Here is a 57,671-nt window from a genome sequence, read left to right as displayed (position 1 = left end):
GGTATAGTCGATAATTCTATTCGAGTACTGGACGGTGCTGCACTTGCTGCATCAGCGACAAACGGTTATAATTATACTTACAACATCATCGGTACTTTAGGTCGTATCACATACGATTACAAGAGTAAATATATGATCTCGGTAAGTGGTAACTACAATGGCAACTCCAAATTTGCAAGTGATAAAAAATGGAAATTCTTCCCTTCTGCTTCAGCAGCATGGAATGTTTCTGAAGAACAATTCTGGGAAGGAATGAGATCAGTAGCTAATAACTTTAAAATCCGTGGTTCTCATGGTCAAGTAGGTGGACAAAGCTTCTTGCCTTATTCTGATCAAGCTACGATTCAAAACGGTTTAGATTACCTCTTTGGAGCAGGTGGTTTTCCTACGCTTTACTTTGGTTCAGCACAACAAAACTACGCCAACGGAAACATCCAATGGGAAACTTCTATCCAAAACAACATCGGTATAGACTTAGGATTACTTGACAATAAGATCATTATTACTTCTGATATCTATCATACTCAAAAGTCTGATATGTTATTCCCAATTCAGTTACCTCCTTCTTCTGGTGTGACGGGATCAGACTCTAAATTGACAATGAACATCGGTAATATGGTCAATAAGGGTTTTGAATTAGCAGCAACGGTAAAAGGTAGAAAGAAAGAGTTCAATTGGAGTATGACGGGTACTTTTACTAAAAACCAAAATGAAATCACAAGTCTTAATGCCGATCACTTTATTTACACCACTGACCCTGGTTTGATTAATGGTGCTGGTGCATCTTCGAAAGTGACCGTATTTTCAGAAGGTTATGAAGCAGGTGCCTTTTTCTTATATGAAACTGATGGGGTGATCAAAACGGAGGAGCAGTTAAGAGCTTACCAGGCAATCAAACCTGATGCTCGAATGGGTGACTTGGTTTATCGTGATACTAACAATGATGGAACAATCACAGATGAAGATAGAGTATACATGGGCTCTGGTTTCTCGAACTGGGAAAGTGGTTTTATTGTAAATATTGGTTGGAAAGGTTTTGATTTTATGATGCATTGGTACGCTGCCATCGGTCATAAAGTAATGAACGGTTCTAAAGCAATGGCTTACTCAGAAGGAAGGCACCAAGATCAAGTGAACACTTGGAACAGAGCCAATCCCAACTCAGATACTCCTGCATGGAGAGGAACTACAAAAGAACACGATAACTTCAGAGCATACACTGACCTTTGGTTAGAAGATGGTTCATATTTACGCTTGAAAAACATTCAGATAGGCTATACACTACCAAAGAGAGTGACGAAGCGTTTGGGCATGACCACTTGTAGATTTTATGTTTCAGCACAAAACCCTATCACATTTACGAACTACGAGGGTTATGATCCTGAAGCAGCCGGTAATGGTGTTTCTTCAAGAGGGCTAGATAAAGGAAACTACCCCATCTCTGCTCTTTACCTAACAGGCTTTAAGTTGAACTTCTAGACCATTGAAAACAATGAAACTGAATATAAAAGAATTATTAAAACACGGTTGGTATGCAGTATTGTTTACTTCATTGATAGGCTGTACGGATGTCTTGAATGAAGATAACCCCAATGCCAAACCGGTAAAAGACTACTTTACATCACTTACTGAATCAGACAAGGTTCTTACAGCCACCTATTCTGCCTTATTGAATCATTATAACCTCAATATAATGGAAGAGGCTTGGCGTTCTGATTTAGGATACCCATCTTTTTCTAGTGGTAGACCTGCCTTGAGTAGTGCTGGCGAACCGTGGTATTTTAAGTCATATACCAATTCTCAAAAGGAAATCAATAAAAAATGGGAAGCACTCTATATTGGTGCATTCAGAGCCAATCAGTTGATTGAAGGACTTGAAGGGCGTTTAGCAGATCAAATGGATAATGAGATTTGGATACTTCAAATGGCACAAGCTCGATTACTAAGAGGTATTTTTCACTTCTGGGCTTATCAGACCTTCAATAATGGTCGAATTATTATCAGAGATAAAGTTCCTGTTGAATTAGACGAATTCAATATCCCAGTTTCTTCCAAAGAAGAAGTAAGAGCTTTTATCTTAAGTGATTTTGAATATGCTTATGAGCATCTACCGGCTACATGGGGTTCTGCTGCACAAGATGAGCTTTCGGCGGGAAGAATGAATAAAGCGATTGCCACTATATTTTTAGCCAATCTCTATCTCTTCGAAGCCCCTGCCACTGTTGATGGAGATGCAATTGAACCAGATTACGAAAAAGCACTTGCTTACTATCAAGAAATTATGAATAACTATAATTATGCATTAGTAGGCGACCCTGAAATGATGTTTACTAGAGCTGGCGAGTTCAATAGCGAAGCCATTTTTGAGGTGATTTATGATGACAACTTAAGACCCGAATTGGATAAATTTGATGAGCAATCACCAAGTAACCGAATGGCAAGATACAGTGCTCCTGGTATAAAAGGGGGGGCTAGAGCAATGACGCCTACCGCTTGGTTGGCTTATAAATACAAAACAGAACGCATTGATCCTTTAGATAAAAGAAACACTGAAACAGTGATTGATCTGACTACTAAAGAAGAAATTGAGGTGATCAGAGATATTTCTTTAAGAGCATCAGCTAGTGTAGCTTTAGTCAATGATCTTTATACTGAATACTATAGATCAGGAATTACGCCTGTATCTGCTACTTTCGGTAAATATGAATTTTCTTATTTCAAGAAATACACCAACCATGACATTGTCACTTCAGAAGGCAACTTACCGAAAGGGGCTTGGTATTCGGGGAAAAACATTACCATCCACCGATTATCAGAAGTATACCTCAACGTGGCAGAGTGTTATTTGCAAAAGGGAGATGTAACTTCTGCTCTAAAATACATCAACGATGTAAGAGCAAAATGGGGACTTGTACTCCTCGGTTCTTCAACAATTGGAGAACACGCCGACAGAACTTATGATGAGTTGGATTACACAGTAGATGCGTTAATGGAACACCTGATGTTTACTGAAAAACCGCTTGAGCTTTCTGTAGAAGGGCATTCTATCCGCTGGATCGATTTGAGAAGATGGGGTAAAATAAGCGAAGCTTTCCAAAGAGCTTCTAATGAAGTGTATCATGCAATTCAATTCCAATTTATAGATCCAACAACTGGGAATAAGGTAAAAAGAAACAGAGCGGACTTACAAGTAGGTTCAGACCCTAACAACAAAAGTATTGATATCATCGATTGTGTTGACGCTTACAACAACTACATCCCTGAGCTACATGACTACTACCCTCTTCCTCTTGAAGAGATTATTTCTAATCCTAACTTAGGTCAATAAGTACAATGAGAACATTTAAATTAATATATATCAGTATTCTTGCTTTGTTGGTTTTAGGCTGTAACAAAGACAATGAAAATGAAATACCTGAATTTTCGGATATCTCATGGTATACCGAAGCGGGAGGTTTCGCCCACATCAACTTAGCGAGAGAAGTAGGGCAATCCATTTCCTTCATGGACTTATCTCAAGGTATCTACTCTCACGAGTGGGTACTGGATAGTGGCAACTTTTTTATTGAAGGTGATTTCAAAAAAGGTGATGACCTCACAGAATTTATCGTTCCTAACAGTGGCCTTTCTTCAGATGCTTACAATGTAAATGTCTTGTTCATGGAAGAAGGTCTTCAAGGTGTAAGGCTATACAACAAGTTTTACCATCCTGTAGAATATATCGGCTACAATGGTACAAGTCATGAAGAAGCCGATACACTAACGTCTTACATGGATGAAGAAGGAATGTGGGTTATTGATACTACTTTTTATGTAGACGTATACGGTGTGTTAGAACCTGAAGTAATAATTGAAAAAGATGGTGAAATGCTGGTTCACATAAAAACGGATTCAATTATTTATATTGAAAATGGAGAACAAAAAATCATTACAGATCAGGATGAAAATATTGAGTTTCCAACTTTTGATGTTGAGTGGGGTGAAGTGATCACCTACAGAGATGTTACTTCAGCAGGCCGACCGGATAGCAGAGCATGGACTTTCCCTTCTAATACTTCAGTCAACGATTATGACAATGGTGGAGATAGTGATCTTGATCCTGAAAATGCTGTATCGGTAGACTTGATCTTCGATTCTTTTGAGAAAAGTGGAGCGGGTAGCCTAGAAATAGAGCGTACCGCAGAAGTGATAGCAAGTAAAGTGAAATTAAATTTACCTTTTACTTTCAATGTCATTCCTCCTGCTTTAAAAGCCGACTTCAAAGTATACCATAGAGGGGTGGAAGTTTTACATATTGATGGTGATAATGTACCTAGTGATGACATCTCTACATGGACAACATTAGACATTGCTTTAGATGATGAATTGGTGTTTGAAGATCTTACTCTTGAAATTACTGATTTGACAAGAGAATGGAACTTTGTAAGTGGAGCGAAGTCAGGTACTACAGGTACAGCACAGACTGAGACCAATACATATTCCGATATCATAAATGCAGCAAAAGTTGGCAGCTTTACCGTCTCAAGAACCATCAATAATGAAGAACAAACTTCAACGAAAGTCATTCCACTACTCCTTAATGTTACATTGACGCAAGATGGTGATACAGAAGTGTTGGGTGATATTACCACAACAGATGAAATCAGTAACACTATTCTTTTTAGCAGTAATGAAGAATTAAAAGATTTTGAGACTACCGTAATCAATGATTTTAGTGTAACAGGAACCGATGTGAATGATGCTCCACTAAGTATCAATATTACCTCAGTAAATCTTAATCCTGATAATAAAAAAGAAGTAGTGATCACAGTTGACAATGACATCTACAACTCTGACAATCTTCAATTGGTTTATACAGGAACAGCCATAAAATCTAGAGCAGACATTCCATTAAATACATTTGACCTACCGGTTATCGGTATCAATAATGCCGTAGAGGTTTTAGATGAAGCATTCAAAAGCTTTGAAGAGTACAAAGGAAAAGCTACAGGTGGTGCAGCTAAAGGTTGGATTTCTTCACATGATGGAGCTCCAAAAGATACCCGCTACTTTTATTACCAAAGAACAGATTCCAAAGCTTCAGAGGGAGACTATAGTATGATGTTCTTTGCGGATTATGATTTAGCGACTATTGCAAAGGATAAAAAAGTAGAAACTTCAGTCAGTGAAGGCCATATCCTAGATGTTCCAGAAGGCGTTTATGAAGTATCATTAGATATCTACGCAGAAGACGGAGCAATCACTTCTCCACTCAATGAAAATTTTGAAATTAAATTGACGGGTACGACTACATTGAGTTATAAAATAGACTACAACGCTTTACCAAAAGGAGAATGGACGACCATCAAAATCAGAAATACATTCGGGCCGAGTAATAGTGCCACAAAACTAGTACTTCAATTCGACAGTGAAGTAAGCAGTTCAGGAAATGTACATTTCTACATCGACAATGTATCGATGAGAGGTCTAAAAACAAGATAAAATTCTACCCCACTATAAAAGTGTTTGAAGGTGGCTTGAGGAGAAATCCTTGGGCTACCTTTTTTTATTTCTTGTAGGTCAAATACATTGTAAACTAAATTATCGTCAACTTTCAAGCGTCCTTTATACAAGCATTGATAGGATCTACTTTCAAACGTCTTTCTTCTTCGTTTTTGTCTTAAAACAAAAAGAAGCAAAAAATTCAAGGCTTTGAAGTCAAAAGCTAAATTCCATTCCTCTCGCCTAAATGATTTTAAACTCGCTGCGCTCAAACAGCAAAATCATTTTTAACGGCTCATTTCATGAAATTCTTGACGCTTTTCCCTTCAAGGCCGAGAGAGATACTACTAAATGATGGTCTGATTAATATGTCAAAAGACAAAAGTTTTATAATCATTTTCTAAAATGCAGTTCTGTAGGGTCGTTGCATTGCAACGTCCTCGCGAACCACAATAAACTACCATTTTTCCTTTATGAAAGGAGTAAAATTTAGCTTTCGAATTCTAAGCCTAGATTTTTTGCTTCGTTTTTCATCAATGGAAAATGAAGAAGAGGGAAACTTGGAAATAAGACAAAACCACCCGATCATCACATGATGACCGAGTGGTTTTATTTTTTTATCAATCTCTAAAATTATTCTATAATTATTTTTTCAGTTTGATAAACACCATCTGCAAGCAATCGGATAATATAAACTCCCACTCCTGCTTGACTTAAATCAATCGAAGAAGTGGCCGAAGACTCGTAAATTTTCTGACCTTGTAAATTGAATACTTCAACACTTCCGGCATCAGAAGCAGTACCCCAATCAATTTGAATGAAGCCTTGACTTGGATTAGGGAAGATTTTGATCTGAAGAGCTGTTGATGTTTGTAACTCAATATTACGCTTTCTTGCTCCACTTGAAGAAGACTGTATCTTGAACTGCTGCCATTCTGAAACTCCATCGCTGGTGCATAGCATGTTATTACGGAGGTACAATTCATTACTTCCTTTGATGGCGTAAATATCATTTCCAAAATCCTCTAACGTAAACTTCTCCCAAGTACCAATTTCAGTGCGGGTACATGTCATTTCCTTGTTACCATTTTCTGAACTTACATACTTTCCATTACTTCCTTTGAAAGAAACTGTTCCATCAGTATTTTCAATCATTTCAAATTGTTCTGTTGTTCCTACAGTATTCACAACAGCTAATTTATCTTCATCTGAAGCACTGATATAGCTAAAACTTCCTTGGTTTTGAATCGAAACAATAAGGCTAGATGGTATAACATCAAATGTGCAATTATCTTCTTTTAAGTTAGAATCCCACGCACCCCCAACAGGGCGAAGTGCTACTTTCAATTGATAAGCCGTTCCCACTGGCCAATCCGTACCTTGATTTACAGTGAGCGTCAATGTTCCTGTTCCTGCCTGTACTGTTTGGATGACATTGGCTAACCAAGTTCCATCAGGTTGATGTACGATCGCCAATATATCGTTTTCGGTTTCAGAAGCATAATTCACTGACACCGTCAAGTTTTTGCCTGTATTGATAGGTGCTGGGCAATTCACTAAACTTATCGCATTTTCAATGGCCGATTTGACTTCAAACTTGGTATCTTTCTCATCATAATTGGTGTCCCAAGCCCCTCCTACTGGTCGTATAGCGATTTTCAAATTATAATCTGATGCTACTTCCCAAGCTGTTGGTGGGGTGACCGTTAAGGTTACATTTCCTTCACCTGCTTGTACGGTTTGTACTGCATTCGTTAACCAAGTTCCATCAGGTCCATTGACAATGGCCATAACATCATTTTGAGTAGCAGAAGTGTAAGCTAACGTCACATCAAAGCTCTCTCCTGTCACAACTGAGGACGGTGGATTGACAAATGCTACAGTATTCGTTGGGTCGGGTACATCGTTACCACAATTTGGATCAGGTGTGCCCGTTTCAGACCAATATTTTTGAGCTTGAGCTTCCGTCTTTTTCTGATAATTCCCTAAACCAACAACCGAACTTTGTGCCATTACAATTTTATCAATTTGATAGCCATGCGAACGTCCACAAATCTCCATTGTATAAGTTCCTGCAGTCGGGAACTTCACATTTACCCAATTGTGATCGTGATCAAACTCTGCTACTCCATGAAGCCAAAAACCAGGATCACTTCGTCCATAAAACTTGAAGAATTCTGAAGTCGTTTTACCTCCTATAATCGCCACATCACCCAAAAACCTCAACCAAGCATCATTACTCAAATCCGTACCTTGCTGTCCATCCACCTTGCCTCTTTCTTCCTCATTTTGACGTACAAACCATTTAAAAGTGTATGTTCCAGGGGTGTTGATTTTAAAACTATACGTTATTGTATTTGCTGGATTTTGGGCGTTATAACTATTCGGGCCATCATAATAGATGTATTTTCCGCCGGATGCATATTGCTCATCTGTTCCCAGTTTCCATGCTCCTTTTAATGGAATTCTTTCCGCTTCAAATACCATTAAACCACCCGTTTCATACGATTCAATTGCAGGACAATAATCACTATCAGGAGCATCACTTTCAGTAATACCGTTGACGAATTGTGTCTGTAGCTTGCTTGGGTTACCATCTTGATCACCATACAACAAAAACCATATCATGCCTGCATCTGAGATATCTGCTTTACTTTTGCTGTTGACATTCATTCTGTCCCACAAAAAATTTACATCTGTATCTGCGTGGTCTCTCATCCATGTCCATTGTGAGTAATCGTTGGACCCATTGATGTTATTAGTGCTCCATCCTTTTGTCAAATTAGTCGATTGGTTTTGGTCTTTGATACGAAGAAAATTCACACCTTCACTCACTGGAAAATCTTGTAATACATGTTCAATTCTTCTGTGATTGACTCTTCGGATGTTATTGTCGTTGTAATTACTATGAGAGACGATATAAAGGTGATTAATCGCAGATGCTTTACCATCTGCCTTTACTTTTTCTAAGGCCCTGTAAAGAAACTCGGTGGGGCCCATCGAAACAAAATACAATGGATCATTTGCTGTAGAAATTTTGATTTGCTCTGCCAAATGATTAATCGCTGCTGTATTATTAGCAGATACATCGTAAAAAACAGAAGGATTAAAATTTGAAAAACGTTGCAAAGCACCATCTACTCCTTCTTTCATTACATTAACAGCAGAAGTATGAGCCGGTGAACCTATAAAGTTATTATAAGAATAGTGCACCAACTTCCCTTCTAATCCTGCATTGGCAAGCATAGCCAAAGCTGCAGGAGTTGCACTCCAATCATCTTCGTCTCCTCTTTGCCAGTTTGCATTATAGGTGAAAGTTCTCCCTGCATCAGCAGCAGGAGCCGTAGCTGTTACGGTACCTCCCCATGTATTTGGGTCAGCTTGATTGTTCCCATCTGCACTTACAGCAATACGGTTATTATTGTAACCGTAGCCTGTAGCAGAAAAAGTCTGTGTAGCAATGCATAACATTACTGTCATGAAAAAAAGTCTAATCATGTTTATTGGATTTTAGAATTTTGGAACTCAGGAAATTACCCTTTGTTCTTATGATGAAATTACTGATCACAATTACATCTTAATATTATCCTATTCCAATCGGCTAGACTTTACATTAACTTATCAGATCAATGATAAATGCATAACAATAACTTATCAATCAACCCTTTACAAAAGTAAAGGTGGGGTAAAAAAATAGAATAAAGGGGATGAATGGTAAGGCAACCACATTGTAAACTAAGTTTTCGTTATTTATTATATTTAGAAATCAGGAGATTTCTGATGACCTGAAGGACACTAATGACGCTAACGCTTAACATTCGCCAGTAAGCCTTCTACCATTTTAGTTTGGTAATAATACCCCCGGCATTGAAGGGAGTTACTATTAAATGATTGTCTGATTACAGATGAATAATTATTAATGAATAGCCTAGTTTACAATGTAGTTCCTTCTCAAGTAATTTTAATGCTTTGATTTAAAGGAGAATATTGTTTTGTGAGTTTCTTACTTCATATATCTTTTATTCAGAATAATTCAGCTCATTCCATTTCATCATTTACTCTTTTGAATATTTTAAATCAAAGATCAATAGGCAATTGTAAAAGTGAAATAATCACAATGTTCACATTTAACAACTCCACATAGAATAGTTAAGCTTTTCAATAATCTATAAATAATGTTTCGTTATTTGATCACTAGTTTTTCGATATAATAAGCGTCATCTACAACTAAACGAATGATATAAATTCCTGCTTCTTTTTGGTTTAAATCAATTGTAGATGTTCCTGAGGATTGAAATACTTTCTGACCTTGTAAATTGAAAACTTCAACATTTCCTGCTTCTGAAGCAGTACCCCAATCAATTTGGATGAAACCCTCACTTGGATTCGGGAATATTTTTGGAGCCACAACAGTATTAACATCTTCAATAGAAGTAATAGGATTCTCAGCATCGGGATCTTCTTTACCACAATTTGGATCAGGGGTTCCTGTCTCTGCCCAGAATCTACCTGCCTGTGCTTCTGTTTTTTTCTGATAATCTCCAAAAGCCACTGTACCACTTTTGGCCATTAGAATTTTATCAATCTGATATCCATGTGAACGTCCACATATTTCCATGGTATAAGTCCCTGCCTCTGGAAATTTTAAATTCACCCAATTATGTTCGTGATGAAATTCGGCTACGCCATGTAGCCAAAACCCGGGGTCACTTCTTCCATAAAATTTAAAAAACTCTGATGTGGAAGTTCCTGCAATATGGACCACATCATCTAAAAACCTTACCCAAGCATCATTACTTAAGTCAGTACCTTGTTTTCCATCCACTTTTCCCCTTTCTTCTTCATTCTGGCGTACAAACCATTTGAGAGTGTAGGTTCCGGGAGTGTTGATCTTAAAACTATAAGTTAGCGTATTGGCTGGATTTTGATTTTTATAGTTATTCGGTCCATCGTAATAAATATATTTACCTCCTGAAGCATATTCTTCATCTGTCCCTAACTTCCAAGCTCCTCTTAATGCGATTCGTTCTGCTTCAAAAACCATAATTCCACCCATTTCAAAAGATTCAAGAACAGGACAATTCTCTATTTCAGGTGTTTCTATTTGTGCTATTCCATTCTCAAATTGTGTTTTTAATTTGCTTGGATTACCATCTTGATCGCCGTATAATAAAAACCAAACCATGCCTGCATCTGAAATATCTGCCTTGCTCTTACTGTTGATATTCATTCTATCCCACAAGAAATTAACATCAGCATCTGTATGATCTCTCAACCAAGTCCATTGAGAATAATCATTTGAACCATTTACATTGTTTGTACTCCACCCTTGTGTAAGATTAGTGGATTGGTTTTGATCTTTGATACGCTTAAAATTTACTCCTTCCGTCACTGGGAAATTCTCCAATACATGTTCAATTCTTCTGTGCTCGGCTCTTCGAATATTATTGTCATTATAATTACTATGCGAAATAATGTACAGATGTTGAATTGCTGCTTCCTTTCCGTCTGCTTTTACTTTTTCCAAAGCTTGATAAAGGAATTCAGTAGGACCCATTGATACAAAATACAGAGGGTCTTCTGCTGTAGATATTTTAATTTGATCGGCTAAATGATGGATAGCAGCTGTATTATTAGCAGATACATCATAAAAAACGGAAGCATCAAAATTAGTAAAACGTTGTAACGCTCCATCTACACCTTCTTTCATAATGTTGACAGCCGTTGTGTGTGGTGGTGATCCTATAAAATTATTAAAAGAATAATGTACTAACTGTCCCTCCAACCCTGCATTGGCTAGCATTGCTAAAGCAGCAGGAGTCGCACTCCAATCGTCTTCATCTCCTCTTTGCCAATTGGAATTATAGTTGAATGTTTTACCAGCATCAGCAGCAGGTGCCGAAGCTGTAACACTACCTCCCCAAGTATCGGGGTCAGCTTGATTGTTACCATCTGCACTTATGGCTATTCGGTTGTTGTTATATCCGTAACCTGTCGCAGAAAAAGTATGCGTAGCAATGCTTAACATTGCTGCTATGATAAAAAATCTAATCATACGAATTGGATGATTTAAAGGTTCAAGGAAACTCAGGAAACTTCCCTTTGTTTCTTTATAATTAAATTATGATGATCAATTTTATCTTAATCTTGCCCTATTCCAATCAGTGAGACTTTACAAAAACTTATCAAAGCAGTGAACCACACCTTACAATAACTTATCAATCCTTCGTTTTCTATCAAAAGGTGGTCAAAAAAATGAGAAATAGGGGATAAATAACTATGTAAGTCAACTACAAACCGATAATAAGTAGAAATTGAAGTTCATTTTGAGATACCCAATACCCATCCTACATCCGTTATTTTAATACTGACATAACAACCCACATACATTGTAAAGTAGATTATCGTTAACTTTCAAACTTCCTTCTTCTTCCTTTTTATCAATCGTTTGGTAGTGCTTCCCTAGCCTTGAGGGAAAACGTTAAGAATTCCATGGATTGAGTCGCTAAAACGGAAAACCACAATAACAATCGTTAACAGATTTAATGATATCAAGATGGTGGCATATAGGGGAAAATAGGATCTAAAGTAGGTAAAGTAAATTATTATTTTTCACCTTTTAAATTTCAACTAAATGAAATACTTAAGTGTATTATCCCTATTTCTATTTCTTTTTTCTTGTTCAACAACTAACGAGGAAACTGTTATTGACGCTGAAGCCTACAACAAATCGTTGCAACAAAGCTTCGAACTAACATCTCCTTTGGATTCTAAAAGCGGAATGGAAGCATTTTTTGCTCATTTTAAATCACAGAAAATCGTAGTAGATGGTGAAATGAGAAATATTACGCAAGAGGAACTCACCTTACTCTATGACCTAACGTTGGAAAAAATAGCTCTGTTTGCTACTCCTTCTAATGCTAAAAAAGCGCCTACAAGAGAACAAATCAGAGACGCAATGCGTGCAGAATGCGGAGGATACATGCTTGGATTAGATTGGTGGTGTAAAGCTGCTGTGGACATCGCTTATTTACTTGGCTAAATCCCTTTACTATCAATTATTAAATTGATTTTTGTGTATACAAATAAGAAAATCTATAATTGATGAATTTCTCAAAAACAGCTAACTAAATTATTTATTCATGAAACTACATAAGATAATAATCCTCACCTTATTAGTATCAATTGTTTTAGCTATGATACATCCTATGTTATTGATATTTGTCTGGATATGTCAAGTAGCCTTTAACAAGAAAATTTTTTATTCAATCATTAAATTCTTAAACTAATGAAACTCCTAAGTGTACTATCACTCTCATTACTTCTGTTTATTGCTTCATGTTCGACAACGAATGAAGAAAAAATAATTGATGCAGAAGTTCACAACAAAACTTTACAAGACAGCTTTGAACTAACATCTCCTCTGGATTCCAAAAGTGGAATGGAAGCATTTATTAGTCATTTTAGCACTTTCAAAATCGAGGAAAATAATCAAGTAAGGAATATTACTGAAGAAGAACTTCTTTATTTCTATGATTTAACGTTGGAAAAGATAGCTCAATTTGAAATTCCTTCTAATGCTAAAAAAGCGCCTACAAGAGAAGAAATCCGAAGTGCTTTACTTAACGAATGTGGAGGGTATTTCTCAGGACTTGATGTTGCTTGTAAAACAGCGGTTTGGATCGCTTATTATCTTGGCTAAAAGCTCAATCAATAAAGGTAAAAGACTAAATTAGTACCTAAAAAGATGGCTAATAAAATGGAATTTAGTTGAATACAAATTCCTTTTCATTAATCCCCATTCCTCTACTTCATCAAACTGAGGAATGGGGAATTTTTGTTATTTAATAAGGATAGGGTTGTAAACAAAATCTTCAAAGATTTATGGTGTTTAGAAATCAGGAGATTTCTAATGATCAGTGGGACACCAATGACGCTTACGCTTAACATTAGCGCCAGTGGCCTTTCTACCCAATTCGTTTGATAGTGCTTCCCTTCAAGGCCGAAATAGATACTACTAAATGATGATCTGGTTACATCTCAAAAGACAAAGGTTTTATAATAATCTTCTAAAATGCAGTTTTGTAGGGTCGTTGCATTGCAACGTCCTCGCGAACCATAATACACTACCATTTACCTTCATAAAAATAAGTGAATTAATTAACGATAATTAAGTTTACAAAGTAATTACAAATATGAAACAAAAACCATTATTTTGATGTTAGGTCATTCTGAATTAAATTATCGAATAACTCTAGTTGTGGAAATCATGAGATTTAACTTTTTATGCTTCATTTTTTTAAGCAATAGAACATAAAAGCCTGCTTAAAATAGCATCTGATAGTTGGTAATACATCTAACCACAACTGAAATAAGAAAGCAATGAACCGAGACATAATAGATATCAACGATTGTACTATTTTATTAGAAGAGGCAACAACTACCGAAAGCTCGCTTGTTGATGTTTGTTCGTTTGATGAACCTGTCATTGGCATTGCTTTTTATGGTGCAGGTAATGTAGGCTTGAATATAAAATATAAAGACAAATCCAAAGCATTTCAGTATACAAAAGGTATGGTTCTATCGTTTTATGCAGACGAAAACGTTTCCTTTGAGCATCATGTCTCCGCTGACAAACCTTTGCAATGTGTAGTAATTGCCACTGCACTTAAAAATATCAATCAATTACCTAATGATGAAGGACAATTATTAGAAACGTTTTTAAATGAATTAGTCCACCCCAAAGATCACTACGTTGAAGGCCCAGTGTTTAATATGACACCAGAACTTTTTCAATTAGTAGGGTTATTTTTCAAAAATCAATACGAAGGGCAAGTGAAAATGATGTTTTACCGAAGTCATATGTCGGCGTTATTATCTCATTATTTTGGACAGTTGGCCAGTCAAAATGTATTGAAAGTCAATACCGATGCACTTGAAAAAATCAACTTAGCACAAGAGATTCTATTATCCAATTTAGAAAACCCGCCTTCTTTAACTGAACTTGCTTCTAAAATTGGAACCAATACCAATAAACTGAAGAAAGAGTTTAAAGCTCAATTTGGTGTTCCGGTGTTTAAATACCTTCAAGAGGAACGTCTTAAAAAAGCGTATAACTTAATTAAAAACGAACAGAAAACGATTCAAGAAGCCGCTTGGAATGTGGGCTACGATAGCTTAGGTTCCTTCTCTAATGCCTTTGAAAAAAAATTCGGTTTTCGCCCTAGTCAAGTTTAAAATTCCTTTCAAATAAATCCCTCTCCTTTTCGAATAAGCCCCTCTAAGTCAGCCATTATACATTTGTGTCATAATCAAATCAAAAAATTATGACAACTGAATTTAATACGCTAAAAGGAGTCATCTGGATTGCTCTTATCATTTTCCTCACCGCTAAAGTATGGAGTTACCCTTCTGATCTTTCAGCTCAAAAAACAATTATTGTTCCCTCAATCAGCGGAGATCATGAACTCCAAATGAAAGCCCTTTCTATACTTCAAAACAAATGCAATACCTGTCATCGAAAGAGGAATCCATTTATGATTTTCTCTCAGAAGAACATGAATAAACGTGCAGCAAAAATCAAGAAACAAGTCTTTGAACTTGGTCGCATGCCCAAAGAAGATGGCACACCCTTGACAGAAGCTGAATATTCTACTTTACAAAAATGGATTGATTCCCTACAATAATGAAAAATATCATCTCAAGCATCGTATATGCCCTTTTGGTATGGGCATTAGGTATAAGCCTATTCCTCAGTTCTTTTTATGTTCCAGTGTTAGAAAACGCAGAACGACAAGCTGATATAGTGTTAGCTCTAGGCATCATCCCCAGCGCCACTTTGGGTACTTACTTGTTCTATCGAAAAGGAAAAATGAATCCTTCACATTTGGCCCTTTTGTTTGTTGTTGTTGCCGTATTGATGGACTTATTGATTACTGTTCCCGTTTTTATCATTCCAGCGGGCGGAAGTTATTCCGAATTTTTCCAAAATACCATGTTTTACACCATTGCCGTAGAATTCTACTTTATCGTATTCTATTTCGGGAAACACCTCACCAAAAGACAAGCATTATGAAAACAGGACTTCTATTTATTACAGTTCTATTAACAGCCCTTTCCGCGGGAATATTTTTCACATGGTCTGTTTCGGTGATTTTAGGAACGAAAAAAGTGGGAGACTTCACTTACCTCGAAACCATGCAAAGCATTAATCGAGAAATCTTAAATCCTGTATTCTTTCTCGTCTTTTTTGGAAGTTTAATAACCCTAATCTCAACGTCCGTTTTAGAATTTCATCACCGACCCTCATTCTGGTGGATCATCGCTTCTACGCTACTTTATTTGGTAGGTACTTTTGGAATTACAGCTTTTGGTAATGTTCCATTAAACAATGAATTAGAGGCTATAAACCTAGTTCAGCTTACTCCAAGTGAACTCAAAAACTTCAGAACCTATTATGAAACGCATTGGAACCAATACCATACCATCAGAACTGTAGCATCAATGCTTTCATTTATCCTTTTACTCATCGTAACATTTATCCAAACATCACTTTAAATAGTTATCATTATGAACTCAAACATTTTAGTCATTGGCGGTACAGGCAAGACAGGCCGTCGAGTTGTAACGCAATTAGAAAACAAAGGCATTACCCCAAAAATTGGCTCTAGAACTGCCCCTATTCCTTTTGAGTGGTCCAACCCCAATAACTGGACGGAAGTACTCTCTGGCATTGAAAAAATGTATGTCACTTATTATCCCGACTTGGCCGTACCAGGTGCAAAAGAGGCCATTGAAACTTTAACGAAAATTGCAAAGGAAACGGGTGTTCAAAAGATGGTTTTAATGTCAGGCAAAGGGGAAACCGAAGCAGAAGCTTGTGAACAAATCGTGATACATTCGGGGTTAGATTATACCATTGTAAGAGCATCATGGTTTAATCAAAACTGGAGCGAAAGTTTCTTTTTAGACCCCATTCTTTCCGGTATCATTGCATTACCAATGTCGGACGTTCTCATTCCCTTCGTTGATGCGGAAGATATAGCCGAAGTAGCCACCACTGCTTTATTAGATGAACATTATAATGGACAAATCATAGAAGTAACAGGACCTGAATTACTCACTTTTAAAGACATTGTTCAAACCATTGGAAAGGTGAGTAATAGAGATTTGATTTTCCATGAAATCACACTTGAACAATACGTAGAGGGAATGAAACAAATACAATTACCCAATGATGTGATTTGGTTGATCGAGTACTTATTTAGCCATGTACTGACCAACCCTAAGAATCAAATTGTGAGTCGTGATGTCGAAAAGGTGTTGGGAAGAAAAGCTAGATCATTTTCAGCATTTGCGGAAGACACTATCAAAACTGGCGTCTGGAATCAAGTCGTTTCCACTGCCAATCATTCATAGTAACCTTGACTACTCAGTGTATTTTGATATGCTGGGTGGTGTTTTCATCTCTTTTCAAATTTTCAAGACTATATAAATTCTACTCCTCCCAACTAAAGCATTGTAAAAAAGAAATGGAACAACACTATCGTGCACCATGACTGAAGTCATGGGCAGGTGATACAGACTCCATCAACACTAAAGTGTTGCTTACGTTATCAATCTTCAAGACTTTAGTCTTGATTAGATTGTTGTATCACCTGCCCATAGTTTTAACTATGGTGCAAGAAACACTCGATTGCTTTTGTCCTAGTACTTAAAGGATTGCAAAAAAGAAAAAGACATAGTAGCTTTCCTAAAAATAGACACCCAAAACTAAAAAGCACTATGAAATCAATTCATCGATTAATGACCAATATCTGCTCTGATAATTTGGCTGAAAGCCTGAATTTCTACACCGCATTATTCGACTTCAAAGTTGAATATAAGAGTGATTGGTTTATTCATCTTACTACAAAAGATGGAAAGCTAGAACTCGGTATTATTGACCGAACAAATGAGATCGTACCCAAAAACTTTCAAAATAATCCGCAAGGAATCTACCTCACTTTTGTAGTGGAAAATGCTGATGATTTTTTCGCAATTGCAAAGTCAGAAAATTTCAAAATCGTAAGTGAACCTACTGACACTTTTTATGGACAAAGGAGATTATTATTGAAAGACCCCAGCGGAACATTAGTAGATATTTCTTCTCCTATTAAAGATTTTGAATTTTAAGAAATGAAGGAAAAATAACCATGCAAATTACTATGTAGGGTCGTTGCATTGCAACGACCTCACGAACCACTACGAACCACAATCGGCTCCACAAAACGGCATTATTATTGAACTTTTCCTACTCAAACTAACGATTCATCACTATGAAAAATAGACAAACACTCCGTTTAACAGAGTGGGATTACCGATGGGAAGCGGACTATTTCATCACAATATGTACAAAAGATTTCAAGTCGAAGTTCGGAAAAATTGAAAATGGTAAAATGACTCTGTCACATATAGGTATCATCGCTGAACTTTTCTGGTACCAGATTCCCACTTTTAAAACAAATATTTCTTTAGGTACTTATGTTATTATGCCTAATCATTTACATGGAATCTTACAGATTCGAGATTTCTCAAATAAAAAAGATACTCAAAGTTTGATCCCCCCTCAAATACAATCCTACAATAAATCCTATTCAACTGCATCTCCAAAAGAAGGAAGTATATCAGCAATCGTGCGGTCATATAAATCTGCTGTAACGAAACATGCTAGACGATTAGGATATTCATTTGAATGGCAACCTAAGTTTTATGACCATATTATCAGAGATGGTAAAGACTTTGTTAGAATTGAAAATTATATTGACAATAATATTGAGAATTGGAATAAAGATCGTTTCTTCAAGTAATATCATTCTAAGGAGTGAATAACATGGAACTGATTGTGGTTCGCAGTGGTTCGTGCGGTCGTTGCAATGCAACGACCCTACAAAAATGAAGTAAATGAAAGCATATTGTATAAGTGGCTTAGGTGCAGACCATAGAGTTTATGAAAGTCTGAATGTTAAATATGAAAAGGTTGATTTAAAATGGATTGAGCCGTTGAAGAATGAATCTATAAAAGATTATTCTTTAAGATTAGCTTCGGGGATTGACACCAATGAAGATTATATCATTATTGGTGTGAGCTTTGGAGGGATTGTAGCTGTAGAAATCTCAAAAGTGCTTACTCCAAAATTGACGGTTTTGATATCTACTATTGAACAATCTTCTGAACTTCCATGGCATTATAAACTTTTTAGAAAAGTGAAATGGGTAGAAATGCTACCTGCTTCATTTTTTAATATCCCTTATCCAATTGCTTCTCTTTTATTTGGAACTCGAAATCAACTTTTAAAGCAAATTCTTAAAGATTCTGACCACCAATTTACGAAATGGGCTATCTGCTCCCTCTTGAAATGGAGGAATCATACAACCATCAACAACAGTTTAAAAATTAATGGAACTTCAGATCTAATTTTAGTTTCTAAACAATCAGATTTTTATATTGAAAATGGTCATCATTTTATGATTGTAGATCAAGCTGAACAAATTACAGAAATCATTAATACATATCAATTCAGTGCTCACTAAGAAGTGCATAAATAGATTATGAAAAAGACAGGAATAGGAATACTGCTATTGACTCTAACCACTATCTTGGTGGTATTTGGATCAAACTATGCTATTGAAAAGAATGCTGAAAACAAGACCTTCTCCAATTCATCTAAAATTGAGAAAAACAAAGTAGGATTGGTTTTAGGGACATCAAAAGTACTCAAAAATGGGAGGATCAACTTGTACTTTACTTATAGAATTAATGCTACTGTTGAACTCTTTCAAAAAGGTAAAATTGACTTCGTTTTGGTGAGCGGTGACAATGGAAATGAAAATTATGATGAACCCACTGATTTTAAAGAGGCCTTGATTAAGAAAGGAATTCCAGCTCACAAAATTTTTCTTGATTATGCTGGGTTTCGTACTTTAGACTCCGTAGTGAGAGCAAAGGAAATTTTCGGGCAACATGAAATAACTATCATTTCTCAGAAATTCCATAATGAAAGAGCCATCTACCTCGCTGAGAAAAATGGTATTTCTGCTGTAGGTTTTAATGCCAAAGACTTAACGGGGAAATATGGTATAAAAACACGCATTAGAGAATACTTTGCGAGAACAAAAGCCTATTTAGATGTATTGTTGGGAATATAACCTAAATTCTTGGGAAAAAGTATTGAGATAAAATAAGTACATCAACTGGTTACGATTTTTTTATAAGACTAATAAATGAAACTTCTAAAGATAATTTTAATTGTAGTAGTCACCTTCATGATGGCATTGTATGCTTTCATTTATGTTTGGTTTCATAATTCTATAGATCGAGTTTTATCTTCTGAACAGCAAGGTTGGTTAATAAATGAGATTCAAAATACACCTCAACTGCCCGATAAGATTTATGATACAATGGGTAAATATTATCCCAGCTTTTATATAACAAATAGTTGGGATAATAAGATGATGTATTTATTAGGTTTTGATCAACCCTGCCAATGTAATGACCTCTATTTACCTTTTATTCATGGAAATAGAAAATCAAAAGTTAAATGGGTGCCTTTCAATCAACAAGACCTGATTATTAAACTCTTTCTGGAGAAAAAAGTCACACAAAAAGATTGCTTTACATACAGTATGAACATTTCATCATTTGGATCTAATATCTATGGTATTGAATCCGCTTCAGACTACTTTTTCAATAAGGTCCTAAAAGAGTTAAACGAAGAAGAAATAATCGGTTTATATCTCATTCAACAAGCTCCTTCTTTTTACAATCCAAATTATAACAAAGAGAGATATCTTGAAAAAGTTAGCGAAATAATCAATAAAAATTAAGAATATCATTAGTGTAATTATTTAGGATATAAAAGCTGAAGCAGAAAAAAGACACCCCAAATCATGAGGTGCCCTTTGTCATTTTGGGTAATACTCGTAAGTGAATTGTATAATTATCTAAGCTTATACACTTTGGTAGATTTGTTGTAATCCTCTCCCCTTATAGCTTTGAACGCTTCTAGCATTTGTTTTACCTTATCAGGATGAACTTTTGCTAGATTGTTTGTTTGAGAAGGATCATCTTTCAAATTGTACAATTGCATTTCGTTGTCGTTTCCAATTTCGATTTTTACTTTTTTCAAAGAAGCAGGCCCTTTATAGGGAGGGATCAACATCCAATCATTTTTTCTGAAGGCCGTTCTTGAAGTGGCTTCTAATACCAATTCCTCCCTTCCTACTGTTGTTTGACCTAAGAAAGCATTTAAAAGATCTTGACTGTCTTCTGTTCTTTGTTCACTTCCGACTAACGAAGCGATAGAAGCCAACAAATCCATTTGACAAACAATAGCATCTGATTTTAAAGGCTTGATTTTCCCTTTCCAATACGTTAAGAAAGGAACTCGTGCTCCTGCCTCAAACAAACTGTACTTTCCTCCCCTCAATACACCGGCAGGTTGATGATCACCCAGTTTTTCCTCTGCATCGTCATAGTAACCATCGTTTAATACAGGGCCATTATCACTTGACAAAATCACCAATGTATTTTCTAAAAGCCCTTCCTTTTTCAATGTGTTGATGATTTCACCAATACACCAATCCGCTTCAATGATAGCATCTCCTCTTGGTCCCATTCCTGATTTCCCTTTAAATCTCGGATGAGGAGTTCTAGGCACATGGGGCTGTTGTAATGCGTAATACAAGAAGAACGGCTTACTTTTGTGGCTCTGAATGTATTGTTTCGCTTTGTCAAGGAAATGATCTGCCATTTTGTAGTCGTCCCATTTAGCAGAAGCACCGCCTTTCATAAATCCAATTCTTGGAATTCCGTTGACAATACTATTATTATGACCGTGATGCCATTTCATGTCCAACATTTCAGGGTTTGTTTTTGCCGTAGGTTCTCCTTCAAAGTTTTCTTTGTAATCTACTTCTATTGGATCATTCGGATCTAAACCTACCACTCTATTGTTTTCAATATAAACGGTAGGTACTCTGTCTTGTGTGGCTGCCATGATGTAACTTTCATCAAAACCTACCTCATTGGGGCCTGGAGAAATTGTTGCATTCCAGTCCACATTACCATTGCCCAAACCTAAGTGCCATTTACCTACAATTCCTGTAGCATAACCTTGTGATTTGAGCATTTTTGGAATCGTTAATTGTTCCGTTCCAATAATCAATGGAGCCGTTCCCGGTAGGATTTTGGCATTTGTATTTTTCCATGGATAAGTTCCTGTCAACAAACCATATCTACTAGGTGTACAAGTAGCAGAAGTGGCATAACCATTTGTAAACTGTACTCCATTTTGAGCAAGGAAATCCATGTTAGGTGTTTTCAAATTTTTGGAAGCGCCATACGCTCCCATATCTCCATAACCTAAATCATCCAGATAAATCAATAAAATATTTGGCTTGTCAGGAGTACTTTTTTCCTTTTCAGGTTTTGTTGTACTGCATCCGTAAGCAATGACAGCCCCTAACAACAATAAGATTCTTAACTTCATTATTTCGTTTTCTTTTTATAATAATTTTTAGAGAAATCAATTTGCTCTGCTGATAAATCCAAGAGCTTTCCCTCTTCCAATTGAGACCATATTTCAGGCCGATGCTCCTTTAGGTATTTCACAAAAGCAACACCTTTCGTCCCATCTGGTTTTACCTCTTCAAAACCTCTGTCTTGATGCGTTGACTGCCACTCTTCCATGTACCCTCTAAGTTTTTGCAACTCTTTTTTATACTTTGGATTCTGGGCTAGATTGACCAATTCATCTGGATCATTTTTTAAATCATACAGTTCTTCCGCCTCTTTTTGGGGATTGAAAAAATAAGCTTGAACATTGTTCAATTGACCTTCAGAATTTAAACGTCGCATTACATGAACAGCCGGTCGGTTATATTCCAAATACGCTTGATGAGCGTCATAAGGCACTTCAGGCATGTAGTTTTTGATGTATTTGAAACGTTGCGTAGTGATGGCTCTTGAGCGGTCTTTTACTTCATCCCAAATATCCCTTGCCGAATACACATACGTTCTTTCATTTTTATCAAACAATGATGAACCCGTGCAGTAATCCGGTAATGCAACTTGTGCGATATCAAGAATAGTGGCTGATATATCCGTGAACGTACATAACTGTTGATCCACTTTTCCTTTTTTGAAAGCCTTTGGATAATGAATGATTAATGGAATTCTCAAACCTGAATCATAGACATACCCTTTTCCTCTGATATTAGCCCTGCCATTATCACCCATAAAAATGATGACAGTATTCTTATCTACTCCATTTTCCTTTAATTGATCCATCAACATTTTCATTTCTTGATCAGCGTATTCAATTTGATCAAGGTACGTAGCCCAATCCAATCTGATCTCTGGAGTATCTGCTAAAAATGGCGGTAAAACCACCTTGGCCGGATCAACAGGATGTGTCGATTTTGCCCTGATATCATTCCACCAACTCCCTCTATGCGTCACTTTTAATTGCACTTGTGCGAAGAAAGGTTTTCCATCACTTTTTAAAGCAACAGACCTTGCGTCAAAAAGACCAAAATTTGTCGTTCCATCATAATCACCCGTAGTTTGATGTTTGAAATTACAGTCGATTTTCTCACCCTTTTTCATCACCAATTGACTACCTACAATGGTATGGTAACCTGCTTCAGAAAGTAATTTTGTAATAGGCGTATATTGCTCATCCAAAGCCACTTTTCGGTTACTTCTATGATTGTGTGTGTTGGTAATATTCTGATGTACACCCAACATCAAAGCTGATCTACTGGGGGAGCAAATCGAATTGGTGCCTATGCAATTGGTGTAACGAATTCCTTCTTTTGCCAATAAATCAAATGTCGGTGTTTTTACCGCTGGCATACCATAACAAGCCAAATCATTGCTGATATCTTCGGCCATAACCAACAATATATTGGGGCGGTCTTGTGCTAAGATGCTATTGGATATGAACATACACATACCCAATAGCTGTACTATTATTTTTTTCATTTCTTATTGAAAATCAACGTTAACAGTACTTTCGTCACACTCCATCATTTTAGTTGCTTTTCCTTGAAAATCATTGTTCTTGAACACTACATTTTTGGAAGATTTGATAATAAATGCAGGGTTTTCAGGATACAATTGAGGAAATACATTACTAGACAAAATCTTATTATTTTCAAAAAGAAGTTGGTCCGTATTACTCACTTCAAGTACCAGATTATCAAACATCTTAAATGTATTATTTCTGATTGTAATATTATGGAAAGCGATGTTTTCATTCTCTTCATCCGTCACCAAACGAATAATTCCTCTGCTTGTTCCTCCAAAATTACAGTTGTCAAATGTGTTCCCCTCAATCACTAAATTAGACTGAGCTCCTGATTCATACCATTTTGAACTTTCCACTGGTAAGAAAATGGCATCCATTTCTGAATGAAAATAGTTGTCTTTCACTAACGCTTTTTTAGGGGTTGATAATAACACACCTCTTGCTCTATTCCCTTGAAATTTATTATTGATAAGCACCACTTCAGGGTAAGCGGTCAAGTTTTCGATATAATCTCCCTGTTCCACTTCAGCAGGCACTTTCTCTTTAAAAGTAATCACTTGGTAACGTTGATTGATCACTTCAATAGATTCAATTGTCAATTCTGCAAAAGGAGCAAATGAATCTTCAATTCTAACAAAACCAATTTTATCGCCTTTTCTACCGATCACAAATCCTTCTTGTTGGTGATGTCCCATTCTGATACCCAATTTCTTAGCACCTAAGTTTTCTACCACTTCTTGGTACGCTCCGTGAATATTGATACAATCATCCAACTGATTTTCTAATAATGAATTGGTCATTTTGATCATTCCTCTACACCCTACAAAGTGAGTGGCGTCGGCAGTGGTCGAAACCATTCTATTGCCTGAAGGAGAAATCGTCAATCGGTCGATAAAAATATCTTCAGAATTCTCCACCAAAAAGCCCATTCCACCAGCATGGTGAATTGTAACATTTTCAAGATTGAACTGCTTCGTATTGTTCACTCTTATGCCTGGTGCTACTCTATTTTCACCTTGCTGACCTTTCGTTGACAAAATATCTCCAATAGGTGGCAAGCCTTTTTTGTGATTGTAAAAACGTACTACACCTGGCTCAATTTCTTTTACCTTCAGTCTGCTTTCCACACCCACTTTGCGAAGTATAAGGTCACTTTTATCCACCTTGTATTTGTATTTCACCCGATCAACGCCATGTTGAGTTGTTGATTTTTGGGATGTAGAGATAGGACTTGTTTTCTTATTGTTGTATGAGATTGCATGTCTTTTTTTATCATATAAAATGGTCTGTCCTAGATCATGTTCATAGTATTCTTTGATGAAAAAGATTTGCTCATTTCTAATATCATAAGGGTAGTCATCACTAAAACGCACATCAAAAGCATGTTCCTCTTTATGGTGAGCAATGATCTCTCCTTCACTATGGAATGCCATTGCCCAATCTATTTTCACATTTTTAATTGTAATATTTTCAGAATCATCCACCAAAAATGGAATCATCTTTCCATGAAAAATAAAAGTTGAACCTTGCCCATCAATCGTAAAGTCTTTGAAGCTATCAATTGGAAACGCTAAGCTTACAAATACGTCTTTGTGGTTGGAAATGTATACAAACTTATTTTGTCCTTTATCAGGATAAAAATGATACGTTCCTTTTTCAAATTGTATGGCATTTGCTCCTTTGTTTTCTTTCAGCTGTTGTAATACATAAGGTGTTGCATCCTCAGTAATCAACGGTGAATTTTTAACCTGAATGATCTGTTTTGGTTTTGCACAAAATCCAGATACCGAAATCAGAAGAGAAACGATTACTATTAATTTCTTTAATGTTTTCATCTGCTATGTTTTAGTAGTCTCCATAATTTAATTGACCGCAATACGTATTTCTTTGAAGGTTGTTACGATTGAGATCTGTAATAATTCTTTCACAATACAAATGTGATGTAAACCCTAAAAACAACAGTATGTGGCAGTAAATCTAGTGTGTCATAGCATACAATTCACTGAATTTCAAGGGTTATACATTATTGAATTGGTGATGGCAAATTGTTTTTTGGTGAAGTAAAACGGGCGACCTTATGAGACCGCCCGCATCAATAAAGAGAAATGAGATGTTTTGTACACCATAGTTAAAACTATGGGTAGGTGATAGAGTAACCTTATCAAGACTGAAGTCTTGAAGGTTGATAACGTAAACAGGTGTCGTGAACCCATAATTGAAATTATGGTTTTTTGGGATCATTCCACTTCCGCATGATGTTCCTTACCGTATTTTCCTGGAGTTATTCCGTAGTGCTCTTTGAACATTCGGCTGAAGTGTGTTCTGCTCTTAAAACCGGTCCTCAAGTACACTTCAGAAACGGTTAGCTTTTCATTGACCAACATTTCTGCCGCTTTCTTGAGCCTATAGAGCTTCAATAATTCATAAGGAGTATAATTCGTAATCGACTTCACTTTTTGGTAAAAATGAGTACGGTTGAGGTGCAACTCTTTGATGAAAATATTAATATCCAACTCTTCATCATCAAGGTGTTTTTCCATCAGGGCATATAATTTTTCCATAAATACCCTTTCGCTCTTATTATTGTTTTTCTTCTCTACTTCTACAGGGAAGTCAATTCTAAAACGCTCTCTCAACTGTCGGCGGTTCTTCAATAACATTTGTGCTGTTGCAATCAGGTGTTTCAGGTCAAAAGGCTTGCTGATATATGCATCCGCACCACTTTCAAAGCCAGATACCTGATCATCAACAGATGATCTTGACGTAAGAAGAATCACCGGAATGTGACTGGTTCTGATGTCGGCTTTGATTCCTTTACAAAGTTCTAAACCGTTTAATTCCGGCATTAATATATCACTGATAATCAAGTCAGGCCACTCTTCTTCTACCGCTTCTTTGCATTGTCGACCATTGACAAAAGACGTTACATTAAAATACTCTGAAAGTGAAGAATGAACAAAGTCTCTAAGATCTTTATTATCTTCAACGTAATACACATTTAATTCTTTTAAAGTCTCATCTTTCAAACTCTCTGGAAGTTCGATGCCTTTTGGTAAAGTCCTTTGTTTCTCATCATCCGTTTCTAAGGTAAGAATCTCTTGCAATCGTTCTTCATTGAAAGTATCTTCCAAACTTACCTCTACCGGCAATATTACTTTAAACGTAGTTGATTCTTTTACTTTGCTTTCTACCGAAATGGAACCATAATGCAATTCAACAATTCTCTTAGAAAAAGCCAAACCAATACCTGAACCTACTGTAGCTGTATTGACATCTTCCGACTGATAATATCGTTCAAAAACGTAAGGAAGATCTTTGGGTTTGATCCCTGCCCCAGTATCATTGACAGAGAAGACCAATTGATCCTTTTCAATGCCATAAGTCAGTGTAATTTTATCCCCCGTCTTAGTAAACTTAAATGCATTATTTAAAAGATTGTTCAATACAATTTCCAATTTCTGACGATCTGCCAAAACAAATAACTGATTGGCTTCACCGATCACTTCAAACTTCCTCTCTGTATGTTCAGCCATTTGGTCAAATCCTTTTTTCACTTCATTAATCAATGCTGTAAAATCAAAAGAAGTGATTTTCAATTTCAGTAAGCTTTGTTCTGCTTTCTGGAAATCCTGTACTTGATTGACCAATTGGAACATTTTCTTTGATTGGCTCTCAATTAGGCTTAAATGCTTGTATGCATCATTATTGGATTCGAATATCTTAATTAAAACCTGTAAAGGACCCGAAATCAATGTCAAAGGTGTTCTAAATTCATGTGCAATATTCATGAACATTCTCGTCCTTGTTTTATTCAGCTCATCGATACGTTCCTTATCCATTTGTTCGATTTGCAGATCATGTTCGATCTTATTCATCTTCAAAATAACACGAATCACTACAATCAGAATCAGTGCAATAAGGACGATATAAATTAGATAAGCCAAAGGCGTTTTCCAATATGGAGGATGAATGACAATCTCAATTTTCTTAGAAGGCGACCATTCTTTTTTGGAATTGGAAACGGCTACTTCAAAAACATATTTTCCTGGAGGAAGGCCATTAAAACTTGCCCATTTTACCTCTGATGCAGTGGTCACCCATTCTTCTTCCTGAGGCAATAATCTATAGCGAATCAAATTTCCTTTTTTATTGGAATAGTGCAATGAGATAATTTCAAAAGAAAAGACATTCTGATCGTAATTCAGTTCAATCTTTTCCGTTTCATTCAATCCTTTTTGAAGCACAACTTGATTGTCCAAAGTATCCAAAACATTCACTTTGGTATTGAATAACCTAAAATCACCTAACAGTAAATTAGGCATTTCATCTTCCTCATGAATTTGATTGGGATCAAAATATAGTAAGCCATTTCCACCAGAGAAAATCAACTCACCATCCTTCAAAATAGCAGATGAAGGTTCGAAAGGAGATATCGGTACACCATCCCCTATTGTATAATTTCTAAATTTACGCGTCTTAAGGTCAAATGCATTCAATCCCTTGTTGGTAGTGATCCACAATCTGTTTTGCTTATCTGGAAGGATACTTTTCACAATATTATTATCCAATCCATCTTTCTCTTTAAACGATTTAAAAACACACGCCAATTGGGAGTTTTCTACCAAACAAATACCTCCTTCTTCAGTGCCAATCCATAGCTCACCATTTTCTAGTCTCTGTATATTTGAAACATAATTATTAGAGATCGAATATTTATTTTCAGGGTTATGTACAAACTGTACCTTACGCATTTTATTGAGTTCTCTCTTAGGCGTATTACTGATACGAATTAAACCATCTTGCTTTGTTCCAACCCAAATAAAATTGTATTTCGGGTCTTCATAAATATACTTGACATCTTTAATTTCTTTACTCAAAAAACCTTTATAAACATCCATCAATTGAATGTCTTGAATCACTCCTGTTTTAGTCAACTTCAGACGATACAATCCTTTATCACATGCAACCCAGTGATAACCATATTTATCAAGTGTTACCCCTTTTATTTTAATCTTCGAAAACTCAGGATGAAGTTTGCTTACCAAAGGCACCCACTTTTGTAGCGTTTCACTGTAATAAAATATCTTTGATATCTTCCCTTGCTTTTTTAAAAACTGTCCACCTTTGTTATCTATTATCAATGATGAATTCGCTTTCCCTTCCATATCTTGAAGATGGGCTGGCAGATTTTCAAAACTATTCGTTTCTGTATTGAAATTCAAAATCCCCCTAAAATGAACATTGATCAATACATTAGTATCAGTCCATTTATGAAGATTAAGCACGTGATTAGACCATTCTCCAGGTTGGTTATTGGATCGTAAATTTGAATACTTAAAATTATACTTCTTTGTAGGTAAATGATATAATCCTTTTCGAAATGAACCTGCCCAAAAATTTCCTTTTTCATTCGAAATCATAGTGCTGACTCTGTAGATCGGATAAACCTCTTTTTTTAATACCCCATTTCTACCAATCTTCTCAAGTTCCTCTTTTGTCGTTTTATAGATCCCGAGTTCTTTGTGCCCCAACCATATATTTTTTGAGGCATCAATATGAATAGTCTGAAATTTTTGATGAAGCAAAGTATGTTTCAACTGAATGGTATCTTTATTATAATCCATCACTATCAGACCATTATTGACAACACAATAATAGCGACGATCATCATACTTTACGATATCAAGATATTTATCAATTTTAGCCCCTTCAATTAGCGTTTTGGTTCTGTGCGGGTAATTAATTTTATACAGTCCCTTAGAAGTGGCCACTAAAAGATTATTATTATCTAATGGTAAAGCCTTGTAAGCAATCACATTATCACTAAGAGTAATACTATTCTTTAATTTATTGGTTTTGGGATCAAAGAATAATAACCCTTGCTTCTCGGTTGTACAAAAAATGTACTGTTTGAATTTGGAAACTTGTCGGATGACTGGTCCCGTTTTTACACCTTTTTTAGTTTGAGAGAGATAGACGTTTTCAAAATGTTGGGTGCTGTAATCAAAATTACTTAATCCATGATCCGTACCAATCCATATTTTATGATCTTCATCTTGAAATAGCGACCTAATTCTATTGCTATTTAAGTTTTTGACGTTTCTGAAAGTTTTAAATTCAAAGCCATCATAACTGTTCAAACCATCAAATGTTCCTACCCAAAGCAAACCGTTATGATCCTCTAAAAGTGAAGTAACACCATAGTGAGATAACCCCTGAGGCATGGAGTAGGCATTTAAAATTCCTCTTTCAAAATATTCATCTTGTGCACTACAAAATAAGGGCAGTAAGCCCACCCAAAGTAATAATACTATCTGTGTAATAATTCTTTTCATCAACAATTCATCTAATAATAGTATCCCTAATAATTAAAGAAGAATGCCCTTATATTTCTGTAAACTTAGTCAATTTTAAAAAAATAAGGGCATTCTATGCTAGTAATAAGTAGTCACACATCAAGTTAGTTCGTAGTCACTTTGTTGCAGAGTAAAAAAGCTGCTCGTTAAATAAATTTATAAATCCAAACCGGTCCCTTGTAAACTATAGTCTTTCTCCCAGTAGATTTTCCACGGATCCTGTGTATCCTGCTGGAACTTTTTCAATTTCTTTTTCATCATATTAAATACCTCCTGATGTTCTTTACTGTTCACCAGGTTATTGATTTCATCAGGATCTTTATCAAGATCGTATAATTCTAATTCGGCATGATGCAAATAATCTTCAACCGTACGTTTACCATAATATTTAGCACCTGATCTGTAACGCTCTTGCCAAGTGGAGGAAACCCATAAATCAGACGCAAATGGATATTCTAAACCTGAAGCAATATTTAAGATCAGCTTATAGTTCTTATGTCTTACCACCCTCATCGGATAATACATGGTGATTTCATGGAAAGTATGAGAAGCATAGATTTCATCTCTCTCTTTATCTTCAATTCCTGTTAGCACTCCTGTAAAAGATTTTCCATGAAATTGATTTTCTTGATAATTAATATTGGCCCAATCTAAAATAGTCGGCGTTAGATCTACCCAAGAGATCAATGCGTCATTTGTCTTATCTTGATTTTTCACCAAAGGGTTTTTAATGATACAAGGCAAATTCATACCAGGTTCATACAATGTGGTTTTGGCTCCTGGAAATGCAATTCCGTTATCTGAAATATAAATTACTATCGTATTCTCCATTTTTCCTGAAGCTTCTAGGTGTTTCATTAGTTGACCAAACCCAGTATCGACCCTCGAAACACTTTGATAGTATTGTGCTAACTCTTCTCTTGCTTCTTTGGTATCAGAAATAAAACTTGGCACCAATACCTCATCTGGAGAATAAGTTACTTCTTCTACCCCTTCGTAGCCTTTTTTTCTATTGCCAAAACTATTAGGATCATTCCAATTTGGACCCGTAGGCTGTCCCCTATGTGGGTCACCTGTACAGAAGTACAAGAAGAATGGTTCTTCTTTTTCAAAAACCTCTTTGCACTTGTTTGCCATTTCAACGGTATTTCTTTGATTGGCTTTGATTACATTTTGAAAATGAAATACTTTTTCTGGTGCCAAATGGTATTTCCCAATTCTAGCAGTATAATAACCATTTGCCTCCATTATCATTGGTAATGAGCTAACGGTATCATAAGTACTAAAATGATGATAATCGTGAGTATGACCATAAGAACCTGTTGCGTGGCCGAATTTCCCTGTAAGGATTACAGATCTACTTGCTGCACAACTTGCACTTGTACAATAGGCATTATTAAAAACTGTCCCCTCACTTGCAAGATGATCCAAATTTGGCGTTTTAATTACAGGGTTTCCATAACAACCTAACGCATCTTTTCCATGATCATCTGATACAAAGAGTAATATATTTGGTCTTTTCTCTACTTTCGTTACAACGTCTTTTTTAGTGCTTTGGCAAGCCGATAAAGTAAGAAATAACAGACAAAAGGCTATACTTTTTACCTTATTTATTTCAGTAATAATTTTCATACTATAAAAAATCTTAGTTCGTTTTCTTCGTTTGTTTTGGCAATATCCTAAGAGTAGTCCACTCGTTTGTATCTATCAATATTTACGTTGTATCTTACAGTACTATCAACTGTTAATCAATTATTTAAGGATAATAAAAATACCTAAAAATACAGAATAGGGTACTGATAGATACAATTATTACCCCCTGCTTTATTGATCTGGAATTAGTGATTAAAAAACATAAAAATCGGGTGTTTTTTGTTTCTTGATACTATAACACTTGTATCTTTCAATCCCAATAAACTATCAAATACACATCACTAACTATTACAGACAGTTTTTAAAGTTTTTACGCTTTTCTTTACCATAATTCTTTCACACAGATTATTTTCAAATTTCAATACATACAGAAATGAAAAACATAAGGTATTACTTTTATTTAATTACGCTGTTATTACTTAGTGGTGGATGTGCATCCTCCTCCAAAAGTCAATCAACAGCTCATCAAACGAAGAAACCAAACATCATATATATATTAGCAGATGATTTAGGATATGGTGATTTAAGTAGTTATGGACAAACAAAGTTCACGACTCCTAATATTGATGCTCTAGCAGAATCTGGGATGAAATTCACGCAGCATTATTGTGGTTCGGCGGTTTGTGCTCCTTCACGCTCTTCATTGATGACCGGACAACACACAGGGCATACACCTATTCGAGGTAACAAAGAAATTGAAGGTGAAGGTCAAGTTTCACTTCCTGCTGAAGCTTTTACCGTTGCTGAATTATTAAAGGAAGAAGGTTATACCACTGGAGCCTTTGGTAAATGGGGGTTAGGATTTGTAAATCACGAAGGAGATCCTAATAAACAAGGGTTTGATGAGTTCTTTGGCTATGTGTGTCAAGCTGCGGCACATCGTTACTATCCAGAATACATTTGGCACAATGATCAAAAAGTATTTCTTGAAGGAAATGATTGGACAAATACAGTGACTTATGCACCAGATGTAATTCAAGATGCAACTTTAAAATTTATAGAAGACAATAAGGATAATACCTTCTTTGCCTACGTCCCTTTTATACTTCCTCATGCAGAATTAATTTCTCCGGAAGACTCTATCCTTTCTAAATACAAAGGAAAATTTCCTGAAACTGCCTTTACAGAAGATAACAAGTATACATCAGATTACGGTCCAAATATTCAGAAGCAAATGTATTGTTCACAAGAAATTCCTCATGCTGCTTTTGCATCGATGATTCACCGTTTAGATACTTACGTTGGACAAATTGTAGCTAAAGTTGAAGAACTTGGTATTGCTGATGAAACGATCATTATGTTTGCCAGTGACAATGGTCCTCATGCTGCAGGAGGTGCCGATCCTGAATTTTTCAATAGTGGAGGTAACTTAAAGGGTATTAAAAGAGACTTATACGAAGGTGGCGTACGTACACCATTTATCATTAAATGGCCAGGAAAAGTTGAAGCTGGCTCTACAAGTGAACACGTTTCTGCCTTTTGGGATATCTTCCCTACTTTTGCTGATATTGTAGGTAAAGGCGATCACTTTGATACAGATGGTATTTCTTTTTACCCTACTATGATAGGCAAAGGCGAACAAGAAGAACACCCTTACCTTTATTGGGAATTAAACCTTAGAGGAGGAAGACAGGCTGTTAGATTAGGAGATTGGAAGGGTGTTTTATACAAAGTAAATAATGGAAATTCACACCTAGAGCTATACGATATCGTCAATGATCCTGAGGAATCAATGGATGTAAGTAAAGATCATCCTGATATCGTAAAGGAAATTAAAGAAATAATGAAAGAGGCTAGAACTGAATCTGAAGTATTTCCACTTTTCACGAAAAAAGTGAAATCATAAACACAGAGTATCTGTAGCCGACCCAATAAAATAGTATCATGGGGGATGTCGCAAAACCTTTTTTCATTTTTATATCACAATGATAAGTTTTGCAACACCCCCTTTTTTTTAATAGGAGCAATTTCATTATCAAAATGTTCTAATATTTATGTGGATTTTAAAAATGAAAAAAATACTACTATTACAACTGCTAGTACTTCTACCAATTTTGAGTTTTTCCCAAGACAAAGAAGTTTATGTTGTATTACTCGGAGGACAATCCAATATGGCAGGAAGAGGGCAATTCCAAGAGCTTAGTTCTCATAATAAAGAAAGAGCGAATGAAGCTTCTAAATACGTCTCCATCGCAAGTGGATCTACAACGTTAGCTCCTTTGTCTTATACTGCTTCAGGCAAACGTCAGGTTAATTTTGGACCTGAACTATTCATTGGAATACGTCTTCATGAGCATTACCCCAATCGGAAATTTATCCTTATCAAAGAAGCTCAGGGAGGAACATCACTTTATGGGGCATGGCATCCTCAATGGACACAAGAAAGAGCATTAATTGGAGAAAGAGATGCCAAGAGACAAAAAATGAAGCTGTATGCTAAACATACTCAAGCTATCAAAACGGTCATAGAGCAACTCAAGACCCAAAATAAAACGATCAAATTTGTGGGAATGTGTTGGATGCAGGGAGAAAAAGATTCTAGGTTAGAAGTAACAGCCACTGAATATGGTCAAAACCTCCAATTACTCATTCAGAGCTACAGACAAACTTTTGATGTCAAAAACTTACCTTTTGTATTTGGTCAAATCAACTGTCCACCTCGAACAAAGTTTCCAAAAGGTACAGCAATATTGCGACAACAGATGGCCAATGTATCCAATAGTGAAGATAATATTTACATGATCCCTACTTCAATGCAAGCTGATTGGAAAGATTTCCCTAAACGAGAAGATAACGTGCACTACAATACACAAGGACAAGAGTTACTTGGAACTGCTTTTGGAAATTGTTTAATTGAAAGTAATACTACTTTGTAGATCACAAAAACTTAATGGACTGAAAAAAACAAAAGGCTCCCAATGAGGAGCCTTTTGTTGTACGAAAGATAAGAATAAAACTATAAAAGATTTTCTCCAAAGGATGAATAAAATCAATTGAATTAAATAACACTTTTTGACATGTAATCACATCTAGAAAATGTCATTTCTAAATGTGTTATTTTTTAAAACTCTTTTCATGAAAAAAAATGATTTTTAGATTAAAGTAATGATTGAGGAACACATGAAACCTCATTTTTACATCTAAACTAAATTTTCATCGACTATTATGATAGTTAGAAATCAGAAGATTTCTGATGATTTACAGGATAAGAATGACGCTAAAGCTTAACATTTGTGCCAATGGTTTTTCTACTCAATTCATCTAGTAATACTTCCATTGGCCCTGAAAGATTTTGTTAGTTAAAATTACATGGCTACTTTAAACAACTCTACTGCATCCTCAAAAGTTACTTCTCTTGGATTACCAGGAGCACAAATGTCTTTTAATGCATTTTCAGCCATTAACTCAATATCCTCTTCTTTAGCACCTAAAGCACCAATTCCTGATGGAATATTTACTCTTTCAGCCATTTTTATAATCGCGTCAATCGCTGCTTCTGCCCCTTGTTCATTCGTCATTCCTGTAACATCAACTCCCATTGCTTCTGCTACATTTTTCAATTTAGCCGCACACACTTTCGCATTATAACGCATTACATGAGGTAAAAGCACTGCATTTGCAACACCATGAGGAATGTCATATTGACCACCTAATTGATGTGCCATCGAATGCACAAAACCAAGTCCTGCATTGGAGAAAGATTGACCTGCAATAAACTGAGCCCAAGCCATTTGACTTCTTGCTTCTAGGTCTTCTCCATTTTCTACTGCTTTCACCAATGATTGTGATACTAACTTGATCGCATAAAGTGCTAAATCATCTGACCAGTGGAATGCACCAACTGTAATATAAGCTTCGATTGCATGAGTTAATGCATCTAAACCAGTGGCTGCAGTTAAAGATTTAGGCATTCCGATCATTAACTTCGGATCGTTGACGGCAATGGAAACTAGGCAATTTTTATCTACCATTACCATTTTCACATTTCTTTTTTCATCAGTGATAACGTAGTTAATAGTAACCTCACTTGCAGTACCTGCTGTAGTATTAATGGCCACAATAGGTGTTGAGGGTAATTTTGAAATATGTACCCCTTCATAATCTGCTATATTACCGCCATTAGTTGCTAAAATACCAATTGCTTTTGCTGCATCCTGAGGAGATCCTCCACCTAATGAAATAATTACATCACATTGTTCATCTTGTAATTTTTTCAAACCAGTATGTACATTCTCAGTAGTAGGATTGGGCTGCACGTTATCATAAATAACATATTCTAACCCTGCTTCCACAATCATATCAGCAATTGTTTTTGCCATTCCTAATTCATTTAGTGCTTTATCAGTCACTAATAATGCTTTTTTATAAGGAAGTCCTTTTAATTCTTCCACTAATTCTTTTAAAGAATCTGGGCCAACTAAACTTAATGGGGGTAAATAAATACGCCTGCTTTCCAACATAACTTATCAAATATTTTAATAAAAAATCACACAAATAAATTAAAGATTAAAGAAGGTAATTGACCTTTCTTTCACATGATAAATATGACAGTTTAAATATTAACAAAAGCAGACATATATCAACTAAAAAAGTGAATAATATCAATCAAATTTTAATATTTAATAACCTGTATACCAATTACTTAATTTAATAAAAACACAAAAAAAAGACCCTCAAAAGAGAGCCTTTGTTTAACCTTTAAATATTATAAGTAGTCTGATAATTAAGTGAATTTTTATCCTTTGTCGTATCTTCTAAATCCAAATATTGCAATGATCACAAAACATATAAGTGGCAATATAAAGGAGAAATTAACTCCATCAATTCCAAAAATAACATCTTGATCAATCATTTTCCCTTGTAAAGGTGGCATCAATGCTCCACCTACAATAGCCATTACTAACCCCGCTGCACCAAACTCACTGTCTTCTCCTACTTTGTCTAATGCTATCCCATAAATTGTTGGGAACATTAATGACATAAACGCGGATGTGGCTACTAATGCATATAAACCTGTATTACCTCCAACAAAAATCGTAATGCTAATTGTTGATATCCCTCCTATTGCAAATAGGGCAAGTAATAAAGCAGAGTTGATGTATTTCATCAGGAATGTAGCTACAAAACGGCATCCTAAGAAAATGAACATTGCAATAATATTTAAGCTTTGTGCCTCAGCCTTAGTGTAGCCAATATTTTCTGCATATTGGATAATGAATGTCCAACACATAATCTGAGCACCTACATAAAAGATCTGAGCAATCACACCTTCTCTATAATCGATGTTATTTGCTAGTCTCTTGATGGTATCCATAACACTAAATTCTTTCCCAGCCTGTTTCTCTTGAGGAATTTTTGTAAGAGCAATGACAATAAACATTGCAATTACTACTACACCTAAAAGAGCGTATGGGTCTCTAATTACCATTAGATCGTGTAAGCGGATTCCTTCTTTTTCAACTGCTGACAATGTTGTATAAATCAGCGATCCGTCTGCCGCTTTCTCTGCTGAATCAAGGTTTGATAGAATGAACTGCTGCGCTACAAACATTCCTGTAATTGATCCTATTGGATTGAATGATTGAGCAAAGTTTAGTCTTCTTGTTGCTGTTGCTGGTGAACCTAATGATAATATAAGAGGGTTTGCTGTTGTTTCTAAAAACGCTAAGCCAAATGTGATGATGTAAAGCGATATTAAAAAGAAGCCAAAGATCTGATATTGTGCTGCAGGGATAAATAACAAACATCCTGTAGCATACAGTCCTAACCCTACTAAAATCACCGATTTATAAGAATATTTTTTGATCAAAATGGCTGCTGGAAGTGCCATTGTAAAATAGCCACTATAAAAGGCAAACTGAACTAATGATGCTTTGAAGGTAGAAATTTCCATCACCGTTTGGAAGGCGGACACCATAGGATTCGTGATATCATTGGCAAATCCCCACAAAGCAAATAATGATGATATTAAAGCAAAAGGCAATAGATATTTCTTATCAATTACTTTATCATTTTTCCCTTCATCTGCTGATGTTTTTAAATCAATATTTTCGGCTACAGTACTTTCCATATTTTCCTATTTTTCATCTATTGAATATTTATATGAAAAAATAATAGATGATCTAATTTCGTTTATGAATGCCTTATAAGTAGTAAGACATGTATTTCATTTCTTTTCATTAATCTATGTCACAAAGCTAGATATCAGGTCACAAATATGTTATCTCAATTCTTTCAATTCATTGAGTTATTATATCATTTTACAGGATTCTAGGCTGTTTTTAAAGATAAGTACTCTTTTTGGAAATAATTCTTTAAAAAAGGATGTATAAAAAAATGGACAACCGACCCTAGAGTCAATTGTCCATTTTTTGATGAAAAATAGATTTGATTTACCTATTCTACAACAGGTCTGTCGTCATATTCTTCAATACTTAGGTCTTTCAAATGGTATGGACCATTATTACCTAATTGAATAATGAAATAAGATGCTAATTGATCATCTGAAGTTTTATCATAAACAAACTCATAGTGTTCCCACTGATTTAATTGTCTACCTTCAAATTGGTTAGTATTAAAGATACTTACACCCGTCCACCATTGGTGATCAAATAAAGCGATCTTAAATCCTTTAGCATTTACTTCAGACCATAGGTTAAAGCTAATTTTATATTTCTTACCTTTCTTCATTTCGAATCGGCTACCTTTACCGTTCATTTGAAGAGGGCCAGAAGTTTTCACCATGTAGAATACTTTTTCACCCGAACCATCAGGAGCGTCTCTTAATTCGTAAGTTGCATTTGCATTACTTTCAGTCGTTCCTTCTGGAGTATACATATCACCTTCCATTGTAGGTACGTGTGGAGCATGAAGAATTACTTGGTGCATTTTTACAACCTCATCCGTGAAACCACCACTAACTCTACCATCTGTAGCTTCTAAACCACCAGTATAAGTGACAGTTACCACATCATTGCTATAAATAGTTTCTGCTAATTTGATGTCAATTTGAGCATTATTATCTTCGTTTCTCAATACTGAAGAAATTGCAGCATCCGAACCATTTACTTTTACAGTAAATGCATCCATACCTACAGCACTAGTAAATGTTTCAAAAAGACCATTGTAAGCCACTTTGATGGTTTGATCTTCCATTTCTACTACCTCACCTGATAATTCAAATGGTTTTGTAGATTTTACAATGTTGATTTTAGAAGGTAAGTTTAAGAATTTTGATTCGTTTGGTAAGTTTTGATCTTCTCTTTTCGAAGTAATACTTACACTTAGTCTTCCCATAGCATTTGTAGTATATAACACTTCCTGATCCTTAAATTCTACACCGCCAATTTTCCATAAACGAGCATCTGGCTCACCTTTAGTAGTTACATCAACAAATCTAATCTTCTCACCAAATTCAATATCATGAGTTACTGTAGAGTCCATAATGTTCTCTAACTTCTCTCCATTTTCTTTATAGATTTCAATTTCTACTGTAATTGTATCATATACTTTCACATAGAAATCAGTGTTCATTGTCCAAAGTCCATTTTCAAATACAGACTCCATTGTATCAAGACCAGCAAAAGATACTGAATCTCTAAAGGTATTGTAAAGATTTACAACAAAAGCAGAATCTTCACCTGCTTCATTTTTACCTGAAGCTTCTGTGAAAAGAACACTGATCGATTTTTCTTCAGAATAAGTCTCTCCATCATTCACAATATAAGGTGTGTAATCTTTCACTGTATTTTCAATTTCACCCTCCAAGAATTTTGCACTTGTAGGAATTGTCCAGCTATGATCTACTGTACCTCTTGATAAATCTGAAAAAGCAATAAAGCTATTCAGACCTACTCTCATTGTATCTGCGAAGTTGAAGTTTGTATTTGACTTACTCGTATACCACATGGCGTCCGAGAACTCATTTGGCACATCATAATCTTTATTATTACATGCATTTAAGCATAATAATAAAGTAAGTGCACTCAATATATATTGTAATGTTTTCATTTATTTCAAAATTTGATAGTGAATAAGTACACAGACAATTCTATTTTATTGTCATGTCTGTGTACTTACTGCTATTAGTTAAAGTAAGGATTGGCAGCACTTTCTACACTTGGAATTGGGAAGTAATCATGTAATTGTGGTACATAATTTTGAGCCGAAGTTTCAAACTCAACTCTGTTCAAGTGTGTTCTTCCTGCTGGATCTTCCCCTTCATAAAGTACCGATGCCCAAATGTTCTTATTATCTGGTGTCACGTACTTATCTACATGGTATTTACGCTGTGCAAGATCTTTGAAACGATCACCAATAACACCCCATCTTCTAAGGTCTAACCAACGAATAGCATGTCCTTCTACTGCTAATTCCAATGGACGCTCAATGTACATTAAGTGTTCCATTAATTCTTGTGCTGAATACGTTTGCTCATTATGTTGCGATCCAGAGTAATCACTCACTGAAGAAGGACCAATTAACTCTAAAGCAGAACGGTAACGTACTTTATTGATATATCTTAATGCCTCATTTACTCCTGCTTCATCAGTACCACCTTTGATTAGTGCCTCTGCATACATTAAATAAATATCTGCCAAACGAATTACTGTAACGTTCATTCCTGAACGAGCTACGTTGTCATCTCCTAGTTCAGTTGTACGAGTTTCCCATCTTGAGTACTTTCTGAAGTAAGCTTGCTTTTGGTTAAACAATTTATTTCCATACTCGTAAGGTAAGCTTTGATAATAAGGAACAATATCATCAATCATCACAACAGAATTCGAAGCTCTAAGAGAATAAGGTCTCACTTTTGTTTGCCCATCTTCATCTACATAATAGTTTCTAGGATCCGTAGGATCTATAGGTTCATTTTTGTAAAGCAAAGCTAACCAGAAAGAAGGTTGTAATGTACCCCAACCTCCAAAAGTTCTTGTTACAAAACCTCTTACAATATCATTTGATGTTGAAGCGTCGTCGTTGATATTAAACTCAGTATTGAAATTACTAGAATAATTAACTTCTAAAATTGACTCAGTATTAAATTCTGATTCCTCTCTGAAATTCTCAATATAATTTGTAGTCAGAGTATAACCATAATTATCAATTACATCTTTGAAATATAAAGCTGCATTTTCATAGTCACCTTCGTAAAGGTAAGTCTTTCCTAATACTGCAGAAGCTGCACCTGCTGTCACTCTACCTGCTTGACTTTCTGCCCAAGAAATAGGTAAGTTTTTCATAGCAAATTCAAGATCCTCGCGAATGAACTCTCTCATTGCTGCAGGCTCTTGTGGAGCTTGATAGAAGTCTTGTTCAGCTGTCGGTACAAAATCAAACTTTACAACTCTACCATTATTGAAAGTATTGTAAGCATAAAAATGGAATAAACCTCTAAAGAAACGAGCTTGACCTAATACTACACGGTGAAGATTATCTTCTGTAATTGGAATCTCCTCTCCTTTCTCATCCAACTCAAACTCTTCAGGGTAAACCTTATAGTAGTTTGCTATAGTTTGGTTTGCTCTGAAAATTCCTTTATAAATACGTGACCACTTATCGGCAATTGTAGCCGTTGCAGAGTTATAAGTTTTATGGTAAAGCTGATCGCCTACCAATGGGAAACTTTGAGTACCCACAAAACAAATGTCATCACGTCTTACCTCATTGACGATATTCAATAAAGATTTTTCTTTGAAAGTACTGTATACTGCTGTTAAACTTGAATTTAACTGCTCAGGTGTACTACCAAAATCATCTGAGTTAAGGGCATTAGGGTTTTTCTCTTCCAAGAAACTCTGGCATGACCACATTGATGAGGCCAATAAGGTACCTAATATAACTTTATATAATTTCTTTTTCATTGTTTTAATACTGATTAGAAGCCAAACTGTAAACCAAAACGGTATGATGCTGTTACAGGGTAAGTACCCTTATCAATACCTCTTGTACTTAATCCATTGTTTCCAACCTCAGGATCAAAACCTGAGTAATTTGTAAATGTCAATGGGTTGATTGCTGTTGCGTAGAATCTTAATTTACTGATTCCCATTTTCTTCGTTACCGTGTTTGGTAATTGGTAACCCAATGTTACGTTACGTAAACGAATGAATGAACCGTCTTCGATATAGATATCATTACGACCTCTATAGTTTTCGTGACCACCACCTCTATTGGCAGGAATTTCAGAATCAAAGTTGGCTTCAGTCCACTGATAAACCATATCTCTATGAACACCTTGTTGGTAAGCATACGCCTTATTACCATTAATCACTTCACCACCAATAGCAGCATAGAATTGTACTGTTAAATCAAATCCTTTGTAAGATCCACCTAAGTTAAGACCTACTTCGTAGTCAGGCATACCACTACCCATATAAACTCTATCTTGATCATCAATGATACCATCACCCGAATCAGGGATACCATCACCTGTTGTATCTACAGTAGGTTGGTCAACTAATCTTAAGTCACCAACTCTTGCACCTACATTGAAGATCTCATTGTACTCGTCTACTTCTTGTTGAGTTCTTAAGATTCCATCTGATTCGATCAAGAAGAAAGCACCAGCTTCATATCCTTCTTTCAACACAGATAGTTTATCTTGTGCATTACCACCAATTGTAACTGCTTCACTACCTTTCATGTAAGATTCCTTGTTAGTACCTGCCATTTTAGTAATCTTATTCTCATTTTTAGAGAATGTTGCTCCAACGTTCCAGCTGAAATCTTTCTTACCAACATGCTTATAGTTCGCAGAGAATTCCATACCTCTGTTGTTCATATTACCAACGTTCAATACTACTTGAGGTGTCATACCACCACCTGTTGAAGAAGGAATAAGAACTGGGAATAACATATCTTCTTTATCAGTGTTATAAACATCAGCTGATAAAGTCAACTTATTATTGAAGAAACCTAAATCTACACCAAGGTTAGTTTGAATTGTAGTTTCCCATTGCACATTAGCATTAGCATAGCTCCCTTGAGCAGCACCAGAACTTAAATTTTCAGATCCACCTGTACCAAATACAGCATCCTTATAAAGATCAATACTTGCTACATTACTGTAATCTAAGAAGTTTTGGTTACCTGTAGTACCATGGCTACCTCTAAACTTAAATGTATTGACCGTTTCGCCTATGCTGTTCTTCCAGAAGTTTTCTTCTGCTACGTTCCAACCTACTGAAACTGATGGGAAAAGACCCCAACGTTTTCCTTCAGCAAATTTAGATGAACCATCTCGTCTTACACTGGCACTGAATAGATAACGACCCTTGTAGTTGTATTGCAATCTACCCAACATACCTATCAGGTGTGTTGTTTTATTTTGTAAGTAACCCGTTTGGTTACCTGCTAAGTTATCTGAAGTAGCACCATTAATTACAGTGATATCATTACTGATTAAATCTCTTCTTGATCCAAAGAATGAATTGTAATTATAGTTTTCTAAAGAGAATACACCCAACACTCTGAATTCATGACCTTCGAATTTCTTAGTGTAATTCACCATACTTTCCCAAGACCAGTTATTTCTACTACCACTAGTTTGTCTTACACCAGATCTGTAACCATTAATAGATACCAATTCACCTTGATTATTGTAAGATTCAATAATTGGTTCTATCAAAGTACGTGTATCTTCAGTGACAGTACCACCAAAACGAGTGGATAGCTTCAAGCCTTTCATCACAGCATAATCCAACTTGAAGTTGTAATTTGCTTGATTTAAAATACTTTGATCGTCACGGTGTAATTTTGTTTGGATGAAAGCCAAGTTTTGAACATTGTTCGTGTTTTCATCGTCGATTAATGTAATCGTTGAATTTGGATCAACCGCTTGTTGGTAAGGTTTATGTCTATAGGCATCTGTTAATAATGTGAGAGGAGTATAAGCTCTCTTTTCTCTTTTTAAAGCAAAGTTTGTTGAAAAAGTAAATTTCTTTTTCTTATATACTGAGTTTGAACGAAGACTCATACGCTCAAAACCTGAGTTGATCACTGAACCATCTTGAGAGAAGTAGTTACCAGTAAGGCTATATCTAAAACCTTTTTGACCACCTGAAGCAGTTAAACTGTAGTTTTGAACTGGAGCGTTATCTTGCATGATTACACTCGTCATTTCAGTATCACGAGTAAACGCTGCTGCATTTTCTTGGATTGGAGTCCAGAAATTCTCTTTGTTGTTTACATCATTCAAGTTTCTGATTCTGATGTTCTCAGCATACATGTACTCTTCAAAATTCATTGTGTGAACACCAGATGTAATTTTTTGGATACCATAGTAACCATCGAAGTTGATTTTCATCTGACCCTCGTCACCTTGTTTAGTAGTAATCAAGATAACACCTGCTGCACCTCTTGTACCATAAACTGCTGCTGAAGCGGCATCCTTTAATACGTCAACTGTTGCAATTTCATTTGGAGATAATCCCGGATCGCCGTCAAACGGAACACCATCCACTACGTATAAAGGAGTACTTGAACCCGTTACTGAACTCAGACCACGGATCATAATGTTGGCCGCCGCACCAGGCTGACCTGAAGAAGCTTGCACGTTTACACCTGCAATTTGACCTTGTAATGCGCTGGCCATATCAGAAGTAGCATTTTTAAGTAACTCCTCACCGTCCATTCTACCAACGGCACCGGTTACTTCTTTCTTCTTCTGCTCGCCATAACCAATCACCACAATTTCATCCAATGCTTTCACATCCAATTCCATCCCGATGTTGATCACAATACGATCACCTACTTTTGTCATTTGGTCTCTGTAACCAATCGAAGAGAATTTTAAAACTGTTTGCTTGTTAGGGACTATCAATTTATAAATACCCTCAAAGTTAGTTACGCTACCTTGCGTTGTTCCCTCAATCACGACATTTACTCCAGGCAATGGATAACCGTTTTCATCGACTACTTTACCTGTAATAACATTTTTCTTTTTTTGACCATAGGCCTCTACTGAAAGCATAGCACCAACCATAAGAAATAATATTAATACCTTATGGAGACTATACGACAGTTTAACACATTTCCACATAGTTTCGCTTTTGTGTAATAAGTTGAACATTCATTTCATATTTCAAAATTAGCTTGGACATTTAAAATTCTTTAAAACAAATTGTGCATAAATAGGGGGATAAATAAACACGGTTTTGAAGAAAAGTAGAGCTAGGAGGGAAGGATCATTTTAAAATATCCCCTTTTTGAAAAAATACCTATACAACAGATTACGAACAATAATACTCTTCAAATTTGGGCAGATAGTAATGTTTTTCATATAAAAGTGATAATTTTACGTTTAAAATATAGGGGGATAGATTGTATAATTAAAAAATGGTAAATTGAAAAAAAGAAGCCCCCTGATGCTTTACCAAAAATACTACATTATTTGTAAAAAAAACATTTATTATTGAATGATTTTTTTAAGATTATCTAACATTTATGTTTTCATATTATAAAATCCCCCACTACTTAGGCCTTATTTTTGGCTGAGGATCTGACTTTAGTAGTCTAACTTGCCTTCTGTAAAATTACAACTACAAATTTTAAGCATTTCAACGAATGGGCCAACCATTATTGAATAACTATGTACATCTTAATAAGTGTACTAGAGCATGTTGTAAATGAGATGTTGAAATCCATATACTATATAATAAGGTATAATTACTTCATCAGGAATTTACAATAAGCTTATCTTAGATGGTGACTACTTCCTAATTTTTTGAAATGTACTTTAAACTTTTTTTTCTAAATCTTAAGAATGAAATGAGAAAGACAACTTTTTACTCTTGTTTGATCTTCTTGATGTGTCTAAATAACTACTTAATGGCACAAAGTAAGCCTAATGTCCTATGGCTTCTTACTGATGATCAAAGACATGACTCTATCCGAGCATTTAATAAAATGCTGACAGGAAAGAAAAACAGTAAACTGGGCTATGTTGAATCTCCTAATGTAGACCGTTTGGCTTCAATGGGAACTACCTTTATTAATACCTACTGTCAGGCTGCAGGATGTGCTCCTTCAAGAACTTCGATGCACTTAGGTAGGTACCCGTTCCGTTCTGGTGTTTATGAGTTTGAATACTATAATAATAGTCTACCTCACTTCAAGCCTACACTACCAGAACAAATGCAGGCTTTGGGTTATCAAACATTGCATATTGGTAAACTAGGGGTTAGAATCAAAGAGTTACAGAAAAATGGCAAAACAAAAGGCCATAAGATCTATGAAACTGATATTGATTTTAAATCCCTTCATAAGGATCGTTTGACAGACTGGGGTAAAGACTGGGCTTCTCAAGTGGAAGGTGAAAAATTAGAGAAACCTATTAAAAACCTTGAATACGTTGTTCAAGAAAATGGTGAGGTCATTTATATCTCCAAAGATTTGGAGCAAATGAAGCCTAAATACAAGGGTTCTGCTCAAAAAGCCTATGATAAATACGACCTACTCAGACATTATAATGACAAAAAAGGGCCGCAAACACCTTACTCAGGTGGGATTTTATCTGGGGTAAGTTCACAACCTGCCGGTAAAACACGTGATGGTGTATATGCACAAGCATTAGTGGATTATCTAGAAAATGATGCTTCTACCTTTAAAATTGGTAGTAAAACATACAAAGGTATTGACGACTCTAAACCTCTTTTCTGTCATGTAGGTTTTGATTTCCCACACACTCCTGTCCTTCCTCCTGCTGATTACAGAAAACGTTTCCAAAAATACACGTACAATGTTCCTGAATTAGATGCGAATGAAATGAATAAAATGCCTAAACAACTTAAGAATCAGGTTAAAAGAGGGTATTCAGATCATTTTACGGATGAGGAAAAACAAAAAATGGTACAGGATTATTATGCATTCTGTGCTTATGGCGACCGTTTAATCGGTGAAACAGTAGATGCTTTTATCAAATACAGCGAAAGTAAAAACCAAGAATGGTTGATCGTTTATGTATGTGGTGACCACGGTTGGAAATTAAATGAACACGGTTCTGTTTCTAAGTTCTCTCCTTGGGACGTAGACGTACACAACCCAATTATTGTGGTTTCTTCGGATAAGAAAAAATTCCCTAAAGGGAAAGTCGTAAGAGATTTCACTGAGTTTGTAGACATCGCTCCAACTATTCTAGCAGCTGGCGGTGCAGATATTCAAAGTGATGACTTTGCTTACTTAGATGGTTTAGATATGGCAAAGGTTGTAGCTGAAGAAGCACCAAAAAGAGACTATATCATTGGAGAAAGTCATGCAGTGACGGGGCCAAGAGCATTCATCAGAACAGAGCGTTTTATGTTTTCTATTCAATCAAGACCAAATAAAGTAAGAGGTAAAGATATGGAATGGGCCACTACTGCTAGTTACAAAGATTTGGATCCTTGTCTTTATGATTTACAAAAAGACCCTAACGAATTGAACAATCTGGCATTCTCTAAAAAATACCAGAAAATTGCTCAGCAAATGAAAGAGAAATTAGTCAATGTCGTAATTGGGGATAACCGAGTGGAAGTAAACTGGAAAAAGTGGGGTACTGGTACAGATGTTTACAAAAGTAACTTTGCTGAAGGTGCACATGATTACAAATTAAAATTGGACGAAAGCTTATAAAAAGTAGGACTAAAAGTATCAATAAACTGATATTTGTTCCAACAAATTCAAAACACCCCCTTTCTAAAAATTGATTTTTTAAAAAGTGGGGTGTTTTTTATTTTGAAAAAAAGGTGGTTTATACAACAAATAAGGTGGGGTATTTTTGCAAAAAACAGTTTAAGTAGCTTATTTGACACACCCTCTAGGGGGAAAAACTAAGAAAGTCCCCTAATTGTACTCACGAAACGACACGTCTCTAATGGTGGAGATACTTTTTTAATGAAATTGAATTATAGGATGAAATTATTACTACACCATATACTACTCGCTATACTCTTACTGAGTACAACCTGTTACGCCAATACTAAAGATTTAATTTTTAATCATTATACCACTCGTCATGGCTTGTCACAAAATGACATCAACTGTCTCTATCAAGACAGTCAAGGATTATTGTGGATTGGTACTAACGATGGTTTCAGTAGCTTTGATGGTTACGAGTTCAAAGATTATAGAAAAAACACGCACAATATCCCTACAAACATTATCAATCGTATTGTAGAAGATCAATTTGGTAACTTATGGTTAGGAACAGCAGATGCTGGTATTTGTAGATTCAACCTTGAGACAGAAGAATTCACGGCATTCATGAATTCAAAAGAAACGCCTAAGTTATTTACCAAAAATAATGCTTCACGAATGGTCCTTGATGCTGAAGGCAACCTATGGTTTGGAAATTCAAAGGGTTTGAATTGTGTCAAAAAGAAATATCTGAATAAAGACCAAATTGAGGTCAATAAATACCAAGCTAATCCACATAATAAAGAAAGTCTTTTACAAGATCATGTACGTGACATCTATATTGATGCAGATGGCAACCTATGGATTGGAACTTTAAAAGGGTTACAGAAATTTATACCGCCAACAGGCAATAAGGATTATGGTACTTTTAAAAGCTACCCTAATACCGCAAGTAAAAACAATGGAATTTTAGGTATCACTGAAAGTGATAATGCACTGATCATTGCTTATTACAATGGTATTTATGAAGTGACCAAAGAAGGTGATAAACCTGAAGATTTCAAATTTAAAAAATTATCTGACCTGCGTAGTGATTATGTGTTATGCGATAATCAAAATAATGTATGGGCTGGAACGAAAGCAGGACTATTTAGAATGAAACTTGGTCCACAAAAGGACAAACTTGTAGTCTTGGAGCATTATGATAAAGATGAATACCTCAATACCAATATCATTCATATGATCTACGAAGACAAAACGGGCATCGTTTGGATTGGTACCAATGGTGGAGGAATTAAAAAATACAACCCTAAAAGAAAGAAATTCCAACACATCAAAAAAGAGAGAGATCAAAAAAGCTTATCGTATAATAAAGTAAGATCTGTTTTTGAAGACTCATACGGTAGACTTTGGGTAGGCACTGAAGGTGGTGGATTGAACTACTTAGAGCCCAATTCTACTGAATTTAAAAAAATGAATGTTGCTACAGGCATCAGAGGTCAAAACATGATCTACGATATTGAAGAATGGAATGGACAATTGATTTTTGGTGTGGGCTACCCTCTTCGTTCTCTTGCCATCCCCATTGAAAAAGCACACTTATTGGAAAAGCAATTATGGAAAAGTTCTTTCTTTCACCCTGCTAATCTGAAAAATTCTGTTTTCTCTATTGAAACAGATGGTGATTCTACGATTTGGTTAGCCTCGTATGGCGGAGGATTGACGAGAGGAATTTTACAAAAGAACAATTCCATTCTATGGAAAAAAATTGATATCCAACAAACAGAAGAGTACAAAGATCCATTTGAAGTGATCAGAAGCCTTTTAGTAGATAGTAAAGGCAACTTATGGGTAGGTAGCAATCAAGGTTTGATTATTATTCCAAAAGAAGAGAAACTGAAAGATAGACCAGATTTCAAGTTATTTATCAGTGATGATGATGATAACACTTCATTGAGCTATAATTATGTTCTTCCTATGTATGAGACAAGCAATGGCGAAATCTGGATTGGTACAATGGGCGGCGGCCTTAATGTCGTTACGGCTGATTATGATATCAATTCAATCAAGTTTGACCGTATCACTGTCAATGATGGTCTTCCGAATAATGCCATTAAAGCTATTCTTGAAGATAACTACGGCAATGTTTGGGTATCAAGTAATAAAGGTATTAGTAAAATTTCCATCAAAAATAGAACGATCAAAAACTTTGATGCAAGTGATGGATTACAAGATGATGAGTTTGGAGAACTCACTGCCTGCAAACGTAAAAATGGTGAATTAGTATTTGGTGGTGTAAACGGTATTAATGTTTTCAACCCTCATGAAATCGTTGATGATATCACTAATGCAGATTTAGTATTTACAGAGTTGAAGATTTTAAACAATGTCATCAGTCCTGCAGATGAGGATAATGACATTCTGAATAAATCAATTCGCTACACTAAATCAATCACAATTGATGCAAACCAAAATAGCTTCTCAGTGAAGTTTGCCTATCTGCATTATGCTTCTCCAAACAAAAACAGCTACAAATATAAATTAGTAGGTTTAGATAAAAACTGGGTGACTGCAGATGCGATGCAAAGAGAAGCAAAGTATACGAATTTATATCCAGGTGAATACACGCTATTAGTAAAAGCTTCAAATGGTGATAATATTTGGAAATCTGATCCGATTGACCTTAAAATCACAATCCTCCCTCCTTGGTGGATGACTTGGTGGGCAAAATTAATGTACTTCGTGATTTTCGTAGGACTTGTGTACTTCTTCTCTCGCTTTACTATCATTACAGCAAGAAGAAAATCTCAGTTGGAAATGGTGAAATTCGAGAACGAGAAATTAGAAGATTTGAGTCAGTTGAAAATGCAATTCTTCACTAATATCTCTCACGAGTTACGTACACCATTAACTTTGATCAATACGCCAATAGAACAACTCATCAAGAAAGGTAGAGAGTTATCAGAATATGATAGAGAAAAATCTTATCAGTTGATTCATAAAAATATCCAACACTTAATGCGTTTGGTGAATCAATTATTGGACTTCAGAAAAGTGGAGCAGGGGAAAATGAAACTCAACTTAACGAGAGGAAATTGGAATACTTTCATTGAACAAATCTATTTTTCCTTCAAGGAGTTTTCTGAACAAACAAATATCAATTATACGTTCCAAAAAACTGATGATAATATTCATGGCTTGATTGACACGGATAAAGTAGAAAAAATACTGTATAACCTGCTTTCCAATGCATTCAAATTCACTACTGATGGCGAAATCAATTTAAGTATCAAGCAAGAGAATGATCGTATTTTGATCACACTTCAGGATACTGGTATTGGAATTCCAAAAGAAAGACAACAACATCTTTTTGAACGTTTCTATCAAGTGGATAACTTAAAAAGAGCACGCCATAGAGGTACTGGTATCGGTTTGGCCTTCACGAAAAGTTTGGTGGACCTTCACCATGGTGAAATCACTTTAGAAAGTGAACAAAATAAAGGCACTACTTTCTTCCTGTCTTTCCCAATCAATGACGATGCTTATGATGGAGAGTTTATTGAAGAGACGCCAAAAGAAGAAACAAAATCTCTGATTGAAGATGAGGAGTATTTAGAAACTTCAACAAAGGCTAAAATTGTGGTGATTGATGATAACCTTTCGATCAGAGAATTATTAAAAGATCTTTTGAAAGATACGTATGATGTATTCTTGGCTGAGAATGGTGCCAAGGGCTTAGAACTTGCTAAAGAAGTAATGCCTAACCTCATTCTTTCAGATATCATGATGCCGGTGATGGACGGTTATGAACTGACCAAAAAAGTACGTGAAGACAATCAGATTTGTCACCTTCCGATTATCTTACTAACGGCTAAGAAATCAGAAGAAAGTAAGCTGAAAGGGTACGAATATGGGGTGGATGCTTATGTTACCAAACCATTTAACTCTGACGTTTTACTGGCTAGAATCTTCACAATTATTGAAAACCGACGCAATCAGCAAAAACGCTTCAGAGTGGATGTAGACATTCAACCAAGTGAAATTACGTTTACGACCATTGATGAGAAGTTCTTGAACCGATTGGTTGAAATTGTAGAGGAGAATATTTCAGATTCTGAATTTACAGTTGAAAAACTAGCCTTGGAATATGGTGCTACACCACTCCGATTAAATCAAAAACTGAAAGCTTTAACAGGTCAAACTGCAAAAGGATTTATTCGAAATATAAGGCTGAAACGTGCGGCTCAAATGCTAAAACTAGGTCGATTTAGTGTCAGTGGCGTTACTTATGAAGTAGGTTTCAATGACCTTAAGTATTTCAGAAATTGCTTTAAGAAAGAATTCGGTGTCCTTCCTTCTCAATACGCAAAAGAGATTGAAGCAGACAAGATGCCATAGTGACAAGATGTTTTACCTTTATCACAGTTCGAAATCGCTTGATTTCTGATGATTTACAGGACACGAATGATACTAATTCGGTCCAAAGGGTAATAACTTAAAGATTGCAGCAGTGTAAAGTGTACTAATAGATAGAATAGAGTATTAAAGGCCCACGAGTTCGCTTGTGGGCTTTTTACTTCGGAAGTTTTTAATAACTCATTATCAATTACCCCTTCTGAAAGGCCTTTGCTGAAACTCCTACCTTTTGTTTAAAAAGTCTTGAAAAATAGTAGACGGAATTAAACCCAAGTTCATAAGCCACTTCTTTCACTTTTTTCTCATGACCTATTAGCAATTCTTTTGCTCTGATAATTTTTAAATTTAAATGATATTGCAAAGGAGCCAAACCTGTATATTCTTTAAATGCCTTTCTAAAATAAGAATAAGAAACATTGTATTCCTCACAAAATTCTTTAAAGTCAATTTCTTCATACAACGCCTCTTGCATTTTCATCTTGGCCAACTCCACTATTTTCTCCCCTCTTCCTAAGTCATTTCTTTTCTTGGTAAGTTGAATAATCACTCCAATTAATTGTAAGATTATGCCCGCACCTATTTTCTGATATCCCATATCCTGTTTTTGTACCACCTCAAATAACTGGTAAAACAAAGACGTTACTTGTGCTGAACTTTCTAGCTCTATCTTCTGTGTTTCAGCAAAAGTGAGTTGCTTCACGACATTGTTCATCCATTCTCCATTAAACCCTATGTAATACTCTGTCCAACCAGAAGAAACCTGAGGTTTATAACGATGCCATTCGCCGGGTCTTAAGAAAATTAAGTTCCCTTTTTGAATCGTACTCTTTGTATTTTCAGTTTCTAAAACCCCTGAACCTTCTACGATATATAGCAACTGATACTCCTGTAAAACTCTACCTTTTTCCCATCTAAAAAAATAACCTGTTGGATGGTTTGGATCAGGATAAGCCTGATGAGGTGGCACTACTGCTTTTCCTACTACATTAATATGTAAGCCCCAGTTTACATCTTCTTCAGAAGGTATCAAATAGTTATTAAAATCATTCATAACACTAAATTAAACCTAATATTCAATATAATCAAATATCATTTTGTGTAAATAATATCCCAAATCGTGTATTTAATGTCAATCCTACATTTATTTACTTTGTATCATACTAATTACTTAAGCGATGAGCAATCAAACAATAATTGAGACATATCAATTAGCAAAAGCTGCGTACGCCAAATACGGTGTTGACACAGATAAGGTACTTGATACTTTAAATAATATTTCCATCTCACTTCACTGCTGGCAAGCGGATGATGTGGGAGGTTTTGAAACAAAATCTTCTGAAATGGGTGGTGGCATTCAGGTGACAGGGAACTATCCTGGTAAAGCCAACAGCATTGAGGAAATGAGAGCAGACTTGGAAAAAGTTTTATCACTTCTTCCTGGAAAGCATAAACTAAACTTGCATGCAATTTATGGAGAGTTTAATGGCGAAGTGGTTGACAGAGATCAGATCGAAGTAAAACATTTTCAGGGTTGGATCGATTGGGCAAAGAAAAACAATGTAGGTATTGACTTTAATGCTTCTTGCTTTTCACATCCTTACGCTGAAGATGGTTTTACACTCTCTAGTAAAGATCCTAAAATCAGAAATTTCTGGATTGAACACGTAAAACGTTGTCGTGAGATCTCAAATGAGATCGGAAAACAGTTAGGTACACCTTGTATTCACAATACTTGGATTCCTGATGGCTCAAAAGACACTTGCGTGGATCGACTTGGTCATAGAACGCTTTTAAAGGCCGCTTTAGACGAAATTTTTGAAGTCGAATACGACACAAACTTCATGAAAGATGCCGTAGAAAGTAAACTTTTCGGTATTGGTAGTGAGTCGATGGTTGTAGGTTCTTATGATTTTTACTTAGGTTATGCCATCAAAAACAACAAACTGATCTGCTTGGATAATGGGCACTTCCACCCTACTGAACAAGTCGGTGACAAGATTTCTTCAGTGATTCAATATGTAGACGAGGTATTGTTACATATGACAAGAGGAGTACGTTGGGACTCAGATCACGTAGTAACAGTAAATGATGAGTCGTTACTAATTGCTCAAGAAGTAATTCGTTCTGGAGCTTTAGACAAAACTCATGTGGGACTTGACTTCTTCGATGCTTCCATTAACCGTATAGGTGCTTACGTTACTGGATGTAGAGCGTCTAGAAAAGCATTCTTATTTGCTTTACTTGAGCCTACAGAATTAATCAAAGCACATGAAGAAAAAGGAGAGAACTTTGAAAGAATGTTCTTATTGGAACAGTTGAAGACATTACCTTGGGGTGCAGTTTGGGATTACTACTGTTTGCAAAAAGAAACAGCATTAGATAGTGAGGTGATCGGGTTGGTGCATGATTACGAGCAAGCTCATTTATTACAAAGAGGAGAAGTTTTGGTTTAATTTTTAAGAAGTAGAAAGATGTTGAAAGAAGCAATTGCCGTATTTGATATAGGCAAAACAAATAAGAAACTGTTGATTTATGACCAAAACTTTAAGGTAATTGATCAAAAGTCCATTCACTTAGATGAGATCGAGGATGAAGATGGTTCTCCTACCGAAGATCTTGATTTATTGGTACTTTGGATGGTTTCTTCTTTTGCTGAAAAGTTGCAATCCTATGAATATAAAATTGTGGCTCTTAATTTCTCCTGCTATGGGGCAAGTCTTGTGCACTTAGATAGCCAAGGAAATAGAGTGGGTACATTTTATAATTATTTGAAATCAACTTCTGCAGAGTTCTACCAAAATTTATATCACAGTTATGGTGGCGAAGAAGTATTCGCTGCCAAAACTGCCTCTCCCGTACTACAATTCCTAAATTCTGGGCTTCAACTGTATTGGTTAAAATACAATAGAACCTCACATTGGAATGACATCAGTACTTCACTGCATTTTCCTCAGTACCTTCATTATAAATTCACCAAGCAATTGGCTACTGATATTACATCGATTGGTTGTCACACTGCTTTATGGGACTTTGATAAAGATAACTACCATAAATGGGTCGAGGATGAAGGGTTAAACTTCCCTCCTATTCAACCTAATGATTACACGGTAAATATTGAGGAAAAAATCACAAATCACGACATCAAAGTTGGGATTGGAATACATGACAGTACAGCTTCGGTACAACCTTACAATACAATAAGTGATGGTGCTCCTTATATCCTAATTTCAACAGGAACTTGGGCCATCAATATGAACCCTTCTTTTGAAGGGCAACTCACTACGGAACAGTTGAAAAAAGACTGTTTACTAAATATCAATACCAACGGAAAGAAGATCTTATCTTCTCGTTACATGCTAGGCAGAGTACATGATGTCTATTGTAAGTACCTTCAAGATTTATTTCATCTTGAAAAAGATTTTTATCAGTTCGTAACATTTGACGAAGCGCTCTTAATGCAAGCTTGGGAAAACGTGAATGAAGGGAAAAGGTACATTCATAATCTGATGGCTTACACTTCTGAAGCTATTGATATTTCTATTCCTGAAGGTCATTCCGTTGATGCACTCTATCATCAAATCATGTTGGAATTGACCCTTAAAGAAATAGAGCAAATACAAGAAGTGATGGACGATAGTGTCAGATATGAAAAGATATTTATCAGCGGAGGATTTATCTATAATAATATTTTCTGCAAAACCATAGCTACTTTCTTTGATGAAATAGAAGTCAGCACATTATCATTAGAAAACTCTTCAGCGTTGGGAGCCGCATTGATGGTTACTCCAACTCACTGGAACAAAAAATTAGAATACAAAGAATATAAAGTTAGAAGTGTGACGTGTTTTACAGCGGTAGATAAAATAAAAATAGATTAGAAAATAATTCATTTCATTTTTGGTTCAACCTCATTGTTTTACTTTGAGGTTGTTTTTTTATGTCTTTTTTGAGGTGTTGGAAGCTTAATTTTGAATATTAATGGTATTTGATCCTTGATGATTTATAGGCATAAATGGCTCTATCGCTTAACATTTGTGCCAGTGGAATTACTGCTCTCTTTAGTTTAGTAGTTTTACCCCAGCCTTGAAGGGAAATGGAATTTAGCTTTTGACTTCTAAGCCATGACTTTTTTGCTACGTTTTATGTTAAGACTAAAATAAAGAAGAAGGAAGGTTGAAAGCTAATCCTATAAAGGAAGAATAGCAAAAATCAACCCTCAACATTCTAATTTACAAATAGTTAAATTACAGTTCTAATTTTATTTGATTGACCCAGACCTGACTCCTATCTCTATTTTGTTCAAAACTTGTATACATAAACTCTTTATCATATTTCACTTTTCCATTAAAATATAACTTTTGATTAATGAATACCTTCACCTTTTTATGAAGGTCCACCATTTCTGGAGAAATATTAATAGCCAAAGATGATATACATGAGGTTTTGATTTCAAAAGTATTGTTTTCATATTTTGCAATCACCTTGCCTGATTTCCTAGGAAAGCTAAATGCTTCTTTATGAACATCAATTGTAATTAAGCTATCCTCTTTGTTATATTGTTGCCATTGATCTATCGTGAAATTGATTTCTTTCTGCCAGCTTTCTTGGACTTGTAAAGTATCTAATTTCATTGCTGATAACCAATCAATATTCGCGTAATTATTGTCGTCAAATTCCCAGGATATTGAAGTCGGGAATGGATTTCTAGTTCTCTTATTTAAATCTTCAAAAAGTAGTTGATAAGCCGGTTCTGATTCATCAAACTTTGGAAACCAATGGGGAAAGCCCTCGTACCTGTAGTCTTTATAATCCATATTCAATGAAAGCATTACACTATCCATTTGATCATTGGCATTGGGCGGATAATAATAATCTTGATTCGTTGAGAAATTAATAAAAGATCGGTTCGTCATGTTTTCAACAAAGGTACCTCCTGTAAAAACTTTTGGATAAGTATTGAAACCATAGCAACCTGCAAAATCTGTAGGTGCTTTCATAAGATATGAAAAAGAACCCGTAGCCCCATTCGAATGCCCCGTAATAAAGATCTTATTGTCATCTATATTGATGGCTTTTTTTACGGACTTCACAATCTCTGGTATCATAAAAAAGCCATCGTCTGATGTCATCCAATTGTACTGTTTGTTGGCACTTGTAAAAATCAAAACCACATTATTTACATCTCCATACTTTTTGTAGTATCTATTCCAACCACTTAAGTTCACTTCCGGTATCTGATACTTATCCAATGTGCCATATCCTACGGCACCATGCAGAAAAAACAACATTGAATATTTTTGCATTGGGTCATAGTTATCAGGTAAGTGAACATGGTATGAAGTTGATGTAGAATCATTAATATTTAAGGTGATTGAATAATCACTTTGCTTTTTTGTTATGTATGGATTGTAGGTTTGAATTGCCTTGTAGAGCCCTTTATTTTTTGGAGATAATGTTTCACCTGAAGTCTTAAAAAATTCATCCTCACTTTGTTTCAAGTTTTGAAAAAAAACAAGACTGTCTTTTTGAGCTTGCTGTTTCAATGTTTTCCAACGCGGATCACTCATCAGGTTTTTATAATCCTCCTGTGCATACTCATCCAATACATAACTCCACCCAGGGTAGCCTTCTTCATCTTTTTCCATTGCTGCCAATGGTATCAAGTACTCAAATGCTTTATCATAATTTTTCATCATCGCATTTAGATTCGAAGCATAATAAAGACCTGTTCCATCAATACTATCTGGAAAGGTTTCAAATGCATCTTCTATCATTTGATATGCTTTCTGATATTTCGTTTCCTCTTCTACATTAATGATATGAATGGCTTCATTCGTTAGGTCAGAATAGCTTTCTTGTGCCATCACTTTTGATACAAAAAGAGAGAATAGTAGTGTTACAATACAATAGTTTTTCATTTGAAAGTTTAATTCAATTGGTTGATTTAGAAATAAAAATGAAGTTACAATTTTATTTTCGAATGACAATTATAATAAAAGGTATTTTTGCTTCTGACTTTTTACCGTAACGATAGACTTTTTGAAAAAAATTAAAGAGGCTGTCTCATAATTGAAAAAAT

At 35.6% G+C, this 57,671-nt stretch carries 35 protein-coding genes (1 of these 35 running past the window's edge); 21 read left to right on the top strand and 14 right to left on the bottom strand.

What is annotated here, in order from left to right; translation table 11 throughout:
• The 3 genes in view from PL77_RS24040 to PL77_RS24030 are tightly spaced (at most 13 nt apart) and all read left to right on the top strand, a layout consistent with a single transcriptional unit that may run on beyond the window.
• A protein-coding gene (locus PL77_RS24040) for a TonB-dependent receptor (protein ID WP_172665941.1) crosses the window boundary here: on the top strand, positions 1-1,479 show its end. The gene continues 1,626 nt to the left of window position 1, outside the view; only the last 1,479 of its 3,105 coding nucleotides appear in the window; its start codon lies off the left edge, out of view; it ends in the stop codon at positions 1,477-1,479.
• Between the two features lie 13 nt (positions 1,480-1,492).
• A complete protein-coding gene (locus PL77_RS24035; protein ID WP_044211103.1) occupies positions 1,493-3,328 on the top strand; it encodes a RagB/SusD family nutrient uptake outer membrane protein in 1,836 nt (611 codons plus the stop codon).
• A 5-nt stretch (positions 3,329-3,333) separates the two neighbouring features.
• Positions 3,334-5,481, top strand: a complete 2,148-nt coding sequence (locus PL77_RS24030; RefSeq protein ID WP_044211101.1) for a hypothetical protein — start codon at positions 3,334-3,336, stop codon at positions 5,479-5,481.
• A 633-nt stretch (positions 5,482-6,114) separates the two neighbouring features.
• Here the strand turns inward: PL77_RS24030 and PL77_RS24025 are convergent.
• Together PL77_RS24025 and PL77_RS24020 are read right to left on the bottom strand one after the other, a co-directional pair.
• Positions 6,115-8,979 (bottom strand): T9SS type A sorting domain-containing protein, encoded by a 2,865-nt coding sequence (locus PL77_RS24025; protein ID WP_082026706.1) that lies wholly within the window; start codon positions 8,977-8,979, stop codon positions 6,115-6,117.
• A gap of 685 nt (positions 8,980-9,664) precedes the next feature.
• Complete coding sequence (locus tag PL77_RS24020) at positions 9,665-11,536, bottom strand: T9SS type A sorting domain-containing protein (protein WP_082026705.1); 1,872 nt, start codon at positions 11,534-11,536, stop codon at positions 9,665-9,667.
• Between the two features lie 579 nt (positions 11,537-12,115).
• On the opposite strand from PL77_RS24020, the gene PL77_RS24015 reads away from it, so the two are divergent.
• From PL77_RS24015 to PL77_RS23960, 12 genes are all read left to right on the top strand, one after another.
• A complete protein-coding gene (locus PL77_RS24015; protein WP_044211095.1) occupies positions 12,116-12,523 on the top strand; it encodes a hypothetical protein in 408 nt (135 codons plus the stop codon).
• Positions 12,524-12,769: 246 nt separating this feature from the next.
• Positions 12,770-13,183 (top strand): hypothetical protein, encoded by a 414-nt coding sequence (locus PL77_RS24010; protein ID WP_044211093.1) that lies wholly within the window; start codon positions 12,770-12,772, stop codon positions 13,181-13,183.
• A 680-nt stretch (positions 13,184-13,863) separates the two neighbouring features.
• Entirely contained in the window at positions 13,864-14,718 is an 855-nt protein-coding gene (locus PL77_RS24005; protein WP_044211091.1) for an AraC family transcriptional regulator, read from the top strand.
• An 89-nt stretch (positions 14,719-14,807) separates the two neighbouring features.
• Complete coding sequence (locus tag PL77_RS24000) at positions 14,808-15,167, top strand: hypothetical protein (RefSeq protein WP_044211090.1); 360 nt, start codon at positions 14,808-14,810, stop codon at positions 15,165-15,167.
• Positions 15,167-15,556, top strand: coding sequence for a DUF5367 family protein (locus PL77_RS23995; protein WP_044211089.1), 390 nt, complete (start codon positions 15,167-15,169; stop codon positions 15,554-15,556). The genes PL77_RS24000 and PL77_RS23995 overlap by 1 nt, the downstream gene beginning before the upstream one ends.
• On the top strand, positions 15,553-16,038 hold the full coding sequence (locus tag PL77_RS23990; protein ID WP_044211088.1) for a DUF1772 domain-containing protein: 486 nt from the start codon (positions 15,553-15,555) through the stop codon (positions 16,036-16,038). Before PL77_RS23995 ends, PL77_RS23990 begins: the two co-directional genes overlap by 4 nt.
• A 12-nt stretch (positions 16,039-16,050) precedes the next feature.
• The gene (locus tag PL77_RS23985) at positions 16,051-16,899 is read left to right on the top strand and encodes an SDR family oxidoreductase (protein ID WP_044211087.1); all 849 of its coding nucleotides are present in this window, start codon (positions 16,051-16,053) and stop codon (positions 16,897-16,899) included.
• Between the two features lie 366 nt (positions 16,900-17,265).
• Positions 17,266-17,655 carry a VOC family protein gene (locus PL77_RS23980; RefSeq protein ID WP_044211086.1) on the top strand — a complete coding sequence of 130 codons (390 nt, stop codon included), beginning with the start codon at positions 17,266-17,268 and terminating at the stop codon, positions 17,653-17,655.
• A gap of 143 nt (positions 17,656-17,798) precedes the next feature.
• Positions 17,799-18,329 (top strand): transposase, encoded by a 531-nt coding sequence (locus PL77_RS23975; RefSeq protein ID WP_044211085.1) that lies wholly within the window; start codon positions 17,799-17,801, stop codon positions 18,327-18,329.
• A 94-nt stretch (positions 18,330-18,423) separates the two neighbouring features.
• Positions 18,424-19,053 (top strand): hypothetical protein, encoded by a 630-nt coding sequence (locus PL77_RS23970; RefSeq protein ID WP_044211083.1) that lies wholly within the window; start codon positions 18,424-18,426, stop codon positions 19,051-19,053.
• An 18-nt stretch (positions 19,054-19,071) separates the two neighbouring features.
• Complete coding sequence (locus PL77_RS23965; RefSeq protein WP_044211081.1) at positions 19,072-19,668, top strand: vancomycin high temperature exclusion protein; 597 nt, start codon at positions 19,072-19,074, stop codon at positions 19,666-19,668.
• 75 nt (positions 19,669-19,743) lie between these two features.
• Positions 19,744-20,346 carry a transglycosylase domain-containing protein gene (locus PL77_RS23960; protein WP_044211079.1) on the top strand — a complete coding sequence of 201 codons (603 nt, stop codon included), beginning with the start codon at positions 19,744-19,746 and terminating at the stop codon, positions 20,344-20,346.
• Positions 20,347-20,459: 113 nt separating this feature from the next.
• Here the strand turns inward: PL77_RS23960 and PL77_RS23955 are convergent, their stop codons facing one another.
• The 5 genes from PL77_RS23955 to PL77_RS23935 form a co-directional block, all read right to left on the bottom strand.
• Positions 20,460-22,010 (bottom strand): arylsulfatase, encoded by a 1,551-nt coding sequence (locus PL77_RS23955; RefSeq protein WP_044211078.1) that lies wholly within the window; start codon positions 22,008-22,010, stop codon positions 20,460-20,462.
• Positions 22,010-23,506, bottom strand: coding sequence for a sulfatase (locus PL77_RS23950; protein ID WP_052444684.1), 1,497 nt, complete (start codon positions 23,504-23,506; stop codon positions 22,010-22,012). The genes PL77_RS23955 and PL77_RS23950 overlap by 1 nt, the downstream gene beginning before the upstream one ends.
• Positions 23,507-23,509: 3 nt before the next feature.
• Positions 23,510-25,387 carry a right-handed parallel beta-helix repeat-containing protein gene (locus PL77_RS23945; RefSeq protein ID WP_082026704.1) on the bottom strand — a complete coding sequence of 626 codons (1,878 nt, stop codon included), beginning with the start codon at positions 25,385-25,387 and terminating at the stop codon, positions 23,510-23,512.
• A 402-nt stretch (positions 25,388-25,789) separates the two neighbouring features.
• Positions 25,790-29,887 (bottom strand): two-component regulator propeller domain-containing protein, encoded by a 4,098-nt coding sequence (locus tag PL77_RS23940; RefSeq protein WP_044211074.1) that lies wholly within the window; start codon positions 29,885-29,887, stop codon positions 25,790-25,792.
• Positions 29,888-30,064: 177 nt separating this feature from the next.
• Entirely contained in the window at positions 30,065-31,540 is a 1,476-nt protein-coding gene (locus PL77_RS23935; RefSeq protein WP_044211072.1) for a sulfatase, read from the bottom strand.
• Between the two features lie 394 nt (positions 31,541-31,934).
• Here PL77_RS23935 and PL77_RS23930 point away from each other — a divergent pair, with 394 nt between their 5' ends.
• Both PL77_RS23930 and PL77_RS23925 read left to right on the top strand, forming a co-directional pair.
• Entirely contained in the window at positions 31,935-33,407 is a 1,473-nt protein-coding gene (locus PL77_RS23930) for an arylsulfatase (protein ID WP_044211070.1), read from the top strand.
• A 163-nt stretch (positions 33,408-33,570) separates the two neighbouring features.
• Positions 33,571-34,437 carry a sialate O-acetylesterase gene (locus PL77_RS23925; RefSeq protein ID WP_172665940.1) on the top strand — a complete coding sequence of 289 codons (867 nt, stop codon included), beginning with the start codon at positions 33,571-33,573 and terminating at the stop codon, positions 34,435-34,437.
• 429 nt (positions 34,438-34,866) lie between these two features.
• On the opposite strand, the gene PL77_RS23920 is transcribed toward PL77_RS23925, so the two are convergent.
• From PL77_RS23920 to PL77_RS23900, 5 genes are all read right to left on the bottom strand, one after another.
• Complete coding sequence (locus PL77_RS23920; RefSeq protein ID WP_044211066.1) at positions 34,867-36,021, bottom strand: iron-containing alcohol dehydrogenase; 1,155 nt, start codon at positions 36,019-36,021, stop codon at positions 34,867-34,869.
• Between the two features lie 275 nt (positions 36,022-36,296).
• Complete coding sequence (gene fucP / locus PL77_RS23915; RefSeq protein WP_044211065.1) at positions 36,297-37,631, bottom strand: L-fucose:H+ symporter permease; 1,335 nt, start codon at positions 37,629-37,631, stop codon at positions 36,297-36,299.
• A gap of 326 nt (positions 37,632-37,957) precedes the next feature.
• Positions 37,958-39,571 (bottom strand): SwmB domain-containing protein, encoded by a 1,614-nt coding sequence (locus tag PL77_RS23910; protein ID WP_044211063.1) that lies wholly within the window; start codon positions 39,569-39,571, stop codon positions 37,958-37,960.
• A 74-nt stretch (positions 39,572-39,645) separates the two neighbouring features.
• Entirely contained in the window at positions 39,646-41,424 is a 1,779-nt protein-coding gene (locus tag PL77_RS23905) for a RagB/SusD family nutrient uptake outer membrane protein (protein WP_044211061.1), read from the bottom strand.
• 14 nt (positions 41,425-41,438) lie between these two features.
• Positions 41,439-44,534, bottom strand: a complete 3,096-nt coding sequence (locus tag PL77_RS23900) for a TonB-dependent receptor (protein WP_044211116.1) — start codon at positions 44,532-44,534, stop codon at positions 41,439-41,441.
• Between the two features lie 797 nt (positions 44,535-45,331).
• Between PL77_RS23900 and PL77_RS23895 the strand changes: the two genes are divergently transcribed.
• Entirely contained in the window at positions 45,332-47,173 is a 1,842-nt protein-coding gene (locus tag PL77_RS23895; RefSeq protein WP_044211114.1) for a sulfatase-like hydrolase/transferase, read from the top strand.
• 279 nt (positions 47,174-47,452) lie between these two features.
• The gene (locus PL77_RS23890; RefSeq protein ID WP_172665939.1) at positions 47,453-51,574 is read left to right on the top strand and encodes a two-component regulator propeller domain-containing protein; all 4,122 of its coding nucleotides are present in this window, start codon (positions 47,453-47,455) and stop codon (positions 51,572-51,574) included.
• 208 nt (positions 51,575-51,782) lie between these two features.
• Here the strand turns inward: PL77_RS23890 and PL77_RS23885 are convergent, their stop codons facing one another.
• Complete coding sequence (locus PL77_RS23885; protein WP_044211057.1) at positions 51,783-52,643, bottom strand: AraC family transcriptional regulator; 861 nt, start codon at positions 52,641-52,643, stop codon at positions 51,783-51,785.
• Positions 52,644-52,767: 124 nt separating this feature from the next.
• On the opposite strand from PL77_RS23885, the gene PL77_RS23880 reads away from it, so the two are divergent.
• Both PL77_RS23880 and PL77_RS23875 read left to right on the top strand, forming a co-directional pair.
• Positions 52,768-54,045 (top strand): L-rhamnose isomerase, encoded by a 1,278-nt coding sequence (locus tag PL77_RS23880; protein WP_044211055.1) that lies wholly within the window; start codon positions 52,768-52,770, stop codon positions 54,043-54,045.
• Positions 54,046-54,063: 18 nt separating this feature from the next.
• Complete coding sequence (locus PL77_RS23875; protein ID WP_052444683.1) at positions 54,064-55,470, top strand: FGGY-family carbohydrate kinase; 1,407 nt, start codon at positions 54,064-54,066, stop codon at positions 55,468-55,470.
• A 366-nt stretch (positions 55,471-55,836) separates the two neighbouring features.
• Here the strand turns inward: PL77_RS23875 and PL77_RS23870 are convergent, their stop codons facing one another.
• Positions 55,837-57,510 (bottom strand): alpha/beta hydrolase-fold protein, encoded by a 1,674-nt coding sequence (locus PL77_RS23870; protein ID WP_044211110.1) that lies wholly within the window; start codon positions 57,508-57,510, stop codon positions 55,837-55,839.
• Positions 57,511-57,671: the final 161 nt, after the last annotated feature.

The sequence above is a fragment of the Flammeovirga sp. OC4 genome, from assembly GCF_000812565.1.
Taxonomy (GTDB): Bacteria; Bacteroidota; Bacteroidia; order Cytophagales; family Flammeovirgaceae; genus Flammeovirga.
The sequence above is the reverse complement of the archived record's forward strand: the minus strand, read 5'-3'. Positions and strand labels throughout refer to the sequence as shown.

Excerpts from the sequence above, each read along its gene's own strand:
- PL77_RS23890 (WP_172665939.1), top strand. The coding sequence starts at position 47,453 with ATGAAATTATTACTACACCATATACTACTCGCTATACTCTTACTGAGT.
- PL77_RS23955 (WP_044211078.1), bottom strand. The coding sequence starts at position 22,010 with ATGAAGTTAAGAATCTTATTGTTGTTAGGGGCTGTCATTGCTTACGGA.
- PL77_RS24030 (WP_044211101.1), top strand. The coding sequence starts at position 3,334 with ATGAGAACATTTAAATTAATATATATCAGTATTCTTGCTTTGTTGGTT.
- PL77_RS23885 (WP_044211057.1), bottom strand. The coding sequence starts at position 52,643 with ATGAATGATTTTAATAACTATTTGATACCTTCTGAAGAAGATGTAAAC.
- PL77_RS23970 (WP_044211083.1), top strand. The coding sequence starts at position 18,424 with ATGAAAGCATATTGTATAAGTGGCTTAGGTGCAGACCATAGAGTTTAT.
- PL77_RS24035 (WP_044211103.1), top strand. The coding sequence starts at position 1,493 with ATGAAACTGAATATAAAAGAATTATTAAAACACGGTTGGTATGCAGTA.
- PL77_RS23925 (WP_172665940.1), top strand. The coding sequence starts at position 33,571 with ATGAAAAAAATACTACTATTACAACTGCTAGTACTTCTACCAATTTTG.
- PL77_RS23875 (WP_052444683.1), top strand. The coding sequence starts at position 54,064 with ATGTTGAAAGAAGCAATTGCCGTATTTGATATAGGCAAAACAAATAAG.
- PL77_RS23930 (WP_044211070.1), top strand. The coding sequence starts at position 31,935 with ATGAAAAACATAAGGTATTACTTTTATTTAATTACGCTGTTATTACTT.
- PL77_RS23985 (WP_044211087.1), top strand. The coding sequence starts at position 16,051 with ATGAACTCAAACATTTTAGTCATTGGCGGTACAGGCAAGACAGGCCGT.
- PL77_RS23900 (WP_044211116.1), bottom strand. The coding sequence starts at position 44,534 with ATGCTTTCAGTAGAGGCCTATGGTCAAAAAAAGAAAAATGTTATTACA.
- PL77_RS23895 (WP_044211114.1), top strand. The coding sequence starts at position 45,332 with ATGAGAAAGACAACTTTTTACTCTTGTTTGATCTTCTTGATGTGTCTA.
- PL77_RS23945 (WP_082026704.1), bottom strand. The coding sequence starts at position 25,387 with ATGAAAACATTAAAGAAATTAATAGTAATCGTTTCTCTTCTGATTTCG.
- PL77_RS24015 (WP_044211095.1), top strand. The coding sequence starts at position 12,116 with ATGAAATACTTAAGTGTATTATCCCTATTTCTATTTCTTTTTTCTTGT.
- PL77_RS23910 (WP_044211063.1), bottom strand. The coding sequence starts at position 39,571 with ATGAAAACATTACAATATATATTGAGTGCACTTACTTTATTATTATGC.
- PL77_RS24005 (WP_044211091.1), top strand. The coding sequence starts at position 13,864 with ATGAACCGAGACATAATAGATATCAACGATTGTACTATTTTATTAGAA.
- PL77_RS24025 (WP_082026706.1), bottom strand. The coding sequence starts at position 8,979 with ATGATTAGACTTTTTTTCATGACAGTAATGTTATGCATTGCTACACAG.
- PL77_RS23920 (WP_044211066.1), bottom strand. The coding sequence starts at position 36,021 with ATGTTGGAAAGCAGGCGTATTTATTTACCCCCATTAAGTTTAGTTGGC.
- PL77_RS23990 (WP_044211088.1), top strand. The coding sequence starts at position 15,553 with ATGAAAACAGGACTTCTATTTATTACAGTTCTATTAACAGCCCTTTCC.
- PL77_RS23870 (WP_044211110.1), bottom strand. The coding sequence starts at position 57,510 with ATGAAAAACTATTGTATTGTAACACTACTATTCTCTCTTTTTGTATCA.
- PL77_RS23880 (WP_044211055.1), top strand. The coding sequence starts at position 52,768 with ATGAGCAATCAAACAATAATTGAGACATATCAATTAGCAAAAGCTGCG.
- PL77_RS23940 (WP_044211074.1), bottom strand. The coding sequence starts at position 29,887 with ATGAAAAGAATTATTACACAGATAGTATTATTACTTTGGGTGGGCTTA.
- fucP (WP_044211065.1), bottom strand. The coding sequence starts at position 37,631 with ATGGAAAGTACTGTAGCCGAAAATATTGATTTAAAAACATCAGCAGAT.
- PL77_RS23980 (WP_044211086.1), top strand. The coding sequence starts at position 17,266 with ATGAAATCAATTCATCGATTAATGACCAATATCTGCTCTGATAATTTG.
- PL77_RS23960 (WP_044211079.1), top strand. The coding sequence starts at position 19,744 with ATGAAACTTCTAAAGATAATTTTAATTGTAGTAGTCACCTTCATGATG.
- PL77_RS23935 (WP_044211072.1), bottom strand. The coding sequence starts at position 31,540 with ATGAAAATTATTACTGAAATAAATAAGGTAAAAAGTATAGCCTTTTGT.
- PL77_RS24000 (WP_044211090.1), top strand. The coding sequence starts at position 14,808 with ATGACAACTGAATTTAATACGCTAAAAGGAGTCATCTGGATTGCTCTT.
- PL77_RS24010 (WP_044211093.1), top strand. The coding sequence starts at position 12,770 with ATGAAACTCCTAAGTGTACTATCACTCTCATTACTTCTGTTTATTGCT.
- PL77_RS23950 (WP_052444684.1), bottom strand. The coding sequence starts at position 23,506 with ATGAAAAAAATAATAGTACAGCTATTGGGTATGTGTATGTTCATATCC.
- PL77_RS24020 (WP_082026705.1), bottom strand. The coding sequence starts at position 11,536 with ATGATTAGATTTTTTATCATAGCAGCAATGTTAAGCATTGCTACGCAT.
- PL77_RS23975 (WP_044211085.1), top strand. The coding sequence starts at position 17,799 with ATGAAAAATAGACAAACACTCCGTTTAACAGAGTGGGATTACCGATGG.
- PL77_RS23905 (WP_044211061.1), bottom strand. The coding sequence starts at position 41,424 with ATGAAAAAGAAATTATATAAAGTTATATTAGGTACCTTATTGGCCTCA.
- PL77_RS23995 (WP_044211089.1), top strand. The coding sequence starts at position 15,167 with ATGAAAAATATCATCTCAAGCATCGTATATGCCCTTTTGGTATGGGCA.
- PL77_RS23965 (WP_044211081.1), top strand. The coding sequence starts at position 19,072 with ATGAAAAAGACAGGAATAGGAATACTGCTATTGACTCTAACCACTATC.